The sequence below is a fragment of the Pseudomonas sp. DF5 genome (assembly GCF_058148225.1).
Map to the genome: position 1 here is coordinate 399,812 of NZ_JBYVYM010000001.1, position 52,311 is coordinate 452,122.

Below are 52,311 nucleotides of genomic sequence, written 5' to 3' on the forward strand. Positions count from 1 at the left end.
CCACAGCCAGAAAGTGCCCTATCTGTTAGTAGTGGGAGAGAAGGAAAAGGACGGTGGGTTTGTCAGCATGCGCAGTGGCAGCGGGGAGGATTTCGGGGAGAAAGGGATTGAGGCGGTGTGTGATTTGTTGAACCCGACCAAGACTGGAGGAGCCTGAGCGGACGCCTTCGCAAGCAGGCCCGCTCCCACAGGGATCGTGTAGACCTTGTGGAGCGAGCCTGCTCGCGACGCTTTTAGGCCCTTGGCTTCACGGTGCCGCAATCCTGACCCAACCACACGGCACGGGTATCGAGGCTGCCCTTCTGCTGAATGCCAGTGGCATTGAAAGTGCCGTTGACCTTGGTGGTGAACTCACGATCACTCATAAAAGTGGCCACTCCGCTGCCCTGCGCTTTCGGGCAGCTGAAACGGAATTTCCACTGGTTACCGGTACGCTCGGTGATTTCCTGCCTGCAGCCCGATTGCGGGTCCGTCAGCGGAATGTTGTCATTCTTTACCTGCTCAGGCGTCAGGCACGCCCGAATCCCTTTGCCGCCCATGGTGATACCTTGTTTCTCCAGCATCGCCCGCTGTTGGGGGGTGATCTGGTTTTGTATCTGGCCGAGGATCAATTGCAGATCGGGCATGTTCTGGTCATCGACCTTCATGTTGCTTGAGGTCAACTCCCACAAGCCCGGTTGCAGCATCTGTGCCTGAGCGGCCACAGGAAGTGCCAAACCAAACGCTATGGCCAAGCCCAGCAGACGAACGTTCATCGAGTAACTCCTGATCATTAGTGGCCGTTAGACGTCGGCCACGGGCTTCGGTTCATGGGCCAATTAAATAGCGACATTCTGCCCGGAACATGGTCTGTTAAGCATTGAATCTTCAAGGAGCAAGGCTGCCCCATGGATTATTTCGGACCGCATGTATTCGGTTATCTGATCGCACTGTTGCACACACTGGGCTCGATCGCCGCCATCCATGCCGTGTTGACCGTTCGGACCGCTCAGGGCTCGATCGCCTGGGCTCTGTCACTGCTGTTCATTCCCTACCTCACGCTGATCCCTTATCTGGTCTTCGGCCGCAGCACCTTCGATGGTTACATCAAGGCCCGACGGCAAGCCAACGAGGAAATGCGCAAGGCTATCTCCGAACTGAACTGGCGCCCCTGGGTAGAAGAGGCACTGGCTGCGCGTGCCTCCAGCGCTTACGCATCTTTGCGGGCAATGCCGAAGTTGGGGCGCATGCCATGCCTGGCGAACAACGACGTGCGTTTGTTGATCGACGGCCACGCCACATTCAATGCGATTTTCGACGCCATCAGCAACGCCCGGCAAGCGGTGCTGATCCAGTTCTTCATCATCCACGATGACCGCCTCGGCCAACGCCTGCACACACTGCTGACGAAGAAAGCCGCCGAGGGCGTGGCGATTTACTTGCTCTACGACCGCATCGGCAGCCATTCCCTGCCCCACGAGTATGTGCAACCGTTGCGAGATGCCGGCATCGAGGTCAAAGCCTTCGCCACCCGCAGTGGCTGGCTCAACCGCTTCCAGGTCAATTTCCGCAACCACCGCAAGATCGTAGTGGTCGACGGGCTTGTCGGCTTTGTCGGCGGGCTCAATGTCGGCGACGAGTACATGGGCGAGAAACCACCCCTGGCACCCTGGCGCGATACCCACGTCCAAGTACACGGGCCGGTAGTGGCCTGCATGCAGGAGTCGTTTGCCGAAGACTGGTTCTGGGCAGCCCGCTCGCTTCCCCCGCTGATCCTGCCGGACGTTTATCCGGACGACGGCGTGCTCTGCCAATTACTGGCCAGCGGCCCGGCGGATTCCTACGAAACCTGTTCGTTGTTCTTCGTCGAAGCCATCCATGCAGCGACGGAGCGAGTGTGGATCACCAGCCCTTACTTCATCCCCGACGAAGCCGTATTCGCTGCATTGCGGCTGGCGGTGCTGCGCGGTGTGGATGTACGGATCCTGTTGCCGGCGCGACCGGATCACCGGATCGTCTACGCCGCTTCCAGCCTGTACGCTTTCGAAGCGGTACGCGCCGGGGTGCGTATGTTCCGTTATCAGCCTGGGTTCCTGCACCAGAAAGTGGTGCTGATCGACAGCGAAATCAGCGCCATTGGCAGCGCCAATATGGACAACCGTTCGTTCCGGCTGAATTTCGAAGTGATGTTGCTGACAGTCGACAGCGCATTTGCCGCCGAAGTGGAAAAGATGCTCAACGACGACTTCGCCCAGGCTCATGAAATCGCCAAAGAAGAAGGCCGGGAGACCCGCCGCCTGCAACAGGTCGGCATGCGGATCGCCCGGCTTATTTCACCGATTCTCTAGCTGTAGATGTCGTCGCGGGTCCATGGCAGTTCATGGCTGCCATCGGGATGGGTTTTCACCGCGAGGATTTGATGCAGGTTGATCCAGCCTCTGGCAAAGGCATAGGCGCACCCTGCCAGGTACAGCCGCCAGATGCGTAGGGCCTGATCCGGCACCAGTTTGGCGGCGGCTTCCAGATTGTCTTCCAGGCGTTCGCTCCAGTGGTCCAGGGTCCGCGCGTAATGCAGGCGCAGGCTCTCGACATCGACAATCTCCAGCCCCACTTCACTGATCTCGGCCGAGATCATTGCCAGGTGCGGCAGTTCGCCGTTGGGGAATACATACTTCTCGATGAACTCACCAGCACCGCGCCCGACCGGACGACCGTCGGTGTGTTTGGCGGTAATCCCGTGGTTCATCACCAGGCCGCCTTCTTTCACCGCGCCGAACAGGGTTTTGCAGTATTCGGCCAAATTGGCGTGGCCGACGTGTTCGAACATGCCGACGCTGACCACCTTGTCGAAACGCCCGTCCTGAGGCAGATCGCGGTAGTCGAGCAGTTGCAGTTCGATCTGGTCTTCCAGGCCTTCGGCTTTCACCCGCTCACGAGCCAAATCCAATTGCGCTTGACTGAGCGTGATCCCGAACACCTTCGCGCCGAACTCCCGCGCGGCATACCGCGCCAACCCACCCCAGCCGCAACCGACATCCAGCAGATACTCCCCTGGCTGCAAGCGCAACTTGCGGCACAGGTGGCGAAACTTGGCTTGTTGAGCCTGCTCAAGTGTTTCACTGCCGGTCTCGAAGTAGGCGCAGGAATACGCCATGTCGCTGTCGAGCCACAGCTGATAGAACTCGTTGGAAAGGTCGTAGTGGTAGGAGATGGCTTTGGCGTCGGTTTCCTTGTCGTGAACCGAACGCACCGGCAGCGCCTCATCGTCTTCGCTGATCAGCGCCTGACTCCATTCATCGCAGACACGAATCACATCGCTGATGGAGCCTTCCAGCTCCAGTTTGCCTTCGACGAACGCCGCCCCCAGCGCGTCGAGGCTCGGATGGGTGAACTGGGTAACCATATGCGGGTCCTTGACCACAATGGTGACGCTGGGCGTCGGCCCCAGGTTGAACTCATGGCCGTCCCAGAGTCGCAGGCGAAGCGGTAATTGCAGATTCTGTAAGGCCGGTGGAAGTTGCGCGAGCATGAAAAGTCCCCCTTGTTTCAGACGTCAAATCTGAGGGTAGACCATCCTTGAAAAATAGCAGGCTATCGAATTAATAGCCCTTTTCTATTCCCAGTGTTGCCACCAACGGTAAAGCCGCCAATGGGCGAGCCTTGATATGCCCCGCCTCTAACCTAAAAGACTACAAACCCGGCACACAGTTCTGAAAAGTAGTTGCCGCTCACACCTCATCCTTAAGCTTGAGTAGGGGTTCCTGAAAGCGTAGCAAACGCCCGGCATTACCGAGCACCAATAACGTACTCAAGTTGTGCAACAGCGCGGCAATCATCGCCCCGGCCGCGCCCAGCCAGCCGAATGCGGCAAAGGCGACAATCGCCAGGGTCCAGCTCAGACCGATGATTACGTTCACCTGTAAAGTCTGCCGGCATTGGCGACTCAGGCGCACACAGGTTCCGAGCCGGCGCAGGTCGCTGCCGATCAGTACGATATCGGCCGAGGCCAGCGCGATGTCCGCGCCGCCCGCGCCCATGGCCACGCCGACCACACCGGCCTTCAGCGCCAGGGAATCGTTGATGCCGTCTCCCACCACCATCGGCCGGAAACCGCTGTCGATTTCTTTCAACACGCGATTGAGTTTGTCCTCGGGCAAGGCCTGGGCTTCGACATCGCTGATGCCCACATCCCGGGCCAGGGTGTGAGCCACGCTGTGCCGATCGCCGGTGAGCAACAGCTGACGACCCAGGCCCAGTTCACGCAACTCGCTCAGGGCAAACCGCGCCTCAGGTTTGACGCTGTCGGCGAGCAATAGCCAGGCGAGAAATTCGCCGTCGAGTGCCAGCCCGGCAATCGGGCCATCGTGTTGTGGAACGACTGAAGTGACGATGCCCAATTGCGCGAACAGCTCCGGACGACCAAGGGCCGCTTCGCCCTGCTCCGTCATCGCCACGACCCCCAGCCCCTGACGCTCGCGAATATCAGAGAGCAGCAGAAAATGTTCCTGAGTGACCAACCCGGCCAACGCGCGGCTGACTGGGTGGCTGCTGGCGGAACCGAGGCTGGCGGCGAGTTTCAGTACGTGACTGCGATCTTTCAGCGGACTGTCGATCGATTGCAGGCGCAAGGTGCCAAACGTCAGGGTTCCGGTCTTGTCGACCACCAACGACGTCAGGTCAGCCAATTCTTCGAGGAACGCCGAGCTGCGAATCAGAATCCCGTGCCGAGCAGCGACCGCCACCCCGGCAATCGCCGTGGCCGGTGCCGACAACACCAGCGCGCAAGGACAGGCCGCCACCAACACCGCAAGCATCGCCTGGGCATCGTTGGTGACGAACCAGGTCACGGCAGCCAGCAGCAACACCAGCACCATGTAGCTGCCGGCGTAGCGTTCGAGCAAACGGGTGATCGGCGGCTTGGAGCGTTCGGCGTTTTGCATCAACGCGATGACTTTACCCAGTGTCGACTCGTGACCGGTGCGGGTCACTTCAATGCGCAACAAGCCATCAAGGTTGATCGCTCCGCCGAACACCGGCATGCCCACAACGGCCTCTATGGGCACCGACTCACCGGTGATCGATGCAGTGTCGAGGCTCGCCTGACCGGACAACACCCGACCATCGGCCGGCACGCGATCACCGGCTCGCACCTCCACCAGGTCGCCAGCCTTGAGTGTGCCGTTATCGACTTCGACGATAGAGCCGTCAGCCTGAATCTTGCGCGCATGGCTGCGCGTCAGTTTGCCGAGGGCATGAATTGCTTCCTGGGAGCCAATCACGCTGCGCTCTTCCAGCACATGGCCGAAGATCATGATGATCGGCAGCAGTGCCGCAGTCAGCAGATCGCCAGTGGCCCAGGCGCCGAGCATGGCCAGGGCAATCAACTGATCGGTGATCCCGTGCAGGCTCGGATAACGCAGGCTGTACCACGCCGAACGCATGACCGGCACGGCCACCAGCAACGAAGCAAAACCCAGCAGCAATTGGCTGACCCCGGTCTGCTCCGGCAACGACCAGCGCCAGATCAGGCCGAGCGCAAGCAACCCGAGCGCAAGCATGGCCAGGGTCAACTGGCGCGCGGCGCTACGTTGTTCAGCCGAGGACAACATGCTCGGCGCGGCGGCGGTTTGGGCAGTCATTGTGCAGCTCCCTGAATGATCAGGCGGGAATCGTCTTTCGGATCGACCGTCGTCACCGAACCGGCCTGCCCGAGAATCTTTGGCATCCGCTCACGGTAAATACGCAGCAGCATTTGCGGGTCTGTGCCCTGCTGTTGCGCCTTGGCCAGGCTTAATACTGTGGCGGTGTCGGTGGAGGCTTTGGCCAGGCGTTCACTGGCTTGGGCGTGAGCTACTTGCAGCGTGCGGTCGGCTTGTTCGTTGGCGGACTGAGTCAGCTTCTCCGCTTCCGTGCGCGCATTGGCCACGGCCTTGTCAGCTTGCTGACTGGCAGTTAACACGGCGTTGAACGCGCTCACCGCCGGGCCGGGCAGACTCGATTGCACATCGACCCGCGCCACTTCAATACCCAAGCCCTGCCCGGTCGCCGTCAATTCGGCCAAGCGTTGATTGATGCCCCGCACCAGATCTCCGCGTAGACGTTCGCGACGTTCGGCAGCCTGATTGTCGGCACCGATCAGTTCCGGTCGAGCCACCAGAATGGTGTCCAGGTCTCGCGCCGCGGTGAGTGCCACGGCACTGCGCGTCACCAGTCGATCCAGGGCCGGCAACACATGCTCACCCTGAAGAACGAAGGCATAGGGCTCAGTGACTTTGTAGAACACCCGCACATCCAGCTGCACCACGCCCGCGTCACCGGTCAGCAGATAACCGGAGCCGGCGAGCGCATCGCTGATGGGTGTGGCGAAGCTCGCCACCCGGTCGGCCTGCAACGCAGCATCGGTGCGCAGCAGATTTTCCACCCGTCGCTCGATCACCCGGTCCGCTGCCGGCAACAAAACCACCTGCTCAAACGGTCGCGGCCACGCCAACAGCAAACCGGAATTTTGAATGCGATCCAGTGCACCGAAATGCAGCACCACGGCACGATTCTGCGGGTCGATCTGCCGCACATTGGAAAATGCCCACGCCAAAGCAGCCAGCACGGTCACGGCGTAAAGCGCGAGAAAAGCCAAGCGCCCGGCCTGAATCCAGGGGCTGCTCAATTCATTTGTTCCACGTGGAACCAAACTCATGGCTGCGACCCGGACTTGTTATCGAGCGTCGGTGGGCCGTCAACCAACACCCGGAACGGCGCCGCATCAGTGCGCAAAATCAGTTTGGTGCCCGGTGCGACGATGGTGCCCAAGGTGTCGAGCGAACGCAGCAAATTGTAGAGCTGCGGTGAGCCTGCGTAGGCCCGGCCGTAAATCTGCGCGGCTTCGACGCGGGATTGGGCTTCGATGTCTGCGGCCTTTACCGTCGCATCGGCTTGTACGATTCGCGCATCACGCTCGGCTGCGGAGCGGATTTGTGCGGCTTCGCGTTTACCAATGGCTGTGCGTTCAGTGGCGATTGTTTCACGCTCGGCGCGCATACGATCGACCGTCGCGGTGAGCGTCACCGATGGCAGAGTCAAGCGCTCGATACCGACTTGCAGCACTCGCACGCCATAGGTGGTGAGCAACTGCTGATCGATCTGCTGGCGCAGCTGCGCTTCGAAGTCGGCGATGTGCACCTGGTTGGCGTCGGTGTTCACCAGGTTGGCCAGGTCGAAACTGCTGGCCGTGGTTTCCAGCGCCGAGCCGACAAAGGTACGAATCTGCCGCGCGGCTTCATCGGGTTGATTCTGTACAGCGCGCATAAAACGTTGCACGTTGTCAGGGTCGCCCTGTACCTGCCAGGCCACGTAGGCTTGCACGATGATGCGCAGACCGTCGCGCGTGCCCACATCCTGCAAACCGCTGGAGGTGGTGCGCAGCCGCAGATCCACCGGGATCGCCGCCTCAAACGGCGCCGGCCAACGCCAGCCAAGACCCGGCTCCAGCAACACCCGCGATGGATTGCCAAAGCGCGTAATCACCGTGGCCTCCCCCGAGCGCACTTGCACCAGGCTCGCCGCCGCAATGGCAAAGGCCACCAGCAGCGCCGCCCAGCCCATTCGCCGCCACGGAAAAGGGCCAGCTTCGTGCGGATCACCATGGTGGTGATGGTGATGATGACCGTGGTGATGCCCGCCATGGCCGTGATCGTGGCCGGCGTGGTCATCGTGGTCGTGATGATCGTGAGTAGGCGTCGACTGGCTCAATGGGCAGCTCCTGGCTGAGCAGTATTACGCGACGGTGCAGGGTCAGCCGGCAGCGTGAATGTACGTAAGTCGATGGTCGGCGCATTGCTGCTGCCGCCCAGACGATGATCGAGAACCAGCAGCTTGGCATTGACCAGACCCTGGGTCAGTTGGCTGAGGTATTGCTCCAGCACGAAGGCTTGGCCGGCACTGGAATACGCCTTTCGCTCAGCGGCAAATTTCAGGTCGGCGGCGTGAGCGCTTGAGTTGATTTCATGGGCACTGGCCGTGGCTTGATCGCGAGCGATACTGGCCTGCAATTGCGCCTGGTTGGTTGCCTCCGCTGCGGCACCGCGCTCGCGGGAGATCAATGCCTGGGCGCCAATCTGCGCTGCTTGAACGCCGTGATAGGCATTGGCTGCCCCTGCCGGCGGATGAATGGCCTCGACCACCGTGGCGAGAATTTCCACGCCGCTGTCGAGTTTTTGCAGATCGGCTTGCACGGCGCGACCGATGTCTTCGGCGAGCCCTACCCTGTCTTCACCGAGCAATCCGTCGAGGGTTCTTGAGGCGAAGTCGTGAACCAGAATCCGGCTGGCGGTGCTGCGAATCAGCGTCGGCACATCGGCGCTGTTGTACGTCGCGGCCAGAGCCGCTTGATCGCTCAGACCGATGCGATAGACGAAGCGCACGTCCATGTTGACGATCTGAAAGCTCTGCTTGTCGGCACGGCTGCTGGCGATGACCTGGGATTTGTCATTCACATGGCTGGCGTCCCACAAGCGATTGGCAATGGCCGGTGCCGGGCCTTCGGCAGGTTCGGCCGCGACCGGAGCCGATGCTTCGCCCACGCTGGTGGCCAACTCATGGACTACGCCGTTCTCGACGCTCAGCACGCGACCCAGCGGCCACGGCAAGCCGGCGTGCAAACCGGGCCCGAACACTTCCACCGGTTTGCCGAAACGTTCGTAGATACCCCGTCCCTGTAGCGGTATTTCATAAATGCCGGTGAGCGACCAACCGACGATTGCCACCACCGCCAGCACCGGCAAAAACGCCCGGCGCATGTAGGTGAAGGCCCAGATTTGCCGCAGGTCGATACCGAAGCGGTTGTGCAACTCGTGCTGCAACGCGAGCAGGGGCTGTGGCGGCCAGCGCAACATATCGGCGACGAAGCTTCGCGCCAGCAACGTCGGTTCAAGTTGTTCACGACGAGGGCTGAACAGCGACAACACGGCGCGCAGCAATAACTCGGCGGCGACCAACCCCGGCAGTAAACCTATCAGCACCGCCAGACGCACCGGCCAGACGGCTGTTTCGCTGCCGAACAACAGACACAAGGCGCTGAGTACCAGGCCAATAATCGCGACCCGTGCCAGCTGCGCCAACGACCCGGCCTCAGGCCATTGGGCGACATTTTCCTGCGCCAGTTGCCGCTCCAGTACCAGCAAACCGAACGCCAGCAGCAACGACAACGCCGCGCCAACACTGGCCGATAATCCCAACGCAGCGGGTGGCAAAGCGAGGTTCCAGACCTGCTCGATGCTGTACAAACTCAACAACGCCCAGCCGCCAAGCCAGAGCGTCGGTGCACCAATCTGCCCCAGCAAGCGCCGCCAACGCTGACTGATGCGGTCCAGCAACCGCTCGTACCAGCCTTCGGCGGCAACGACTTCTTCAGTGATAGCCGCCGGCACCAACACGGCCGGATTCATCGCTCGTGCACGCCACAGCGTTACCCACCAGGCCGATTGCAGGCCGGCGACCAACACCAGCAAACCGGCGCTCTGATTGACCAGTAACGCGGGCCAGAGCGACTGCGGTGCAAACAACCCGACAAAAAACGCCAGCACCAGCCCTGCTGCCGCCAAGGCACCCAAACCGATTGCCCATTGGCGCAATCGACGTCCTTGAACGACCGCCTGCTGAAAGCGCGGCAGCCCTGCTATCTGTGCTCCATCGCCATCGAGATCGACTTGCATACCACCCCAGCCATTGCTCACATCACAATTCGTTACGATATAACGAAAATGGTGAAATTTTCGTGCTAAATCGTCTTATCTAAGAACGCCCAACCTGTCGCTAGGCTGAAGCTTTGGCCGAAATAGTCCGAAACGCACGCATTGGTGGGTAATTTTTATTGAAGGGTACTTTTAGCGTCGACAATCCCTTTTCTTCAATTGGGCAAATGTCCCAACGGCAACGCCCCCGGCGTCTTCACCGTGTGAATTGCAAAGTTGCTGCGGATATCGCTCACGCCAGGCAATTTCAGCAATCGCCCGGTGAGGAAACGGTCATAGGCGCGCAAGTCCGGTACCACCACTTGCAGCAGAAAATCCGATTCCCCGGACACCAGAAACGCCGAAATCACCTCAGGCAATGCCGTCACGGCCAGGCGAAACGCTTCGGCTTGTTCATCGTTGTGCCGTTCGACTTTGACCCCGACAAACACCGTCAGCCCAAGGCCCACTTCATCTCGATCGAGGTTGGCCTGATAGCCGCGAATCACACCCGCCTCTTCCAGCATCCGTACCCGACGCAAACAGGGCGAGGCCGACAAGCCGATCTCATCGGCCAGTTGTACGTTACTCAGGCGTCCGTCCCGTTGCAGTGCCGTGAGGATTTTGCGGTCGTAGGCGTCCAGTTTCATGATTTGGCAGATCCTGATGGTTCAATCATCACAAACTGGCAGGTTATGCCAAATATCGAAGCTTTAGAAGCTGACTACGCAACCACCTGCCCTGCCCCTCGGCCGTAGACTGAACCCACCAAATCGACAACGAATGGGGGCAACATGACAGAACTCTGGCTGTTTTTCATGGCATTGACAGTGGTGTACCTGTTGCCGGGCCCGGATATGATTCTGCTGTTGCAGACCGGCGCTCGTCAGGGCAAAGGCGCGACGCTGGCCACGGCATTGGGGCTGGGCGTGGCGCGCGGTTGTCATGTGGCATTGGCGGCATTGGGTTTGGCGACGCTGTTCAGGACTGCGCCCTGGACCTTCGATGTGGTGCGCCTGGCTGGCGCCGCGTACCTGTTGTGGATCGGCATTCAGTGCCTGCGCACCACGATGCTGCCGAGCTTGAACGGTGCAGACGCAACGAACGATAAACCACGGTGGTCGGAGGCGATCCAGCGCGGTTTGCTGACTAACCTGCTCAACCCCAAGGCGCTGCTGTTTTGCTCGGTGCTGCTGCCGCAGTTCATCAACCCTCAAGCCGGACCGGTGCTCGCGCAATTTGCGACCCTGGGCATGATGCTGGTCGGCGTCGGCTTGCTGTTCGACAGCGCCTACGCGCTGGTCGGCGCTGCGTTGGGCCGTTGGCTGCAACGCAGTCCATCGGCCCAGCGGGTACAGCAGTGGTTGTTTGGCAGCCTGTTGATTAGTTTTGCGGTGCGGCTGACCTTTGTTCAACAAGCCTGATGACTATCGCGCATTGCGCTGGCGTCGGTTGATCAACACCAGCGCAATCGCGGTAAACACCACCACGCTGCCCATCTGCAGCCACTTTTTATACGGTCGCAATGCCGAGCGGACCGGGCTCAATACTTGGGTAACGTAACGCTTATCTGCATTCTGAAAATCCGGATAAGGACATCGGCGACCGAAGTTCACCGCCCAATCCACGTACGGCCCTTCCTTCACATAGCGTTGATAGAAGGCGCTTTCTTCTTCAAGGCTGGTGTTCCACCCCGCCGCCGCACACAGAACGGCCGCAAAAGCCTGACTGGTATGGGGCAAATTATCGGCGGCGCGGCTGGCCAACGCCGTGGCGACATAACGATAGTGGTAACGCTGATCGGGCTGTGCAGCGCTGGCCTGCTGACGCTGGACTTCATCTTCAGCCACTAATGGACCCACCTTGAGCTCACTGCTCTCAAGGCTGTAATTACCGCCGAACGTGGCGTAATCCGGCGCCATTTCGTAGCCGAGAATCTCCATCCCCCATTGGCGTGCCGTTGAAGCCGCGTTGAACAACGCCGCCGCACGCTTGGTCGGCCACCAGGCCGCGTCCGCCTCCTGACGTAATTGCCCATACGCCTTGGCCTTGTTCTGCAAATCGACATTGTCGAAGTAGCCCGGAGCCTCGTCATAACGCCCCTCGCGCAACAAACGCCGCCCGAGCAGATTGCGCAGGCTCGCGGCCACCGGCAACGACACATAATTGTCGCGATCCTGCTGGCTGAGCGGTGGCGGTGCCGGCACCTGGGTGTCGACGTACTGCTTGAGTTCATCGAGGGTCAGCACCCGCTCGGCCACGGTGGCCGCGTCGAACCAGTAGATGCCCTGGCTGCGATAGAGCTGATCGAAGGCCTGCAGGTAATCCCCGCGTTGCAGGGCCAGAATCGCGCTTTCACCCTCGACCCGGCACTTGGGCTGGAGTGTTTCGTAATCCCAGTCGGGCGTGCGCCGCTCGCCCCAGGATTCGTTCTGCGGGAAGGCCTGGGCGGCTTTGGCATAGGCCGCTGCGGCGGCGTTTTTGTCGCCATCACGCACCGCCAGCTTCGCCCGCAACCACCACGCAAGGCCACCGTCACCAGCCTGTTCGAGGAAGGCTTTGGCGCTGGCGTAATCGCCCTGTTGATAATTCATCGCCGCCAGGCGATCGGCATTATCCAGACTGCCACGGGTGCTGCTTTGCAGCAGTTTGATCAGTTTCTGTTCGTTCGGCGGTTGATCACCGAATGACCAGCCCAGCCGACTGATCAACGACGCCGTCACCAGTTGCTGCACTGCTTTGCCCTTGAGCAACCCGGCCAGTTGCTCGTCAGGCATAGCGGCCAGATCGGCCATCAACAGCTTCAGCGAGGTGTAGCCCACCGCCGAACCGTGAAGATTCTGCGTGGCGTAGAGTTGGATGGCGTTGTCCCAGTCACCCGCGGTGCGGGCCACTCGCGCTTCTTCGCCAAGGCTGGCGACACCCAGTTCCAACGGGTCGCTGAAGCCGTCGATGCTTAGTTGACGGGTCTGCTCGAAGGCCTTGCGGGACTGAGCCAACAGGTCAGGGGTCGCGCCTGCTTCTGAATTCATGGCAAACAGCGCCCGGCCCAACGAGTACGCCGCCCAGGTGCTGCGCAACGGGCGTTGATCCGCCGGCAGCGCCAGCACTTTCTGAAAGTACTCGGCGGCCAGGCCATGGTCACCGGCGTTGAACGCCACGGCGCCAGCCAGATAGAGCCTGTGCTCGGGCGGCAGATTCGCGCCTTGCTCTTCAACCTGACGGGCATCGGTCAGGCTGCGCAGCTGTTTCACCAGCGCTTGCTGTTCAGGCGTCAGACCGGCCTGTTCGGCGGTATCGCGCTGATGGGTGTAATCAGGCGCATCGCCGTAACCGTCCCCCGGAATGTTGGTGGCGGCGGTGACATTTTTCAGTCCCGCGATGGCATGCCCGAGGCGGCTGATCTCGAGGTTGAAGTTGCCTTCCGGCAGTTCCGCCAGCGACTGGCCACGGTTGTCCAGCAGGCGCATGGGGAAGTCCGGCCCGCAGGCCAGCGCCGAACCCAATGGCAGGCTGAGGCTCAGGCAAAGCACATGGCGGGGCCAGTTACGGGTAAACATTCGAACCTCCTTGATCAATGTGTGCGCAGCGAGCCCAACCGATGGCGCGCTGCCCGCCGGCCGGGATTCGACCGTCACGCAGGCGGGTGAAGGTAAGCAGATCCGGGCGCTGTTGCAACGCATAACCGGCCAGCGCATCGGCGCCCTCGCAGCCCTGCACCGCCAACGTCAGGCGTTCGGGCCAGGCACTGTCGAGGTTGCCTTGGTTGCTGAGGCTGATGTCGTAGAGGCCGTCCTGCGCCGAGAGTTTCAGCCCTACATGACTGTCGAGCGTATCGCCGCGCGCCACAGCGCCCAGCGTCGTCAGGCTCCAGGCCCTGCGATCATTGGCCAGGGGCAGGCGAAACCAGATCAGCCCGGCCAGATGGGCCGGTGGATCGGCGCGCAACTCGGCGCCGAGCTTACTCAGTTGCTGCGGGTCCGCCAGCAACTCTCGACGTTCGCCGCTCCGCTCGATGGGCACTTCGCTTTCCACGACCGGCGCGCCCCCGGCCCCCGGCAACAGCGCCACGCCATAAGCCGGCAGCGCCAGATAAAACGGTTTCGATGTGTTGCGACTCCAGGCCCTGGCCCACTGCCGTGTCTGATCCGGGTCGAACAGCCCACGCCGTGGATCGCTCACCGCGTGCACCTGCAACACGCTGCTGTCGACCGTTGCCAGCAACGCCGGCAATTCAGAACTGTCGAGCCAGGCCGGCAACGCGGTGATGCTCAGTGGCAAGGACGCCGGCAGAACGCCACGCAAATGGGTGAGGAATTCGCGGTAGGCCGGTAACCGGGCGTTGCCCGCATCGTGGTCGATTTCCACGCCGGAGAGGGTCAGCCCCTGCCCTTGCCAATCGCTGAGCACCTGCTGGATCTGCGCCGTGACCTCGTCCCGGTCCAGCCCATTGAGCTGGCCATCCAGACGAACCACCGCAATCAGCGGTCGGCCATCACGCTTGAGCAGCGCCGGATCGATCCGCGCCCGGCTCCAGCCAGACTGTGGAAATGCCTGCAAGGCCAGCACGCGCAAGGTCGAGAAATCGGTGCGGCTGTCGCGCAACGCGGCCTCATGGGCCGGCGTCCATTGCCGTTGCCAGACATAGAGTTGCTGATCGAGCGGCGGCGCGTCAGGTTGCTTGCAACCGTTGAGCAACATCAATGCGCCAAGCAAAGCCGACAAGCGAATGAAAAACACAATGCCCACCCTCATCCTCTGTGGCGAGGGAGCTTGCTCCCGCTCGACTGCGCGGCAGTCGCAAAATGCAGCCCATGTGGTGTGTCTGATGGTATGAAGGGGCTGCTTCGCAGCCCAGCGGGAGCAAGCTCCCTCGCCACAATTGATCGGTTACAAATTCCCGGCAGCCTACTCAGCTATCGGCTTGCAGGCAATGATCACCTGATTCTTCGCCACCACTGCGTCCAGCGCCTGAATGCTTTTGTGGGAGCGAGCGGGCTTGCTCGCTCCCACATTGTTCAGCTGTGTGGCGCAGGTTTCGGGATGGCAAGGTTATCCAGCATCCGGTTCACCGCCAGTTCCGCCAGCATGACGATCTGCTGAATCGCCATTGCCGTATGCCGGTGCGGCCCTTCCAGATACCCCGCAAAGTCACTCGCCATCACACTGGCCTGGGCCAACGACTCACAGGTGTGGGCCAACAGGTCTTCGTCTTTGATATCCGGCGCAACCATAAACATCGTGCTCGGCTTGCGGGCGACCGGTGCTTTGAGGGCCGAGGGGTTGAGGTAGTGATCGAGCGCGCGCTCGGCGGCTTCGTTGAGCTTTTTTGAATTGGGGGATTCGTAAGGGGAAGTGCTGTCCGCTTCGGGCGGATTTGGTGTCGGCTTAAACATGGCAAAGATCCTTAAAGAGATGGAGCTGCCATTTTTCGTTTTCCAGACGAAAGGGGTGGCAGCTGTACGCGGACTGGAAAAACCGGTAAAGGATCAAACCCGGCAGACCCGAAGGTCTCCCACGCACAGCCGCCATAACTGCAGAGCTGAAAAAGCGCCGCATTATGTCACCTGCTGTGATCCTATACTTCGGGTTTTCCAGGCCCGATCGCTGAATTGCCAGCGACCCTCAAAGCCTATCCACTCCACTTCCCACCCGACAACCGTCAAAACCTGTCGGAAACATCCCCCAAAATCATCGTCTGTAGGACTGCCTGAAGATCAAAAGATCGCCGCCTTCGGCAGCGCCTACGCAGGATTCGTTTACACCCTGTAGGAACTGCCGAAGGCGACGATCTCTTTCTAAAGGTCGAGCACCAATGGCTGCGAACCCTGCGCCGGCACCGCACAACAAATCAGCACCTCACCCGCATCGGGAACCTCCGCCGGAGGCTGTGGATAATTCACCTCTCCGCTGATCAACCGGGTTTTGCAGGTCCCGCAGGAGCCGCCGCGGCAACTGAATTCCGGGCGCAAGCCACGGCTCTCCGCCAACTCCAGCAAACTGCCGCCGTCCGGCTGCCAACGCGCTTCTTTGGCCGAGCGCTGGAACACGACGGGCACCGAAACGGTGGCGGCCGGCAATTGCTCGATGACCACCGCGTCCGGGTCCGGCTTGCGACGCAGCGTCGACGGGCCAAAGGTTTCAGCATGAATCCTTGAATCAGGGACATCCAGATCCCGCAGGCTGTCGTACAGACCCTGGGTAAAACTTCCCGGACCGCACAGGACAAAATCCACTTGGTCGTAGTCCTCCACCTCAAGAGTAGTCTTGAGCAAGTCGGCGTCGATGCGCCCTGTCAGGTCGTAATCTTCGCCCTCACGGGCATCGGACTCCGGCTGACTGAGCAAACGCAGCATCCGCACCTCATCACCGAGGCCGTCGAGCAGGCGATCCAGCTCAGGGCGAAACGGTTGATCGGCCAAGGTCCGCGAGCTCTGGAAGAACCACACAGGACGGATGCGCCGCGTGCGCAGGCCTTGATAAACCACCTCCCGCAGCATCGACAGCAGCGGCGTGATCCCCACGCCGGCAGCCAATAGCACCAGCGGCCGACGCTCATTCGGCGCCACGGTGAAATGCCCTTGAGGCGAGCGGGCTTCGAGCACATCGCCGACACGAATCTGCTCATGCAGGTGCGAGGACACCAGGCCTTCACGCTTCACGCTGATGCGAAAAAAGTCATCGGATGGCGCGCTCGACAGGCTGTACGTGCGGATGTGCACATCGCCTGCGATGTTGAACCGCAAGGGCAAATGTTGCCCGGCCTGAAACACCGGCAACCCGGCGCCATCGGCAGGCTCCAGATAGATCGAACGGATGTTGTGGCTCTCCCGCTCGATGCGCGTCACTCGCAGCGGCCGCCAGCGATTCCCCAGCGCCTGGGCTTGCAGGCGTGCATTCGCCTGCGCCCAGGTGCCGGTCAGCAGACTGGTGGGCGACACGCCGTCAAAGCGCCAGCGCAAGGCCAGTGCCGCGGGCCGACGCACCGCGTGCTCCACCTCGAATGTCCACAGCCGCTCGGCACCTTGAAAGGCTTCGATCTGCGGGCCTTCGAGGATGACTTGCGTGCGACCGCTGAGGTGCAGGAGGTCGCCCGACTCGAAATCGATGAACAACAAACCGGCCCGAGGGTTGATCAGCAGGTTGCCCAAGGTATTGAAGAACAGGTTACCGGCGAAGTCCGGGATGGTCAGTCGATTGCCCTCTATCTGGACGAAACCGGCCTGGCCGCCCCGATGAGAAACGTCCACCGAGCGTTGGCCATCGACGTCCACATAGCTGGCGACAAAGAAGGTATCGGCGCTGGCAATCATGGCTTTGGCCGCGTCATCCAGCTCATTGAGATGCTGCGCAACACGGGTCGCCGGATCCGCCAATGGCACCGAGCGAAACTGGCGCAATTGAATGTATTGCGGGCAATTGCCGAAGGATTGCTCCACCGTCACCTCGAAGCCGCTCGCCGTTACAGCGCCGACTCGACCATTGAGACGATTGCGACGTCGGGTGTGCAGCTCGATACCGAGCAGACCGATCGCCGTCCCGTCTTGCAGTTGTGCAGGGTCGTCGCGACCGGGCAGGCTGCCGATCTGCAACAGCCCGGGCTCGGGGGACTTCGCAAAGCCCGGCGCCCCTTCAAGAATACTGGCCCAAGGGTTGCCGTCGGCATCCACCGCGCCGTACAGCATGAACGGCAGTTGCTGATAGAACGTGCGGTGCTGGTCCGGCATCTCGCCGCGAATCACCCTACGGCCCAATGCGTCCATTCGCTCGACGACACCCACATGGGCCTGCAATTTTTTCTCGCCTGCGTGCCAAGGTGAACGTTCCATAACGGCTTCTCCCCTGCGCTCATTGCGCAACAAGAACGGCCCGACTGAATAGGGCCGTGAACATCAGGCAGTTTTTTGCAAACCGGCGATGGTGCGCGGCATGCCGACAAACCCTGGCAAGGCTTCAACGCGCGCCAGCCAGGCCCGGATGTTGGCGTAGTCGTCCAGCGACACATTGCCTTCCGGAGCATGGGCGATGTAGCTGTAGGCGGCGATGTCGGCGATGGTCGGCTCGCTACCGGCCAGATAGGCCGTTGCGCCCAGTTCCTGATCGATCACTTTGAGCCAGGTGTGAGAATAGGCGATCACCTCTTCAGCGTTGTAAGGCGCACCGAATACAGTGATCAGCCTTGCCCTGCCGGGGCCAAAGGCAATCGGCCCGGCGGCGACCGACAACCAGCGCTGAACCTTGGCGGCACCGACCGGATCGGTTGGCAGCCAGCGACCGTTGCCGTATTTCTGTGCAAGGTAGACCAGGATCGCGTTGGAATCGGCCAGCACCATGCCTTGATCCTCAATCACCGGAACCTGACCAAACGGGTTGAGCGCAAGAAAATCCGCTTGTTTGTGTGCGCCCTTGGCCAGATCGACGAAGATCAGCTCGGTCGGCAGTTGCAACAACGACAGCATCAGCTCTACACGGTGAGCATGGCCGGAACGGGGGAAGTTGTAGAGTTTGATGGCTTGCATAGTCGACTCCGCTGGGTGGTGGCGCAGCTCAGGAAAGACCGGCGCCGATGGAGTGCTATCTTCCATCCACAACCAAAGCAACAGAATAACCAGTAAACGCAATCCATTATTTCAGCCAGTGCAATAACCCTTCAGCCGTGCAGCGCAGGATGTTCGCGCAGCACCTTCACCGCAAAGTCCACAAAACTGCGAACCCGCGTCGGGGCCTTGCGCCCACCCTGGTAGACCACATGAATGGGCAATGGCGGCAGTTCGAAGTCAGCCAGGACGATTTCCAGCTCACCGGTGGCGATCTTGCTCGCCACTTGATACGACAGGACTCGGGTCAATCCCAGGCCCATGGCGGCGGCAGAGATCGCCGCTTGATTGGCAGAGACCACAAGACGTGGCTCCGGACGAACACTGATCGGCTCTCCCGCTTCAAGGAACGGCCAGCTTCTGGGCTGCCCGATGGACGAGGTGGCGATGATCGGGGCGCGGCTCAAGTCTGCCGGATGCCGAGGCCGACCATGCTCAGTCAGGAATCCAGGGGAAGCGCAGATCACCCGCCGCACTTCGCCCACTCGAATTGCATGCTGATTGCTGTCAGGCAACTCACCGATGCGCACAGCCACATCGATGCCCTCCTCGACCATGCTCACCACCCGGTCGACCAGTACAGCGTTGATGCTGACTTCAGGAAATTGAGTCAAGTAACCGACCATGAGCGGCGTGACGAACAAATCGCCGAACAATACCGGTGCCGTGATCGTCAATTGCCCACGGGGTTGGGCATGGCTTCCGGCGGCCGAATCTTCGGCTTCCTGCACCTCGGCGAGAATTCTCCGACAGTCCTCCAGATAACGCTGACCTGCCTCGCTCAAATGCACGCTACGGGTGGTACGCGTCAGCAACTGAGTCCCAATGCGCTGCTCGAGCGCCGCCACTGCCCGGGTGACGCTGGCCGCCGACATCCCCAAGCGCCGCGCCGCCGCCGAGAAACCCTGGTCCTGGGCGACAGCGGCGAAGACCTGCATTTCCTGGAATCGGTCCATGGGTTAACTCCTGAGCACTGAATAACGCGAGGCCGACAGTTCCCGATTGGACCTGGATTTCGCTGGAAGAGGATGAGCCGTGCAGTTTTACTGGCATTCTGATTATTGTGACGTATAACCCTGATCGTTCACGCTTTCAATTGCTGAGACCGTATCCAGATGCCCTCCATCTACCAACTTAAACCCGCCTTCCAGAATCTGCTGCGACCGTTGGTTCAGCGATTGTTCGATAACGGCACCACCGCCAATCAAATCACCGTGCTGGCCGGCGTCATTTCGGTCGTGACAGGCGTCGGGATTGCCTGTTTCGCCAATCACCTATGGGTATTTCTGCTGATTCCCGTGTGGATGATCCTGCGGATGGCGCTGAACGCCATCGACGGCATGCTGGCCCGGGAATTCGGCCAGCAGTCGCGCCTCGGCGCCTACCTGAATGAACTGTGCGATATCGTTGCCGACAGCGCGCTGATCCTGCCTTTTGCCTTGATTCCCGACGTGAGCGTGTTGATTGTGCTGTTGGTCACGCTGCTGGCGTTGTTCAGCGAGTACAGTGGCGTCCTTGGGCCAATGATCGGCGCGTCGCGGCGTTATGACGGCCCGATGGGCAAGAGCGATCGCGCGTTTGTACTGGGCGTCTTGGCCACCGGCATTGCCATCGGCTGGATCAACGCGTTGTGGATTAGCATTGTGTTTGGGGTGGTCGCCGTCCTGCTGGCTTACACCTTGGTCAACCGGGTCCGCCTGGGCCTGAAAGAAGTGCAGGAAAACGCTCCCTCGGCATAAAGCTCCCAAGCATAAGGAAAGTGCAATGCGTGAAACTCAAAATCAGACCTTCACTACCCACGATGGTGTTGAGCTGTTCTACCGTCATTGGCCGGCCACGGCGGGTAATCCGGGCGAACCGCGCAAGGCTGTGCTGCTGTTTCATCGCGGCCATGAACACTCAGGGCGTATCGCCCACCTGGTGGATGAACTGGACCTGCCAGCGTTCGACTTCTTTGCCTGGGACGCGCGCGGCCATGGTCAGTCGCCAGGCGCTCGCGGCGACAGCCCGAGTTTCGCCACCAGCGTGCGCGACGTACAGACCTTTTGCGATCACCTGAACGCGACCCACCAAATCGACGAAGAGAACATGGCCGTGATCGCCCAAAGCGTCGGCGCGGTGATTGCCTCGACCTGGGTCCACGACTATGCACCGCGCATCCGCTCGCTGGTGCTCGCGTCGCCCGCATTCAAGGTCAAGCTCTACGTACCTTTCGCCCGCCCGGGCCTGGCGCTGATGCGCAAGTTTCGCGGCAACTTTTTCGTCAACAGCTACGTCAAGGCCAAGTTCCTCAGTCACGACCCGGAACGCGTCGCCTCCTACGACAACGATCCGCTGATCACCAAGGCTATTTCGGTGAATGTGCTGCTCGGCTTGTATGAAGCCGCCGACCGTGTGGTGGCCGATGCGCAGGCGATTCAAGTGCCGACCCAACTGCTGATTTCCGGCTCGGATTTTGTGGTCCACCGCAAACCCCAGGAACAGTTTTTCGAACGCCTGGGCAGCCTGAAAAAGGAAAAACACATTCTCCCGGGCTTCTTCCACGACACGCTTGGGGAACGTGATCGCGCCGTGGCCGTAGCCAGCGCCAAACGCTTTATCCTGCAAAACTTTGAATACCCGCTGGACCGGGCCTCGTTGCTTGATGCCGACAAGATCGGCCTGACCTGCGCCGAATCCGAATCCCTCGCCGCTCCGCTGCCGAACAACTCGTTGCGCGACCTGTACTGGCGCATGACCCGCGCCAGCATGCGCCTGGGCAGCCAGCTGTCAGACGGGGTGAAGCTGGGCTTCGACACCGGGTTCGATTCCGGCAGCACCCTGGACTATGTGTACCGCAACCAGTCCACCGGCAAGGGCGGGCTCGGGCGGATGATTGATCAGAACTACCTGAATTCCATCGGCTGGCGCGGCATCCGCCAACGCAAACTCAACGTCGAAGAACTGCTGCGCCTGACCATGGCCAAACTGCGCGAAGAAGGCCGACCGGTGCGCATCGTCGACATTGCCGCCGGTCACGGCCGCTACATTCTCGAAGCCTTGCAAGGCGTCAGCCCGCTACCGGAATCGATACTGTTGCGCGATTACAGCGACATCAATGTGCGTGACGGTGGTGCGCTGATTCGCGATAAAGGCCTTGAAGACATCGCGCAGTTCGTGAAAGGCGACGCGTTCGACCGCGCCGACCTGGCGGCACTGGACCCAAAACCGACACTGGCGGTGGTGTCCGGGTTGTATGAACTGTTTGCCGACAATGCACTGGTCGGCGGCTCTCTGGCGGGCTTGGCCGAGGCCGTGGAGCCCGGTGGTTATCTGGTCTACACCGGTCAGCCCTGGCACCCGCAGCTGGAACTGATCGCCCGCGCCCTCACCAGTCATCGCCAAGGCCAGGCTTGGGTGATGCGTCGGCGCAGCCAGGCGGAAATGGATCAACTGGTGGAAGCAGCAGGTTTTCGCAAAATCACCCAACGAGTGGATGAATGGGGGATCTTCACTGTGTCCCTCGCGCAACGGGTGCAATGATGGGGGCTGCCTCGAGAGAGCCGGGTTTGCTCAAACCCGCCGTACTCTGGTTGCTGGTACTGGCGCCGCTTTTTTTCGCCAGCTACGGCTTTGCCACGTGGGTCACGGCCCAGCGCAGCGATGTCGACACCTTCGTATTCGATTGGGAAACCGCCATGCCCTTCTGGGCATGGACCATCGTCCCCTACTGGACGATTGATCTGCTGTACGGTTTTTCGCTGCTACTGCCCGATAGTCGCCATGAGCTCAAGCGCCACGCCTTGCGCCTGCTGAGTGCTCAAGTGATCTCTGTTAGTTGTTTCCTGTTATGGCCGCTGCGCTTCACCTTCGAACGGCCTGAGCTGGACGGAATGTTCGGCTGGCTGTTCGCGGTGCTGGCCGGGTTCGACAAACCGTTCAATCAGGCGCCATCGCTGCACATCGCCCTGCTGGTGATTTTGTGGGTGATGTACCAACGGCACACGCAAGGCCTGTGGCGCTGGCTGGTGCATGGCTGGTTCGCATTGATAGGGATTTCGGTACTGACCACTTATCAACATCACTTTATTGACTTACCCACAGGCGCCCTCGCCGGCTGGCTGTGCGTATGGTTGTGGCCGCTGGATCGGCCCAGCCCCTTGAATAGCCTGCGGTTGGCCAAGGACCCGAAACGCTGGCGCCTGGCCTTGCGTTATGGCATCGGTGCGGCAATATTCGCCATTCCAGCCTTTGGCCTGGGCGGCGGATGGCTGTGGCTGATCTGGCCTGCCGTGGCGTTGCTGTTGGTGGTGCTCAACTACACGCTGCTGGACGCCGCCGGGTTTCAAAAGCGCGCCGACGGTCGCCTAAGCCCGGCCGCCCGTTGGTTATTTGCGCCTTACGTGATGGCGGCGTGGATCAATTCACGGCTTTGGACCCGCAAGCATCCGCAGCCCAATGAGGTTATGGATAACGTTTGGCTCGGCAGGCTTCCCGACGCTGACCAGTTGGCGCCGTTCAAAGCTGTGGTTGATCTATGCGCTGAGCTGCCGCTCAATCCGAAAGGCCGCGCCTATCAAAGCGTTCCGATACTCGACTTGATCACGCCCAGCGCTGAGCAATGCCTCGCCGCCGCCCAAGCCATTGAACACCTGCGCCAGCAAGGTCCACTGCTGGTCTGCTGCGCTTTGGGCTATTCACGCAGCGCCACCGCTATCGCGGCCTGGTTGCTGCACAGCGGTCGAGTGGCCACCGTCGATGCCGCCGTGGCGATGATCCAGGCCGCGCGCCCGCAAGTGGTGCTGCATCCGGCCCATCGCCAAGCCCTGGAGAACGTCTATGCCGGTTGATATGGAACTGCACGTGGTCGCCAGTCTCCTGCGCCGGGGCCGCACCCTGGATCAGTTATCCACAGGGCTGACGTTGCTGGGCGTGTTGTTCGGCCTGCTGCAACTGCTGCTAATCACCCCGACCGCGCCGTTCTTGATCCTCAGCGCCTGGCTAATCATCCTCGGGCTATGGCAAAAATACTGGGCGCTGCGGGTGGCCTTCGACGCTGACCTGTTTACTCTGATGGCCCGTGACGCTGACGCTTTGTCAGACCGCACTCAAGCCCTCGATCACGCCCTGCAAAACCTCGGCCTGCAACCTGTCAACCGTGCCGGCCGGCCCTGGACTGAACGTCAGCGCGGGGGGCTTAAACTGCTGCGCAAACAGGCTGTCCTGCTGGCCGCCCAAGTACTGCCACCATTGGCTGTCATTCTGGCCAGTCCTTGGTTGCCCTTCGCTGGATAAGGAAATCGTTATGTTCGAACCTGTGATCGCCATCCTCATCACCTCTATGGCCCGAACCGTTACTGGCGCCCGCAGCCTGTGGATGGGGTGCGCGCCGGAACCCGTGCAACGCATTTATTTTGCCAACCACAGCAGCCACGGCGACTTCGTGCTGCTGTGGGCCTCGCTTCCTTCCTCCCTGCGCAAACTTACACGACCGGTGGCCGGCAGCGACTACTGGAACAAGAGCGCCTTACGCCGTTACATCATCAGTCGAGTGTTCAACGGCGTGCTGATCGACCGCGAGCGCAAGAACCCTGTGGATAACCCGTTGCAACCCATGATCGACGCCCTGGAGAAGGGTGATTCGTTGATCATCTTCCCTGAAGGCACGCGCAATCTGGAAGAGGGTTTGTTGCCGTTCAAAAGCGGCCTGTATCACTTGGCAAAAAGTTACCCACAGGCGCAGGTGATTCCAGTGTGGATCGCCAACCTCAACCGGGTCATGCCCAAGGGCCGGGTGGTGCCACTGCCGCTGCTGTGTACCACCAGTTTCGGTGCGCCCCTGCAACTGACTGAAGGCGAGAGCAAAGAGCAGTTCCTTTCACGCAGCCGCGAAGCACTGCTGGCCCTCGCCCCGGAGCACTCCTGACATGGATAAACAAACCCTGATGCTGTTCGGCGGGATCGGTATGATCCTGGTTCTGGCCTCCCTGATTGGCCTGATCCTCAAACTCCGCACCCGGGGCACGGCCAACGCGGTGGTCGAAAACCTCAATGCCCGCATCAATGCCTGGTGGGTGATGGTGGTAGTGATCGGCGTCGCGTTTTGGCTGGGCACCGGCGCGGTGATCCTGCTGTTTTACGCGGTATCGTTTTATGCGCTACGCGAATTCCTCACCCTCACGCCCACCCGACGCAGCGACTATCCGGCGCTGGTGGCAGCGTTTTACCTGGCATTGCCGCTGCAATACCTGCTGATCTATTCCGATTGGTACGGACTGTTCTCGATCTTCATTCCGGTGTACGTGTTTTTGCTACTGCCGATCCTTGCGTCTCTGGGCGGCGACAGCACGCACTTTCTCGAGCGGGCGTCGAAAGTGCAATGGGGCTTGATGATCGCGGTGTTCTGCGTATCGTTCGTGCCCGCCCTGCTGACTCTGGACATCGTCGGCTATGAAGGCCGCAACCTGCTACTGATCGCGTATCTGGTGATCGTGGTGCAGCTGTCGGACGTGCTGCAGTACGTATGCGGCAAGTTGTTCGGCAAACATAAAATCGCGCCCAATCTGTCACCGTCGAAAACCGTCGAAGGCTTTGTCGGCGGAGTTCTGCTGTCCTCGCTGATTGGTGCTGCCTTATGGTGGACCACGCCGTTCAACCCGTGGCAGTCATTCTTGATTGCGTTGTTGATCAATCTGCTGGGGTTTGCCGGTGGCATCGTGATGTCGGCGATCAAGCGTGATCGGGGCGTGAAGGATTGGGGGCATATGATCGAAGGCCACGGCGGGATGCTGGATCGACTGGATTCAGTGTGTTTTGCGGCGCCTATCTTCTTTCATCTTGTGCGGTATTGGTGGACTTGAAATAGCTGACCTTTTTCCAGACAAAAAAAGACCGCAGCCAGCACTGCGGTCTTTTCATTTTCATTGCTTGTGAATAACTTATTCCACCGTCACCGACTTCGCCAGGTTCCGTGGCTGGTCAACGTCAGTGCCTTTCAACACCGCGACGTAGTACGAGAGCAGTTGCAACGGAATGGTGTAGAGAATCGGCGACAGGATGTCGTGGATATGCGGCATGTGCACAACATGAGTGCCTTCACCGTTGGTCATGCCGGCCTGTTCGTCGGCAAAGACGATCAGTTCACCGCCGCGAGCGCGGACTTCCTGGAGGTTGGACTTCAACTTCTCCAGCAACTCGTTGTTCGGCGCCACGGTGACCACTGGCATGTCGTTATCCACAAGCGCCAGTGGGCCATGTTTCAGCTCGCCCGCCGGGTAGGCTTCGGCGTGGATGTAGGAGATTTCCTTGAGCTTGAGCGCCCCTTCCATCGCCACCGGGAATTGCGCACCGCGACCGAGGAACAGCGTGTGGTTCTTCTCGGCGAACAGCTCGGCGATTTTCTCCACGGTGCTGTCCATGGCCAGAGCTTCGCCCAGACGGGTCGGCAGGCGACGCAGTTCTTCCACCAGTGTGGCTTCGACGCCTGCAGCCAATGTGCCGCGAACCTGGCCCAGGGCCAGGGTCAGCAACAGCAGGCCCACCAATTGAGTGGTGAAGGCTTTGGTCGAGGCCACGCCGATTTCGCGACCGGCCTGGGTCAGCAGCGTCAGGTCCGATTCACGCACCAGGGAGCTGATGCCGACGTTGCAGATTGCCAGGCTGGAAAGGAAGCCCAGTTCCTTGGCATTGCGCAGCGCGGCCAACGTGTCGGCGGTTTCGCCTGACTGGGAGATGCTCACGAACAGGGTGTCGGGCTGCACCACCACCTTGCGGTAGCGGAATTCGCTGGCTACTTCGACCTGGCACGGGATGCCAGCCAGCTCTTCGAGCCAGTAACGGGCAACCATACCGGCGTGATAGCTGGTGCCGCAGGCGACGATCTGTACATTGCGCACCTTGGCGAACAGCTCGGCCGCTTGTGGACCAAACGCCTGCACCAGCACCTGATTCTGACTCAGGCGACCTTCAAGGGTGCGTTGCACAACGGCCGGTTGCTCGTGAATTTCCTTGAGCATGTAATGCCGGAACTCACCTTTGTCAGCGGCTTCGGCACCATCACGGTACTGAACGCTTTCACGCTCGACGAGCGCGCCGTTGATGTCCCAGATCTGCACGCTGTCGCGGCGAATTTCGGCGATATCGCCTTCTTCCAGGTACATGAAGCGGTCAGTGACCTGCCGCAGGGCCAACTGGTCGGAGGCAAGAAAGTTTTCACCCAGGCCCAGACCGATTACCAATGGGCTGCCGCTGCGGGCTGCTACCAGGCGATCCGGTTGCTGAGCGCTGATCACTGCCAGACCGTATGCGCCGTGCAGCTCTTTGACGGTCGCTTTCAGGGCCGCGGTCAGGTCAGGCTGCTCTTTGAGTTTTTCGTTGAGCAGATGGGCGATGACTTCAGTGTCCGTGTCCGAGGTGAACACGTGGCCCAGGGCCTTGAGTTGCTCGCGCAGGGCTTCGTGGTTCTCGATGATGCCGTTATGCACCACCGCAAGATCGCCCGAAAAATGCGGGTGAGCGTTGCGTTCGCACGGCGCACCGTGAGTCGCCCAGCGGGTGTGGGCAATGCCCAGGCGACCGACCAGAGGCTCTTCGATCAGCGCCTGTTCCAGTTCGCTGACCTTGCCCGGCCGACGCAGGCGCAAGAGTTTTTCATCGTTGGTGTACACCGCCACGCCGGCACTGTCATAACCACGATATTCCAGACGCTTGAGGCCTTCGAGCAGGATGGCGGTAATGTTCCGTTCTGCGACTGCGCCGACAATTCCACACATGCTATTTCTCCTGACTGACAGCGGCGCAAATCACATTGATGCCGCGGGCCTGAATCTGATCGCGGGCCTCAAGCGGCAGGCGATCATCGGTAATGAGGGTATGGACGCTGCTCCATGGCAGCTCCAGATTGGGAATCTTGCGGCCGATCTTGTCGGCCTCGACCATCACGATCACTTCGCGGGCGACCTCGGCCATGACACGGCTCAGGCCCAGCAACTCATTGAAGGTGGTGGTCCCGCGCACCAGATCGATGCCATCGGCACCGATAAATAGCTGATCGAAGTCATATGAGCGTAGTACTTGCTCGGCCACCTGACCCTGGAAGGATTCGGAATGCGGATCCCAGGTACCACCGGTCATCAACAGCACCGGTTCGTGCTCGAGTTCAGTCAACGCGTTGGCGACATGCAGGGAGTTGGTCATCACCACCAGGCCCGGTTGCTGGCCGAGTTCCGGGATCATCGCGGCGGTGGTACTGCCACTGTCGATGATGATGCGCGCATGCTCGCGAATCCGCGTGACGGCGACGCGGGCAATGGCTTGCTTGTATTTGGAAACCGGTTGGCCGATGTCGGCAACCAGTTCCTGCGGCATGGTGACCGCCCCGCCATAACGACGCAGCAACAGACCGTTGCTTTCGAGCGCCGCCAGATCCTTGCGAATCGTAACTTCCGAGGTTTCGAAGCGTTTGGCCAGTTCGTCCACACTGACTTCACCCTGCTCATTGAGCAAGGTGAGGATATTGTGGCGGCGTTGGGGTGTGTTGCGCTTCGACATGACTTGGTAAGTTTCGATTCGAAAGATAACGTAAGCAATCAAAACCTATCGGCGAAACTTCGTCAAGCCAGCATCAGAAAAAAAGATGTGTGGATAACTCAAAAAAGATCGCAGCCTTCGGCAGCTCCTACAGAGTGAACACGAATTCCCTGTAGGCGCTGGCGAAGGCTGCGATCTTTTGATCTGTGGATAACTTAACTCTTCTTGATCTTCTCAGGCCGCTTCCAGCCGTCGATGTTCTTCTGTCGAGCCCGGCCTACGGCCAACTGAGCGTTATCCACATTCTGGGTAATGGTCGAACCGGCCGCCGTGGTCGCACCGGAGGAGATATCCACAGGCGCCACCAACGAGTTGTTGGAACCGATGAACACATCTTCACCCAGCACGGTTTTCCACTTGTTGGCACCGTCGTAGTTGCAGGTGATGGTGCCGGCGCCGATGTTGGTGCGCGCACCGATCTCGGCATCGCCCAGATACGTCAAGTGACCGGCCTTGGCGCCTTCGCCCATGTGAGCGTTCTTCAGTTCAACGAAGTTACCCACATGCGCGCGGGCTTCCAGCACTGTGCCGGGACGCAAACGAGCGAATGGGCCGGCATCGCTGCCTTCGCCGAGAATCGCGCCTTCGATATGACTGTTAGCCTTGATCACCACGCCTTTGCGCAGGGTGCTGTCCTTGATCACGCAGTTCGGGCCGATCACCACGTCGTCCTCGATGACCACTTTGCCTTCGAGAATCACATTGATGTCGATCAGGATATCGCGACCAACGGTAACCTCACCGCGCACATCGAAACGTGTCGGGTCGCGCAGGGTTACGCCTTGAGCCATCAAACGACGAGCGGCGCGCAGTTGATAATGACGCTCCAGCTCGGCCAGTTGTTTGCGATCGTTGGCGCCCTGCACTTCCATGGCGTCATGGGGTTGTTCGGTGGCCACCACCAGACCATCACTGACCGCCATGGCAATCACGTCGGTCAGGTAGTACTCGCCCTGGGCATTGTTGTTGGAGAGGCGGCCCAGCCAATCGCCCAAACGCTGGGAAGGCACCGCCAAAATGCCGGTATTGCCTTCGGTGATCGCACGCTCAACCGCGTTGGCATCTTTCTGCTCGACGATGGCAGTCACTTTGCCGGCGGCATCACGAACAATGCGGCCGTAGCCAGTCGGGTCATCCAACTCGACAGTCAGCAGACCCAATTGCTGCGGTGCAGCCTGCTTGAGCAGACGTTGCAGGGTCTCGACTTCGATCAACGGCACGTCACCGTAGAGAATCAGCACGGTATCGGACTCGATGAACGGCACCGCCTGGGCCACCGCATGACCGGTACCCAGCTGTTGGTCCTGCAGGACGAAATTCAGGTCATCGGCGGCCAGACGCTCGCGCACCGCTTCGGCACCATGGCCGATCACCACGTGGATGCGCTGTGGATCAAGTTGCCGGGCGCTGTGGATAACATGGCCAAGCATTGAATTACCGGCAATCGGATGCAGGACTTTCGGCAAAGCCGAGCGCATGCGCGTGCCTTGGCCGGCAGCGAGGATAACGATTTCAAGGGACATGACTGGCAACCAATCCTGGGTGGTCAGCAACTGCGACCAGGTGATGAAAATCGGAAAAGAAAAAAGGGTAGCCGAGGCTACCCTTTTTAATCAATCGCGCAATAAGTCGATGGCCTATTAGTGGCCGAACTTCTTGCGGATCTGCTGGACGGTGCGCAGCTGAGCTGCAGCCTCGGCCAGACGTGCGGCAGCAGCACCGTAGTCGAACTCTCCGCCTTTGTCGTGCAGAGCCTTCTCGGCAGCCTTGACGGCTTCCAGAGCGGAGGCTTCGTCCAGGTCGGCAGCGCGTTGCACGGTGTCGGCGAGAACCTTGACCATGTTCGGCTGAACCTCGAGGAAACCACCGGAGATGTAATACACCTCCTCTTCCCCGCCCTGCTTGATCAGGCGGATCGGGCCCGGCTTGAGATTGGTGATCAGCGGCGCGTGACCCAGGGCGATACCAAGATCACCCAGTGCACCGTGCGCAACCACCATCTCGACCAGGCCGGAGAAGATTTCCCCTTCCGCGCTGACGATATCGCAATGGACTGTCATAGCCATCTGATTGCCTCAACCTAAATTAGCGCCCGTTGCCGGGCGCCGGGATTACAGTTTCTTGGCTTTCTCGATCGCTTCTTCGATGCCGCCGACCATGTAGAACGCTTGTTCTGGCAGGTGGTCGTAGTCACCGTTGAGGATGCCTTTGAAGCCAGCAATGGTGTCTTTCAGGGAAACGTATTTACCCGAAGCACCGGTGAAGACTTCAGCCACGAAGAACGGCTGCGACAAGAAACGCTGGATCTTACGAGCACGGTTTACCAACTGCTTGTCGGCTTCCGACAGCTCGTCCATACCCAGGATCGCAATGATGTCCTTCAGTTCTTTGTAACGCTGCAGCACGTACTGAACACCGCGAGCGGTTTCGTAGTGGTCGTTGCCGATCACGTTCGGGTCCAGCTGACGCGAAGTCGAGTCCAGTGGGTCTACCGCTGGGTAGATACCCAGGGAAGCGATGTCACGGGACAGAACGACTGTGGCGTCCAAGTGGGCGAAGGTGGTCGCTGGCGACGGGTCAGTCAAGTCGTCCGCTGGTACGTATACCGCCTGGATCGAAGTAATCGAACCTTGCTTGGTCGAAGTGATGCGCTCTTGCAGCACGCCCATCTCTTCAGCCAGGGTCGGCTGGTAACCTACTGCCGAAGGCATACGGCCCAGCAGTGCGGATACTTCAGTACCGGCCAGGGTGTAACGATAGATGTTGTCGACGAACAGCAGAACGTCGTTACCTTCGTCACGGAACTTCTCGGCCATGGTCAGGCCGGTCAGGGCTACGCGCAGACGGTTTCCCGGCGGCTCGTTCATCTGACCGTAAACCAGTGCCACTTTGTCCAGAACGTTGGAGTCCTTCATCTCGTGGTAGAAGTCGTTACCCTCACGAGTACGCTCACCCACACCGGCGAACACGGAATAACCGCTGTGCTCGATGGCGATGTTACGGATCAGTTCCATCATGTTTACGGTCTTGCCTACACCGGCACCACCGAACAGACCGACTTTACCGCCCTTGGCGAACGGGCAAACCAGGTCGATAACCTTGATACCGGTTTCCAGCAGGTCGTTGCCGCCCGCTTGTTCTGCGAAGGATGGAGCAGCGCGGTGAATACCCCAGCGCTCTTCGGTGTCGATTGGACCAGCTTCGTCAATCGGGTTGCCCAGAACGTCCATGATCCGGCCCAGGGTCGCTTTACCGACCGGTACGGAGATGGCAGCGCCGGTGTCGACAACGTCCAGACCGCGCTTCAAGCCTTCGGTGGAACCCATCGCAATGGTACGAACTACGCCGTCGCCCAGCTGCTGCTGGACTTCCAGGGTAGTTTCCGCGCCTTGTACTTTCAGCGCGTTGTAGATGCTCGGTACGCTGTCGCGTGGAAATTCCACGTCGATAACGGCGCCGATGATTTGAACGATACGTCCGCTACTCATAGCTGGATCCTCTGAATATTTGAACCGTTAAACCGCGGCAGCGCCGCCGACGATTTCCGAGATCTCTTGGGTGATCGCAGCCTGACGCGCCTTGTTGTAGACCAGCTGCAAATCGCTGATCAAATCACCGGCGTTGTCGGTAGCGTTCTTCATCGCGATCATCCGCGCAGCTTGTTCAGCTGCGTTGTTCTCGACCACCGCCTGGTAGACCTGCGACTCCACGTAACGGACCATCAAGCCGTCAAGCAGCTCTTTGGCGTCCGGTTCGTACAGATAATCCCAGTGGTGCTTGAGTTCTTGATCCGGGGTTGCCACCAATGGAATCAACTGCTCCACGGTTGGCTGTTGTGTCATGGTGTTGATGAACTTGTTGGACACCACGGACAGGCGGTCAATACGGCCGTCCAGGTAGGCATCCAGCATCACCTTGACGCTGCCGATCAGGTCATTGATCGACGGCTCTTCACCCAGGTGGCTGATAGCTGCAACGACGTTACCGCCGAAGTTACGGAAGAAAGCCGCACCCTTGCTACCAACTACACACAGATCGATCTCGACGCCGTTTTCGCGGTTTACCGCCATGTCCTTGACCAAAGCCTTGAACAGGTTGGTGTTCAAGCCACCACACAGACCACGGTCACTGCTCACTACGACATAACCGACGCGCTTTACTTCACGGTCGATCATGAACGGGTGGCGATATTCCGGGTTAGCGTTGGCCAGATGGCCAATAACCTGGCGGATGCGCTCCGCATAAGGACGGCTAGCAGCCATGCGCATTTGTGCCCTGCGCATTTTGCTGACCGCCACTTTTTCCATGGCGCTGGTAATCTTTTGCGTGCTTTTGATGCTCGCAATCTTACTGCGAATCTCTTTTGCGCCTGCCATGTAACACCTATCAGGTTAGCAAGCGGGAGCCTTGCGACTCCCGCTGCGGCTTACCAGGTTTGGGTGGCCTTGAACTTCTCGATACCGGCTTTCAGGCCGCCATCGATTTCGTCATTGAAGTCACCCTTCACGTTGATCTTCGCCATGAGGTCGGCGTGATCGCGGTTGAAGTAAGCAATCAGCGCTTGCTCGAAGCTGCCGACTTTGGTGATTTCGACGTCAGCCAGGAACCCACGCTCAGCGGCATACAGCGACAGCGACATGTCGGCGATCGACATTGGCGCGTATTGCTTCTGCTTCATCAGCTCGGTAACGCGCTGACCATGCTCAAGTTGCTTACGGGTCGCTTCGTCCAGGTCAGAAGCGAACTGGGCGAATGCCGCCAGTTCACGGTACTGAGCCAGAGCGGTACGGATACCACCGGACAGCTTCTTGATGATCTTGGTCTGAGCGGCACCACCCACACGGGATACCGAAACACCGGCGTTCACTGCTGGACGGATGCCCGAGTTGAACATCGCCGATTCCAGGAAGATCTGACCGTCGGTGATGGAAATCACGTTGGTCGGAACGAACGCGGAAACGTCGCCAGCCTGGGTTTCGATGATCGGCAGTGCGGTCAGGGAACCGGTTTTGCCGGTCACTGCGCCGTTGGTGAACTTCTCTACGTACTCTTCCGAAACGCGGGATGCGCGCTCCAGCAGACGGGAGTGGAGATAGAACACGTCGCCTGGGTAGGCTTCACGGCCTGGCGGACGGCGCAGCAGCAGGGAAATCTGGCGATAAGCCACTGCTTGCTTGGACAGATCGTCATAAACGATCAGCGCGTCTTCACCGCGGTCGCGGAAGAACTCACCCATGGTGCAACCGGCGTACGGTGCCAGGTATTGCAGCGCAGGAGATTCCGAAGCACTGGCAGCCACGATGATCGTGTTTTTCAGTGCGCCGTTTTCTTCCAGCTTGCGAACCACGTTGGCGATGGTCGATTGCTTCTGACCGATAGCTACGTAGACGCAGAAAATGCCGCTGTCTTTCTGGTTGATGATCGCATCGATCGCCAGAGCGGTTTTACCGATCTGACGGTCACCGATGATCAGCTCACGCTGGCCACGGCCGACAGGGATCATGGCATCGACAGCTTTGTAGCCAGTCTGTACAGGCTGGTCTACAGACTTACGCCAGATCACGCCTGGAGCAACTTTCTCGACCGCATCGGTCTGGGTGTTGTTCAGCGGACCTTTGCCGTCAACCGGGTTACCCAGTGCGTCGACTACGCGACCCAGCAGTTCCTTACCAACCGGAACTTCCAGGATACGGCCAGTGCACTTGGCGCTCATGCCTTCAGCCAGAGACTGGTATGCGCCCAAAATAACGGCACCTACGGAGTCTTGCTCCAGGTTGAGGGCCATACCGTAGACGCCGCCCGGAAACTCGATCATCTCGCCGGACATAACGTCGGCCAGACCGTGAATCCGCACGATACCGTCAGATACGCTGACGACAGTGCCTTCGTTACGGGCTTGGGAGGTCACATCGAGCTTGTCGATGCGGCCCTTGATAATTTCACTTATTTCGGAAGGATTGAGTTGCTGCATTGCTCTGCTGCCCCTTCAAACTCAAGATTTCAATGCTTCGGCAAGTTTCGCGATTTTGCCGCGAATCGAGCCATCGATAACCAGGTCGCCGGCGCGGATGACAACACCCCCAATAAGGGATTTGTCTTCCTCGACTTGCAGGCGCACTTCCCGGTTGAGTCGTGCACTGAGAACCTTGGCGAGTTTGTCTTGCTGTTCTTGGTTCAATGCAAAAGCACTGGTCACTTCTACGTCTACCGATTTCTCTTGCTCGGCCTTGTACAGGTCGAACAGAGCGGCGATCTCCGGCAGAAGCAGGAGGCGCTCGTTTTCGGCTACAACGTGGATGAAATTCTGTGCCTTGGCATCGAACTTGTCGCCGCACACGTCAATGAACGTGGCGGCCTTTTCTGCGCTCGTCAGTCGCGGGGCCTTGAGCACGCGCTGCATGGTGTCGTCTTCCGACACCGCTGCTGCCAGGCCGAGCATGGCTGACCAATTGGCCAGTTGCTGGTGGGCCTGAGCGTGCTCGAAGGCCGCCTTAGCGTAAGGTCGGGCCAACGTGGTCAGTTCTGCCATGATCGCCCTCGCTTAGATTTCAGCAGCCAGTTGGTTAACCAGCTCTGCGTGCGCGTTTTGATCGATTGTGGCACCCAGGATCTTCGAAGCACCGCCAACGGCCAGGCTACCCACTTGGGCGCGCAGCGCGTCTTTGACGCTATTCAGTTCCTGTTCGATCTCGGCCTGAGCCTGAGCCTTCACACGGTCAGCTTCGACGCGAGCCTGTTCACGGGCTTCGTCGACAATCTGGCTACCGCGTTTCTTGGCTTGCTCGATGATTTCAGCTGCTTGAGCTTTCGCTTCGCGCAGTTGCTGACCCGCTTTCTCTTGGGCCAACTCCAGGTCGCGAGCTGCTCGGCTGGCAGCGTCCAGACCATCAGCGATCTTCTTTTGACGTTCGTGCAGTGCCGCGATGACCGGAGGCCATACGAACTTCATGCAAAACAGTACAAAAATCAGGAACGCAACGGACTGGCCAATCAGGGTCGCATTAATGTTCACGCCAACACCTCGCAGTTACGTTGTCCATCACACCAAATTACCCGGAAGATCCGAGTAATTAGCCAGCGATTTGACCAACGAACGGGTTCGCAAAGGTGAAGAACAGAGCGATACCAACACCGATCATGGTTACGGCGTCGAGCAGACCGGCAACGATGAACATTTTAACTTGCAGCATTGGAACCATTTCTGGCTGACGCGCTGCGCCTTCCAGGAACTTGCCGCCCAGCAGGCCGAAACCAATTGCGGTACCCAGTGCGCCCAGGCCGATCAACAGTGCAACAGCGATAGCGGTTAGACCAACTACAGTTTCCATCTTTCCTCCCGACTTTTACGTCGTATGGTTTAGGTTTTTTAGATTAAAGCGGTAAAACAAATCGTTTCAGAGGCCCCGTAAAGAGCCCCTTCCCGTTTGACCGGGAAGGACATCAGACTAGTCGAGACTGGTCTTAATGGTTTTCTTCGTGCGCCATCGACAGGTAGACGATGGTCAGCATCATGAAGATGAACGCCTGCAGGGTGATGATCAGGATGTGGAACACAGCCCACGCCCACTGCAGAACTACGCCCAGGCCGCTCAGCCAGAGCAGACCGCTGCCGAACATCACAGCGATCAGAATGAACACCAGCTCACCGGCATACATGTTGCCAAACAGACGCAGAGCCAGGGAGATCGGCTTGGCGATCAGGGTGACGAACTCCAGCAGGAAGTTCACCGGAATCAGCAGCGCCTGAACGAAGATGTTCTTGCTGCCGAACGGGTGCAGGGTCAGTTCGCCGACAAAGCCGCCGATGCCCTTGATCTTGATGCTGTAGAAGATGATCAGTGCGAAAACCGAGAACGCCATGCCCAGGGTCGCGTTCGGGTCGGTCGTCGACACGGCGCGGAACGGAATGTGGTGGTCGCCGGAGATCAGGATGGCCAGTTGAGGAATCCAGTCGACCGGTACCAGGTCGACGGCGTTCATCAGGAAGACCCAGACGAAGATGGTCAGTGCCAGCGGTGCAACCACCGGGCTACGGCCATGGAAGCTGTCTTTCACGCTGCCATCGACGAATTCGACCAATACTTCAACGAAGTTCTGCAAAGCACCAGGCTGACCGGAAGTCGCCTTCTTTGCCGCCATGCGGAAAAGAAGAACGAAGATCAGACCCAACGCGACCGACCAGCCGAGGGTATCGACGTGGAAAGCCCAGAAGCCCATTTCTTTGGCTTCTGCTGCGGTGTGGGCAAAGCCCCAGCCGCCGTTGGGTAGCTGACCAAAGGTCAGGTTCTGCAAGTGGTGCTGGATATAGCCCGAAGCGGTTGTTTCTGCCATGGTTGCCTCAAACGCCCTAAGGTCTCGAAAGTCTTGTTCTCATAAGCAGGGGAGCGAACCAGCTGACCAGTTGGGTCAACACGAAGACGCCGAATACTGCTAACGGCGCCAATGGCTTCACACCTGCAAACGTCAATGCAAACAGCACTGCCGTCAAAATCAGTTTGCCCGCCTCGCCGGCATAAAAAGACCGAACGATGGCTTGAGCTGCTCGGGCGCCGGAAAACCGAAATGCCCTGTGTGCAAAATAAATATTGGGAAGCAAGGCTATCAGGCCTCCGCAAAGTCCTGAGTACCCGGCAACGACTCCATGCCATTGCCAGAGCGCCAAAGCGGCAATCAGCAAAACGACAAGTTGAGCCATTAACACCGGAAAAACAGCCAGTCGATGGAACGGCAAGCGGTCTGGCGTGCGGTTTTCCATCACTTTTGCTCCCCAATGGTCGGCTGCCGTAGTTCAATAACTTGGCATAATTTGTGCCGACAAAATGCGCGCAGAGTATAGGGGCGGTTCTGCCCCTATTCAACTGTCAGGTAGTGATTTCCGACTTCACGCTACAAGAGGAATTGTTTCAGCGGATGTGTGCGAGCACACCTTGAAGTTCATCAAGAGAGTTGTAGCCGATCACCAACTGACCCTTACCCTTCTTTCCGTGGCGGATCTGCACCGCAGAGCCTAGGCGCTCGGCCAGGCGCTGCTCGAGCCGGGCGATATCCGGATCCGGTTTTACCGGTTCCACAGGCTCCGGTTTGCCACTCAACCACTGGCGAACCAGTGCTTCAGTCTGGCGCACAGTCAGCCCCCGTGCGACAACATGTCGCGCCCCTTCAACCTGTTGGTTTTCCGGTAAACCCAGCAAGGCACGGGCATGACCCATTTCCAGGTCGCCGTGAGACAGCATGGTCTTGATGACTTCCGGCAACGAAATCAGGCGCAACAGGTTGGCCACGGTGACGCGGGACTTACCCACAGCCTCGGCCACTTGTTGCTGAGTCAACTGGAATTCCTGCTGCAAGCGCTGCAAGGCCACCGCTTCTTCGATCGGATTGAGGTCTTCGCGCTGGATGTTCTCGATCAGCGCCATGGCGATGGCGGTTTCATCCGGCACATCGCGAACCATCGCCGGAATGGTTTCCTGGCCAGCCTGCTGGCTGGCACGCCAGCGGCGTTCGCCGGCGATGATTTCGAAGCGGCCACTGCCGATCGGGCGAACCACGATTGGTTGCATCACGCCCTGGGCCTTGATCGACTGCGCCAGCTCTTCCAGCGCCTGAGGATCCATGTCCCGACGCGGCTGGTACTTGCCACGCTGGATCAGGTCCAGGGGCAGGTGTTGCAGCTCACGCTGGTCGGCTTGCACCGCTTGTTCTTCCAGCGAGCTGACAGTCGGACCACTCAGCAGTGCATCCAGTCCACGTCCGAGACCTCGTTTCTTGACGGCCATGGGGATTCCTTAAGTTGCCTGGGCAGCGGCGGTGCGTGAATTTTTGCGCTGACGGCGAACCATCTCGCCGGCCAATGCCAGATAGGCGATCGCGCCGCGCGATGATTTGTCGTACGCCAACGCCGGCATGCCATAGCTTGGTGCTTCGGCCAGACGGATGTTGCGCGGAATCACTGTGTCATAGAGCTGATCGCCAAAGTGTTCCTTGAGCTGCGCCGAGACGTCGTTCATCAGGCTCAGGCGCGGGTCATACATGGTCCGCAACAGGCCTTCGACTTTCAGGTTCGGGTTCAGCAGTTCGGCAATGCGCTTGATGTTATCCACAAGGTCGCTCAACCCTTCGAGCGCGAAGTACTCGCACTGCATGGGGATAATGACCCCGTCGGCGGCAACCAGCGCATTGAGCGTGAGCATCGACAGCGAAGGCGGGCAGTCGATCAAAATGTAATCGTAGTTTTCACGGATCGGCGCCAACGCACTGCGCAGACGGCTTTCCTTCATCTGCATTTCCAGCAGAACGACTTCCGCCGCGGTCAGATCGCGGTTGGCCGGCAACAACTGGTAACCACCGTGTTCGGAATAGTGCATGGCCTGGGCCAGATCGCATTCACCGATCAGCAGATCGTAGACCGAGTTTTCCAGGCCGTGTTTATCCACACCGCTACCCATGGTGGCGTTGCCCTGTGGATCAAGATCGATCAACAGCACCCGACGCTTGGTAGCGACCAGGGAAGCTGCGAGGTTGATGCAGGTGGTGGTCTTGCCCACACCACCCTTTTGGTTCGCTATCGCGAATACCTTAGCCATTCTTGCTTGTGTTCCCAATCATGCCGTGCGGCGCAGTATCAGCAGATGGCGTTGGCCTTGGCAACCGGGTACGGCCAGGGCGTGTTCGCTATCGAGGTGGAAGTCTGCCGGCAATGCTACCAGCTCATCGGCGGGATGAACGCCCTTCATTGCCAGCCAGCGTGTATCGGCGTCGCCCAAATGGCGAGTCCAGTTGCTGAAGTTTTCCATGCTGCTGAACGCCCGGGAAATGATCCCGTTGAATGGCAGTTCAGGCTGGAACGCTTCGACGCGACTGTGGATAACTTGCAGGTTATCCAGTTTGAGTTCGAGTTTTACCTGGGTCAGGAAGCGGGTTTTCTTGCCGTTGCTGTCCAGACAGGTCACCTGGGACTCTGGAAACAGGATCGCCAACGGAATGCCCGGCATGCCGCCGCCGCTGCCAACGTCCAGCCAGCGACCGTTTTCGACGAACGACATCACACTCAGACTATCGAGCAGGTGACGGGAGACCATTTCGTCCGGATCGCGCACGGCGGTCAGGTTGTAAGCCTTGTTCCATTTGATCAACAAGGCCAGATAGCCCAGCAGCTGAGCGTGCTGGGCTTCCGTCAGTGTGACACCGAGCTGGCGAGCACCTGTGGATAACTCTTCTGCATGTTGCGAGGTAACCAACGAACTCAAGCGCTTTGCTCCAACTGACGGCCCGCGCCGCGTTTTTTCAAATGAATCATCAACAGCGAAATCGCCGCCGGGGTCACGCCCGGAATACGCGACGCCTGGCCCAAAGTCTCTGGACGGGTCGCACCGAGCTTGCTCTGGATCTCTTTGGAGAGACCGGAGATGTTCGTGTAATCGATATCCACAGGCAGTTTGGTGTCTTCGCTGGCCCGCAGGCGTGCGATTTCATCCTGTTGACGGTCGATATAACCGGCGTATTTGGTCTTGATTTCAACCTGTTCGGCGACCTGTGGATCTTCTGCGCCCCCGCCAGTCACGGCGATCAGACCAGCGTAGTCGATTTCCGGACGGCTCAGCAGGTTGAGCAAATTGTATTCGTGGGTCAGCGGCGTACCGAACTTCTCGGCAATCGCATCGCCCTGCTCGGTGCCCGGGCGAACCCAGGTACTTTTCAGGCGTTGCTCTTCCAGGTCGATGCTTTCGCGTTTCTTGCAGAAAGCCGCCCAACGCGCGTCATCCACCAGACCCAGTTCGCGACCTTTTTCGGTCAGGCGCAGGTCGGCGTTGTCTTCGCGCAGAATCAAGCGGTATTCGGCGCGGGATGTGAACATCCGATACGGTTCCTGGGTACCGAGGGTAATCAGGTCGTCAACCAAAACACCGATATAGGCTTCGTCGCGACGCGGGCACCAGGCGTCTTTGCCCTGGGCTCGCAGTGCGGCGTTGGCTCCGGCCAGCAAACCCTGGGCGCCGGCTTCTTCGTAACCGGTGGTGCCGTTGATCTGCCCGGCGAAGAACAGACCGGCGATCACTTTGGTTTCCAGGCTGTACTTCAGGTCACGCGGGTCGAAGTAGTCGTATTCGATGGCGTAGCCCGGACGCACGATGTGCGCGTTTTCCATGCCACGGATCGATTGCACGATCTGCAGTTGCACGTCGAACGGCAAGGAGGTGGATATCCCGTTCGGGTACAACTCGTGAGTGGTCAACCCTTCCGGTTCGATGAAGACCTGGTGGCTTTCCTTGTCGGCAAAGCGGTGGATCTTGTCTTCGATCGACGGGCAATAACGTGGGCCAATGCCTTCGATCAACCCGGCATCGGAATACATCGGCGAACGGTCGAGGTTGGCAGCAATGATTTCGTGGGTCCGGGCGTTGGTGTGGGTGATCCAGCAGCTGACCTGTTTCGGGTGCTGTTCTTTGGAGCCCATGAACGACATCACCGGAATCGGTGTATCCCCTGCTTGCTCGGTCATCACCGAGAAATCCACAGAGCGACCGTCGATACGCGGTGGTGTACCGGTTTTCAGGCGACCGACACGCAACGGTAATTCACGCAGACGACGTGCCAAAGCAATCGACGGCGGATCACCGGCGCGACCGCCGGAGTAATTCTGCATGCCAATGTGGATAAGTCCGCCAAGGAAGGTCCCGGTGGTCAAAACCACGGAATCGGCGAAGAACCTCAGGCCCATTTGGGTGACAACACCGCGGACCTGTTCCTGTTCGACGATCAGGTCGTCGGCTGCCTGTTGAAATATCCACAGGTTCGGCTGGTTTTCCAACGCTTCGCGGACAGCTGCCTTGTACAGAACCCGATCTGCCTGGGCGCGAGTGGCACGCACGGCCGGGCCTTTGCGGCTATTCAATACGCGAAATTGAATACCACCTTTATCGGTAGCCATGGCCATCGCGCCGCCCAGGGCATCGATTTCCTTGACCAGATGGCTTTTGCCGATCCCACCAATGGCGGGGTTGCAGCTCATGGCACCGAGGGTTTCCACGTTATGCGTCAGCAACAGGGTTTTTGCCCCCATACGTGCTGATGCAAGTGCTGCCTCGGTACCGGCATGACCGCCGCCGATGACGATCACTTCAAAACGGGAAGGGAAATCCACCACGCACCTCGTGCCTGCTTTAGTCAGGTAATCCGGAATAGTTTGAGCTCAGGTTCTTGGACCTGGTCGGCAAGTATAGGGACTTCGCCCTTCCTAAAGAACCCTTTGCACAAAATTTAACCAGCTGTGGAGAAGTCGGGGTTATAGAAATTAAAAAGAGAGAAATTTATTAAATCTTTGTTTTTATGTTTATTTCTACTGACCCACCTTTCTGTGGATAGATTTATGAAAGCCTTTATTTTCAATGTGTACAGAGATTCAAAACCCTGTGGTCATGTGCCAATGAGGCCCTTGGATAACCGGTGTAAGCCTGTGGATGAAAGGGATGGTTATCCACAGAGGCGGTTATCTTCAGTTTTGAGGCCTTGTTATCAACTGCCCTTAGCGGCAGTTATTCACAGGGCTTAATCCACAGAAAAGGGCTGACCGAGCAAATCCCGGGCGCGGAAAATCCGTCCGAACAGAAAAATCTGCTCGAGAACGGAGGGCTATTTCAGAAGAAGAGGAGCAGACAGGCCAGAACGGCCTGCCTGTGGGTAATGCAGAGGGCTATTTACCGATGCAGAAGCTGGAAAAGATTCTGCCCAGCAGATCATCGGAGCTGAATGCGCCGGTGATTTCGCCCAAAGACTGCTGGGCTTGCCGCAAATCTTCGGCCAGCAGTTCACCAGCACCCGCTAGTGTCAGCTGTGCACGGCCGTGCTCAAGGGAAGCACTCGCATGGCGCAGTGCCTCCAGGTGACGCCTGCGAGCACTGAAGCTGCTTTCAGAGGTCTGCTCGTAACCCATGCATGCCTTGAGATGATCACGCAGCAATTCCAGGCCTTCGCCAGCGGACCTGGCACTGAGGCTGATAGTGACGTGACCATCGTCGCTGACTTCCAGGGCGATCGCTTCGCCCGTCAGGTCTGCCTTGTTACGAATCAACGTCACTTTTGCCGGATCCGGGCGGGTTTCGAGGAATTCAGGCCACAAGGCAAACGGATCAAGGGCCTCAGGAGCGGTGGCATCGACCACCAGCAATACCCGATCCGCTTCGCCGATGGCTTTCAATGCCCGTTCGACGCCGATTTTTTCCACCTGATCATCGGTATCCCGCAGACCGGCGGTGTCGACCACGTGCAACGGCATGCCATCGATGTGGATATGTTCGCGAAGAATGTCCCGGGTCGTGCCGGCGATCTCGGTCACGATCGCGGCTTCACGTCCGGCCAGGGCATTCAGAAGGCTGGACTTGCCGGCATTCGGCCGGCCGGCAATGACTACCGTCATGCCGTCACGCAGCAAGGCCCCCTGCCCGGCTTCCCGAAGCACTGTGGATAATTCGTCGCGTACTTTGTCCAGCATGCTCAGCACATGGCCATCGGCGAGGAAGTCGATTTCTTCTTCAGGGAAATCAATGGCCGCTTCGACGTAAATGCGCAGGCCTATCAATTGCTCGGTAAGGTTATGCACACGTTGGGAAAACGCACCTTGCAACGAACGCAGGGCATTTCGTGCAGCCTGTGCAGAACTCGCCTCGATCAAGTCGGCGATGGCTTCGGCCTGAGCCAGGTCGAGTTTGTCATTGAGGAAGGCGCGTTCGCTGAATTCACCCGGCCGAGCCAGACGGCAGCCCAGTTCGAGGCAGCGTTTGAGCAACATATCCAGGACGATTGGACCGCCGTGGCCCTGCAGCTCCAGCACATCTTCGCCGGTGAACGAATTCGGTCCCGGGAAATACAGCGCGATGCCTTCGTCCAGCACCTCTTCGTTTTCACTGAGGAACGGGCCGTAATGGGCGAACCGCGGTTTCAGTTCGCGGCCGCTGATGGCTTTGGCCGCCACACTCGCCAGCGGCCCGGAAATACGGACGATGCCTACACCGCCGCGCCCCTGGGCGGTGGCGACGGCTGCGATGGTTTCACGAGGAACGCTCATAAACCGGTATCCAGACAAAAGTGACAGATAGCAAAACGCCCCACTAGGGGGCGTTTTGAGTGGTTATCCACAGTGTAAATCAGGCAGTTGCTTTGGTAGCTGCTTCGATCTTACGCGTGATGTACCACTGTTGGGCGATCGACAGGCAGTTGTTCACTACCCAGTACAGTACCAGACCGGCCGGGAACCACAGGAAGAAGAAGGTGAAGATGATTGGCATCAGCTTCATCACCTTGGCCTGCATCGGATCCGGAGGCGTCGGGTTCAACTGCTGCTGGATGAACATGGTTGCACCCATGATGATCGGCAGAATGAAGAACGGATCCTTGATCGACAGATCAGTAATCCACAGCATGAATGGCGCCTGGCGCATTTCCACGCTTTCCAGCAGAACCCAGTACAGCGAAAGGAAAACCGGCATCTGCACCAGGATTGGCAAGCAGCCACCCAGTGGATTGATCTTCTCTTTCTTGTACAGCTCCATCATGGCTTGCGACATTTTCTGCCGGTCTTCGCCATGTTGCTCTTTCAGCGCAGCCAGTTTCGGTGCCACTGCACGCATGCGTGCCATGGATTTGTAGCTGGCGGCCGACAGCGGGAAGAAAATCCCCTTGATCAGCATGGTCAGGAAGATAATCGAGAAGCCCCAGTTACCAACCAGTGCGTGGATATGTTGCAGCAACCAGAAGATTGGCTGGGCAATGAACCACAGAATGCCGTAGTCGACGGTCAGTTCCAGGCCTGGGGACAACTGTTTCAGCACAGCCTGGCTTTTTGGACCAGCGTACAGAACGGCGCTGGTTTCAACCTTGGCACCTGGCGCAGCGGTCAGAGAAGGACCGGTGTAGCCGATGATGTAGTTGCCTTTGCTGTCTTTACGGGTCTGGACGACGTTGTTTTCGCCCTTGACCGGAATCCACGCGGTCACGAAGTAGTGCTGCAACCAGGCAACCCAACCACCGCTGACGGTTTCTTTCAGCTGAGCCTTGTCCATGTCCTTCATCGACACTTTCTTGTACGGCTCGTTACTTGTCCACAGGGCGGCGCCCAGGTAAGTCGCGGTGCCGGTGGCAGTGCTGGAAGAAGGATCGGAACTGGCGTCGCGCTTCAACTGCGCGAACATTGCACCGGACCAGGGCTGAGCGCTCTGGTTGTCGATCAGGTAGGAAACGGTTACGTCATACAGGCCACGTTTCAGGGTGAAACGCTTGATGTAGTTGACGCCGTCCTTGCTGAACTTCAAGTCCACGACCAATTGGTCCTGACCGTCAGCCAGTTGATAAGTCTTCTTCTCGGAGGAGTAAACCGGACGACCGGCAGGACTTGCGTCCGGGCCATTGGTGCCGATCAGGCCGCTCTGAGCCAGATAAGTCCGCTCGTTGCCGTTATCGAACAGCTGGAATGGAATTTCCGGATGGTCCTGGCGACGTGGATACAGCGGCAGAGTCAACTGGGCAACATCGCCACCTTGTGGATCGATAGCCAGGTTGAGCACATCCGTTTTGATCTGGATGAGGTCTTTGCTGGCAGCCACTGGCGTTTCAGCAGGTGCAGTTGCACTGGTATCGCTTGCGGCGCGCGGGATGTCGTCACTGGCGGAAGCATTATTGCCAGTCGCCGTATCCGGTAGGCCCGGTGCGGTAGTGCTGGAAGCAACATTCTGAGTCGGCAGGGCAGCCTGGCCATAGTCCTGGTTCCATTTAAGAACCATAACGTAGGACACGATTGCCAGGGCGACGATCAGGATCGTGCGTTTGATATCCATGATTACTCGGCCATCGAAGAAGAACGGGAGGTAGGGATAGGTGGAACCGGGTCATAACCACCGGAATTCCACGGATGACAGCGACCTAAACGACGAAAGGTCAGCCAGCCACCGCGCAGAAGGCCATGATTTTCTATGGCTTCTAACGCGTAGCAGGAACAACTGGGGTAGAAACGACAGTGGTTGGCCATCAGGGGACTAATGGCATAGCGATAAAACTGGATCGGAACGAGTGCCAGTTTACGCATCGGGACTGTCTACCCCTACAGTTTCGGTTTTGACTGCTGGTACCGGCTTGCTGCGTGCCAGACGCTTCCAGAGTTTGCCGAAATGCTGAATCAATTCGGGGTTTTCTACGTCACCCAAACCTTTGCGCGCGACGATAACAATGTCCCAACCGACCAGCGAATCCTGGTTCAGGCGAAACGATTCGCGCATCAGACGTTTGAGGCGATTGCGCTCGACGGAGAGCTTTACGCTCTTTTTCCCGATAACCAGCCCGAGACGGGGGTGATCAAGATCGTTATTGCGCGCAAGGAGCAGGAGATTTTTCCCCGGAACCTTGCCGGTAGGGGAGTCAAAGACTGCCTTGAAATGCCGGGGAGTAAGCAGACGCTTATCCCGACTGAAGTCCTGACTCACCTCCAGTGCCGGATTATCAAACTGCCAGACGCGCACGACCTTTGGCGCGACGACGCGACAGGACGGCACGACCGTTCTTGGTAGCCATGCGAGCACGGAAACCGTGGGTACGAGCGCGTTTGATAGTGCTTGGTTGGAAAGTACGTTTCATTGTCGTGTTACCTGGTTCGTCCACAACGGGCCGGAATGGCCCCCGTTTTAAGAGACCGGGGATTCTAGAGAAAGCAAGCCTCTAGGTCAATTTCCAACCAACGTTTCCTTATAAATAGATCTCCAGAGGTTTTGCTCGTCCGCAGGTCTTCGCTAGATATAGAAATAAAGAAGGGAATTATTTAAAGCTTTTCTGTAAAGCTTGTAAAAGCTAGGCATGCGACCTTCTGTGGATAACTACCCTCAGCCCTTTAAAACCGTGATGTACAGAGAATGACAACTACGGTGGAAAACGGTGATCAGCCTGTGCTGCGCTATCGGATAAGCTGTGCGTGGAAAGGTCAGTTATCCACAGGCAGGTTATCCACCGAGTTTCGCCCCCACTTGTCCAGTGCCCTCATGGTCGGTTATCCACAGAGCTTATGCACATACCGTTGGTCTTCTTTTCGAGGGTTAACGCATTGATAATTCATGCCCTGTGCGCAACCTGCATGTGGATAAGTGGGCGTCTGGCCGCTACAATGACCGCTTGTTTTTGCCTCACCGGCTTTCAACTTAGGGGATATCCGTGTCAGTGGAACTTTGGCAGCAGTGCGTGGAGCTTTTGCGCGATGAGCTGCCTGCCCAACAATTCAACACTTGGATCCGTCCACTACAGGTCGAAGCCGAAGGCGATGAGCTGCGTGTCTACGCACCGAATCGTTTTGTTCTCGACTGGGTCAACGAAAAGTACCTGGGCCGTGTCCTTGAACTGCTGGATGAGCATGGCAATGGCATGGCGCCGGCGCTTTCCTTATTAATAGGCAGCAAACGCAGTTCGGCTCCGCGTGCGGCACCCAATGCCCCGTTGGCCGCTGCGGCGTCCCAGGCTCAGGCGGCTGCCACACCGGTCAGCGCTCCGGCCCCTGCTCCGACGACGGCACCGACCAAGCGTTCGACGCAAAAAGTTGCCGAGGTCAGTGAAGAGCCGTCCCGCGACAGCTTCGACCCAATGGCCGGCGCCAGTTCGCAACAGGCCCCGGTGCGTTCCGAGCAGCGCACGGTGCAGGTCGAAGGCGCGCTCAAGCACACCAGCTACTTGAACCGCACTTTCACTTTCGAGAACTTCGTCGAAGGTAAGTCCAACCAACTGGCACGGGCTGCGGCCTGGCAGGTGGCGGACAACCCCAAACACGGTTACAACCCGCTCTTCCTTTATGGCGGCGTCGGTTTGGGTAAAACCCACTTGATGCACGCTGTGGGTAACCACCTGTTAAAGAAGAACCCGAATGCCAAGGTCGTGTACCTGCATTCGGAGCGTTTCGTGGCCGACATGGTCAAGGCGCTGCAACTGAACGCGATCAACGAGTTCAAGCGCTTCTACCGTTCGGTGGATGCGTTGCTGATCGATGACATTCAGTTCTTCGCTCGCAAGGAACGTTCGCAGGAAGAGTTTTTCCACACCTTCAACGCCCTGCTCGAAGGTGGCCAGCAGGTCATTCTCACCAGTGACCGCTATCCGAAAGAAATCGAAGGCCTTGAAGAACGTCTCAAATCCCGCTTTGGCTGGGGCCTGACGGTTGCCGTCGAACCGCCGGAGCTGGAAACCCGCGTGGCGATCCTGATGAAAAAGGCCGACCAGGCCAAAGTCGATCTGCCACACGACGCGGCATTCTTCATTGCCCAGCGTATTCGCTCCAACGTCCGTGAGCTGGAAGGCGCGCTAAAACGCGTGATCGCCCACTCGCACTTCATGGGGCGCGACATCACCATCGAGTTGATTCGCGAATCCCTGAAAGACTTGTTGGCGCTGCAAGACAAACTGGTCTCTGTGGATAACATTCAGCGCACCGTCGCCGAGTATTACAAGATCAAGATCTCCGACCTGCTATCCAAGCGTCGTTCACGCTCGGTTGCACGTCCGCGTCAGGTCGCCATGGCGTTGTCCAAGGAATTGACCAACCACAGCCTGCCGGAAATCGGCGATGTGTTTGGCGGCCGCGACCACACGACTGTTTTGCACGCCTGCCGCAAGATCAACGAGCTTAAGGAATCCGACGCGGACATCCGCGAGGACTACAAGAACCTGCTGCGTACACTGACCACTTGATGAACACCAGCGCAGCTTATTAAGGCAAGGGACTAGACCATGCATTTCACCATTCAACGCGAAGCCCTGTTGAAACCCCTGCAACTGGTCGCAGGCGTCGTCGAGCGCCGACAGACCTTGCCGGTGCTTTCCAACGTGCTGCTGGTTGTCGAAGGCCAGCAACTGTCGCTGACCGGTACCGACCTGGAAGTCGAGCTGGTCGGTCGTGTGCAACTTGAAGAGCCGGCAGACCCGGGCTCCATCACTGTGCCTGCGCGCAAGCTGATGGACATCTGCAAGAGCCTGCCGAACGATGCACTGATCGACATCAAGGTCGATGAGCAGAAGCTCGTGGTGAAGGCCGGCCGTAGCCGCTTCACCCTGTCGACCCTGCCGGCCAACGACTTCCCTACGGTAGAAGAGGGCCCGGGTTCGCTGACCTGCAGCCTCGAGCAAAGCAAACTGCGTCGTCTGATCGAACGCACCAGCTTCGCTATGGCGCAGCAGGACGTGCGTTACTACCTCAACGGCATGCTGCTGGAAGTCTCGGCCGGGATCATCCGTGCCGTAGCGACCGACGGTCACCGTCTGGCCATGTGTTCGATGCAGGCCGATATCGGTCAGCCGGATCGTCATCAGGTCATCGTGCCACGCAAAGGTATTCTGGAACTGGCGCGTCTGCTGACCGAACCGGAAGGCAACGTCAGCATCGTGCTGGGCCAGCACCACATCCGTGCCACCACCGGCGAGTTCACCTTCACCTCGAAACTGGTCGACGGTAAATTCCCTGACTACGAGCGCGTTCTGCCTAAAGGCGGCGACAAGCTGGTACTCGGCGATCGCCAGGCCCTGCGTGAAGCATTCAGCCGTACCGCGATTCTGTCCAACGAAAAGTACCGTGGTATCCGTCTGCAACTGGCCAATGGTCAGCTGAAGATCCAGGCGAACAACCCGGAGCAGGAGGAAGCGGAAGAAGAAGTGGGCGTTGAGTACAACGGCGGCTCTCTGGAAATTGGCTTCAACGTGAGCTATCTGCTCGACGTATTGGGCGTGATGACCACCGAGCAGGTTCGTCTGATCCTGTCCGACTCCAACAGCAGTGCGCTGGTGCAAGAGTCCGACAACGACGACTCGGCTTACGTTGTCATGCCGATGCGTCTGTAATCATGCTCAGCAGAAGCTAGATGTCCTTAAGTCGCGTCTCGGTCACCGCGGTGCGCAATCTGCACCCGGTGACCTTCTCCCCCTCCCCCCGAATCAACATTCTTTACGGCGCCAACGGCAGCGGCAAAACCAGTGTTCTGGAAGCCATACATCTGCTGGGGCTTGCCCGTTCGTTTCGTAGCAGCCGTCTGTTACCGGTCATTCAGTACGAGCAATTGGCGTGCACGGTATTTGGCCAGGTCGAATTGGCCGAGGGCGGGCACAGCGCGTTGGGGATATCTCGCGATCGTCAGGGAGAGTTTCAGATCCGCATCGACGGGCAGAACGCCCGTAGTGCGGCGCAACTGGCGGAGATCCTGCCGCTGCAGTTGATCAACCCGGATAGTTTTCGCTTGCTGGAAGGCGCTCCGAAGATTCGCCGGCAGTTTCTCGACTGGGGTGTGTTCCACGTGGAACCGCGATTCATGTCCACGTGGCAGCGCCTGCAGAAGGCCTTGCGCCAGAGAAACTCTTGGCTGCGGCATGGTACACTTGACGCCGTTTCGCAAGCGGTTTGGGACAGGGAACTGTGCCAGGCCAGCGATGAAATAGATGAATACCGCCGCGCTTACATCAAAGCCTTGAAACCAGTCTTTGAACAGACCTTGAGCGAACTGGTTGAGCTTGAGGGTTTGACGCTCAGCTATTACCGAGGCTGGGACAAAGACCGTGAGTTGAGTGCAGTGCTCGCCGGGTCCCTTCAGCGGGACCAGCAAATGGGTCATACCCAGGCTGGACCACAACGTGCTGATTTGCGTCTCCGATTAGGCGCACATAACGCCGCGGACATCTTGTCCCGTGGTCAGCAGAAGTTAGTGGTCTGTGCATTGCGGATCGCCCAAGGGCACTTGGTCAGCCAGGCCCGACGCGGCCAGTGTATTTATCTGGTGGATGACCTGCCGTCCGAACTGGACGAGCACCACCGTCGCGCGCTTTGCCGCTTGCTGGAAGACTTACGCTGCCAGGTCTTTATCACCTGTGTAGATCACGAATTATTGAGGGAAGGCTGGCAGACGGAAACGCCAGTCGCTCTGTTCCACGTGGAACAGGGCCGTATCACCCAGACCCACGACCATCGGGAGTGAAGGCATTGAGCGAAGAAAATACGTACGACTCAACGAGCATTAAAGTGCTGAAAGGCCTGGATGCCGTACGCAAACGTCCCGGTATGTACATTGGTGACACCGACGATGGCAGCGGTCTGCACCACATGGTGTTCGAGGTGGTCGATAACTCGATCGACGAAGCTTTGGCCGGCCACTGCGACGACATCAGCATCATCATCCACCCGGATGAGTCCATCACCGTTCGTGACAACGGTCGTGGCATCCCGGTAGACGTGCATAAAGAAGAAGGCGTTTCAGCAGCCGAGGTCATCATGACCGTGCTGCACGCCGGCGGTAAGTTCGACGACAACTCCTACAAAGTTTCCGGCGGTCTGCACGGTGTAGGTGTATCGGTGGTTAACGCCCTGTCCGAAGAACTGGTCCTGACCGTTCGCCGCAGCGGCAAAATCTGGGAACAGACTTACGTCCACGGTGTTCCGCAAGAGCCGATGAAAATCGTTGGCGACAGCGAATCCACCGGTACCCAGATTCACTTCAAGCCTTCGGCTGACACCTTCAAAAATATCCACTTCAGCTGGGACATCCTGGCCAAGCGGATTCGCGAGCTGTCCTTCCTCAACTCCGGCGTCGGCATCGTCCTCAAGGACGAGCGCAGCGGCAAGGAAGAGTTGTTCAAGTACGAAGGTGGTCTGCGTGCGTTCGTTGAATACCTGAACACCAACAAGACTGCGGTCAACCAGGTGTTCCACTTCAACATCCAGCGTGAAGACGGCATCGGCGTGGAAATCGCCCTTCAGTGGAACGACAGCTTCAACGAGAACCTGTTGTGCTTCACCAACAACATTCCGCAGCGCGATGGCGGTACTCACCTGGTGGGTTTCCGTTCGGCACTGACGCGTAACCTGAACACCTACATCGAAGCTGAAGGTCTGGCGAAGAAGCACAAAGTCGCCACCACCGGTGACGATGCCCGCGAAGGCCTGACGGCGATCATTTCGGTGAAAGTGCCGGATCCGAAGTTCAGCTCCCAGACCAAAGACAAGCTGGTGTCTTCCGAAGTGAAGACCGCGGTCGAACAGGAAATGGGCAAGTACTTCTCCGACTTCCTGCTGGAAAACCCGAACGAAGCCAAGCTGGTCGTCGGCAAGATGATCGACGCGGCGCGTGCACGTGAAGCTGCGCGTAAAGCCCGTGAGATGACCCGTCGTAAAGGCGCGCTGGATATCGCCGGCCTGCCGGGCAAATTGGCGGACTGCCAGGAAAAAGACCCTGCCCTCTCCGAACTGTACCTTGTGGAAGGTGACTCTGCTGGCGGCTCTGCCAAGCAGGGGCGTAACCGCAAGACCCAGGCCATCCTGCCATTGAAGGGCAAGATCCTGAACGTCGAGAAGGCGCGCTTCGACAAGATGATCTCTTCGCAAGAAGTGGGCACCTTGATCACCGCGCTAGGCTGCGGCATCGGTCGCGACGAATACAACATCGACAAGCTGCGTTATCACAACATCATCATCATGACCGATGCTGACGTCGACGGTTCGCACATCCGTACCCTGCTGCTGACCTTCTTCTTCCGTCAGTTGCCAGAGCTGATCGAGCGCGGCTACATCTACATCGCTCAGCCACCGCTGTACAAGGTCAAGAAAGGCAAGCAAGAGCAATACATCAAAGACGACGACGCCATGGAAGAGTACATGACGCAGTCGGCCCTGGAAGATGCGAGCCTGCACCTGAACGAGGAAGCCCCGGGTATCTCCGGTGAAGCCCTCGAGCGTCTGGTGAATGACTTCCGCCTGGTAATGAAGACCCTCAAGCGTCTGTCGCGCCTGTACCCACAGGAACTGACCGAGCACTTCATCTACCTGCCAGCAGTCAGCATGGAGCAGCTGTCCGATCATGCAGCGATGCAGGATTGGCTGGCTCAGTACGAAGTTCGCTTGCGCACCGTCGAGAAGTCCGGCCTGGTCTACAAGGCCAGCCTGCGTGAAGACCGTGAACGTAACGTCTGGCTGCCTGAGGTCGAACTGATCTCCCACGGCCTGTCGAACTACGTCACCTTCAACCGCGACTTCTTCGGCAGCAACGATTACAAGACCGTCGTCTCCCTGGGCGCTCAACTGAGCACCCTACTGGACGATGGCGCTTATATTCAGCGCGGCGAACGCAAGAAAGCCGTCACCGAGTTCAAGGAAGCCCTTGAATGGCTGATGGCCGAAAGTACCAAGCGCCACACTATCCAGCGATACAAAGGTCTGGGTGAGATGAACCCTGATCAGCTGTGGGAAACCACCATGGATCCGGGCTCGCGCCGCATGCTCAAAGTGACCATCGAAGACGCCATCGGCGCCGACCAGATCTTCAATACCCTGATGGGTGATGCGGTCGAACCTCGCCGTGACTTCATCGAAAGCAATGCTCTGGCGGTGTCTAACCTGGATTTCTGATCCGGCAGGACCGCTGAAACGAAAAAGGCCAACGCTTAGCGTTGGC

At 58.9% G+C, this 52,311-nt stretch carries 47 protein-coding genes (1 of these 47 running past the window's edge); 13 read left to right on the forward strand and 34 right to left on the reverse strand.

Annotated features, from left to right (window positions below; all coding sequences use genetic code 11):
• Positions 1 to 157, forward strand: partial view of a His/Gly/Thr/Pro-type tRNA ligase C-terminal domain-containing protein gene (locus AC30D7_RS01870; protein ID WP_490132801.1) — the end only. 737 nt of this gene lie to the left of the window's left edge; only the last 157 of its 894 coding nucleotides appear in the window; the start codon falls outside the window, past its left edge; the stop codon is at positions 155 to 157.
• 76 nt (positions 158 to 233) lie between these two features.
• Here AC30D7_RS01870 and AC30D7_RS01875 read toward each other — a convergent pair whose 3' ends face one another.
• Positions 234 to 755: a DUF3617 domain-containing protein gene (locus AC30D7_RS01875; protein WP_490132802.1), complete on the reverse strand. Its 522-nt coding sequence runs from the start codon at positions 753 to 755 to the stop codon at positions 234 to 236.
• Between the two features lie 132 nt (positions 756 to 887).
• Here AC30D7_RS01875 and cls point away from each other — a divergent pair, with 132 nt between their 5' ends.
• Positions 888 to 2,327, forward strand: a complete 1,440-nt coding sequence (cls, locus tag AC30D7_RS01880) for a cardiolipin synthase (protein ID WP_490132803.1) — start codon at positions 888 to 890, stop codon at positions 2,325 to 2,327.
• Here the strand turns inward: cls and cfaB are convergent.
• From cfaB to AC30D7_RS01910, 6 genes are all read right to left on the reverse strand, one after another.
• On the reverse strand, positions 2,324 to 3,508 hold the full coding sequence (cfaB, locus tag AC30D7_RS01885; RefSeq protein WP_490132804.1) for a C17 cyclopropane fatty acid synthase CfaB: 1,185 nt from the start codon (positions 3,506 to 3,508) through the stop codon (positions 2,324 to 2,326). The genes cls and cfaB overlap by 4 nt on opposite strands.
• 199 nt (positions 3,509 to 3,707) lie before the next feature.
• Entirely contained in the window at positions 3,708 to 5,618 is a 1,911-nt protein-coding gene (locus tag AC30D7_RS01890; RefSeq protein ID WP_490132805.1) for a cation-translocating P-type ATPase, read from the reverse strand.
• Positions 5,615 to 6,673, reverse strand: coding sequence for a protease modulator HflK (gene hflK / locus AC30D7_RS01895; protein WP_096479334.1), 1,059 nt, complete (start codon positions 6,671 to 6,673; stop codon positions 5,615 to 5,617). The genes AC30D7_RS01890 and hflK (AC30D7_RS01895) overlap by 4 nt, the downstream gene beginning before the upstream one ends.
• Positions 6,670 to 7,725, reverse strand: coding sequence for a protease modulator HflC (gene hflC, locus AC30D7_RS01900; protein ID WP_026331807.1), 1,056 nt, complete (start codon positions 7,723 to 7,725; stop codon positions 6,670 to 6,672). The genes hflK (AC30D7_RS01895) and hflC overlap by 4 nt, the downstream gene beginning before the upstream one ends.
• The gene (hflK, locus tag AC30D7_RS01905; RefSeq protein WP_490132840.1) at positions 7,722 to 9,686 is read right to left on the reverse strand and encodes a protease modulator HflK; all 1,965 of its coding nucleotides are present in this window, start codon (positions 9,684 to 9,686) and stop codon (positions 7,722 to 7,724) included. The genes hflC and hflK (AC30D7_RS01905) overlap by 4 nt, the downstream gene beginning before the upstream one ends.
• A 194-nt stretch (positions 9,687 to 9,880) precedes the next feature.
• Positions 9,881 to 10,354 carry an Lrp/AsnC family transcriptional regulator gene (locus AC30D7_RS01910; protein ID WP_490132806.1) on the reverse strand — a complete coding sequence of 158 codons (474 nt, stop codon included), beginning with the start codon at positions 10,352 to 10,354 and terminating at the stop codon, positions 9,881 to 9,883.
• Between the two features lie 144 nt (positions 10,355 to 10,498).
• Here AC30D7_RS01910 and AC30D7_RS01915 point away from each other — a divergent pair, with 144 nt between their 5' ends.
• Complete coding sequence (locus AC30D7_RS01915; RefSeq protein WP_490132807.1) at positions 10,499 to 11,128, forward strand: LysE family translocator; 630 nt, start codon at positions 10,499 to 10,501, stop codon at positions 11,126 to 11,128.
• A gap of 3 nt (positions 11,129 to 11,131) precedes the next feature.
• Here the strand turns inward: AC30D7_RS01915 and AC30D7_RS01920 are convergent, their stop codons facing one another.
• The 6 genes from AC30D7_RS01920 to AC30D7_RS01945 all read right to left on the reverse strand — a co-directional run bounded on the left by AC30D7_RS01920 (position 11,132) and on the right by AC30D7_RS01945 (position 19,257).
• Positions 11,132 to 13,264: a hypothetical protein gene (locus tag AC30D7_RS01920; protein ID WP_490132808.1), complete on the reverse strand. Its 2,133-nt coding sequence runs from the start codon at positions 13,262 to 13,264 to the stop codon at positions 11,132 to 11,134.
• Positions 13,251 to 14,447, reverse strand: coding sequence for a DUF3142 domain-containing protein (locus AC30D7_RS01925; RefSeq protein ID WP_490132841.1), 1,197 nt, complete (start codon positions 14,445 to 14,447; stop codon positions 13,251 to 13,253). Before AC30D7_RS01925 ends, AC30D7_RS01920 begins: the two co-directional genes overlap by 14 nt.
• A 275-nt stretch (positions 14,448 to 14,722) precedes the next feature.
• Positions 14,723 to 15,100, reverse strand: coding sequence for a DUF6124 family protein (locus AC30D7_RS01930; protein ID WP_490132809.1), 378 nt, complete (start codon positions 15,098 to 15,100; stop codon positions 14,723 to 14,725).
• 402 nt (positions 15,101 to 15,502) lie between these two features.
• On the reverse strand, positions 15,503 to 17,533 hold the full coding sequence (locus AC30D7_RS01935) for a 2Fe-2S iron-sulfur cluster-binding protein (RefSeq protein WP_490132810.1): 2,031 nt from the start codon (positions 17,531 to 17,533) through the stop codon (positions 15,503 to 15,505).
• 63 nt (positions 17,534 to 17,596) lie between these two features.
• Positions 17,597 to 18,223 carry a glutathione S-transferase family protein gene (locus tag AC30D7_RS01940; protein WP_018927332.1) on the reverse strand — a complete coding sequence of 209 codons (627 nt, stop codon included), beginning with the start codon at positions 18,221 to 18,223 and terminating at the stop codon, positions 17,597 to 17,599.
• A gap of 131 nt (positions 18,224 to 18,354) precedes the next feature.
• A complete protein-coding gene (locus tag AC30D7_RS01945) occupies positions 18,355 to 19,257 on the reverse strand; it encodes a LysR family transcriptional regulator (protein WP_490132811.1) in 903 nt (300 codons plus the stop codon).
• Between the two features lie 159 nt (positions 19,258 to 19,416).
• On the opposite strand from AC30D7_RS01945, the gene AC30D7_RS01950 reads away from it, so the two are divergent.
• The 6 genes from AC30D7_RS01950 to AC30D7_RS01975 are packed head-to-tail and all read left to right on the forward strand — an operon-like array spanning position 19,417 to position 25,140.
• Complete coding sequence (locus tag AC30D7_RS01950) at positions 19,417 to 20,040, forward strand: CDP-alcohol phosphatidyltransferase family protein (protein ID WP_019651255.1); 624 nt, start codon at positions 19,417 to 19,419, stop codon at positions 20,038 to 20,040.
• A 25-nt stretch (positions 20,041 to 20,065) separates the two neighbouring features.
• Positions 20,066 to 21,823, forward strand: a complete 1,758-nt coding sequence (locus AC30D7_RS01955; protein WP_490132812.1) for a bifunctional alpha/beta hydrolase/class I SAM-dependent methyltransferase — start codon at positions 20,066 to 20,068, stop codon at positions 21,821 to 21,823.
• On the forward strand, positions 21,820 to 23,130 hold the full coding sequence (locus AC30D7_RS01960) for a phosphatase PAP2/dual specificity phosphatase family protein (RefSeq protein WP_490132842.1): 1,311 nt from the start codon (positions 21,820 to 21,822) through the stop codon (positions 23,128 to 23,130). Before AC30D7_RS01955 ends, AC30D7_RS01960 begins: the two co-directional genes overlap by 4 nt.
• Positions 23,120 to 23,575, forward strand: a complete 456-nt coding sequence (locus tag AC30D7_RS01965; protein WP_490132813.1) for a hypothetical protein — start codon at positions 23,120 to 23,122, stop codon at positions 23,573 to 23,575. The genes AC30D7_RS01960 and AC30D7_RS01965 overlap by 11 nt, the downstream gene beginning before the upstream one ends.
• 10 nt (positions 23,576 to 23,585) lie before the next feature.
• Entirely contained in the window at positions 23,586 to 24,206 is a 621-nt protein-coding gene (locus AC30D7_RS01970; protein ID WP_490132814.1) for a lysophospholipid acyltransferase family protein, read from the forward strand.
• 1 nt (position 24,207) lies between these two features.
• Positions 24,208 to 25,140 (forward strand): phosphatidate cytidylyltransferase, encoded by a 933-nt coding sequence (locus AC30D7_RS01975; RefSeq protein WP_490132815.1) that lies wholly within the window; start codon positions 24,208 to 24,210, stop codon positions 25,138 to 25,140.
• A 78-nt stretch (positions 25,141 to 25,218) separates the two neighbouring features.
• Here the strand turns inward: AC30D7_RS01975 and glmS are convergent, their stop codons facing one another.
• From glmS to rpmH, 21 genes are all read right to left on the reverse strand, one after another.
• Positions 25,219 to 27,051, reverse strand: a complete 1,833-nt coding sequence (gene glmS / locus AC30D7_RS01980) for a glutamine--fructose-6-phosphate transaminase (isomerizing) (protein WP_490132816.1) — start codon at positions 27,049 to 27,051, stop codon at positions 25,219 to 25,221.
• A 1-nt stretch (position 27,052) separates the two neighbouring features.
• Positions 27,053 to 27,829 (reverse strand): DeoR/GlpR family DNA-binding transcription regulator, encoded by a 777-nt coding sequence (locus tag AC30D7_RS01985; RefSeq protein ID WP_490132817.1) that lies wholly within the window; start codon positions 27,827 to 27,829, stop codon positions 27,053 to 27,055.
• Positions 27,830 to 28,023: 194 nt separating this feature from the next.
• Positions 28,024 to 29,391, reverse strand: coding sequence for a bifunctional UDP-N-acetylglucosamine diphosphorylase/glucosamine-1-phosphate N-acetyltransferase GlmU (gene glmU / locus AC30D7_RS01990; RefSeq protein ID WP_019580347.1), 1,368 nt, complete (start codon positions 29,389 to 29,391; stop codon positions 28,024 to 28,026).
• 117 nt (positions 29,392 to 29,508) lie between these two features.
• Positions 29,509 to 29,934, reverse strand: coding sequence for a F0F1 ATP synthase subunit epsilon (locus tag AC30D7_RS01995; RefSeq protein ID WP_205891182.1), 426 nt, complete (start codon positions 29,932 to 29,934; stop codon positions 29,509 to 29,511).
• Positions 29,935 to 29,979: 45 nt separating this feature from the next.
• Positions 29,980 to 31,356: a F0F1 ATP synthase subunit beta gene (gene atpD / locus AC30D7_RS02000; RefSeq protein WP_490132818.1), complete on the reverse strand. Its 1,377-nt coding sequence runs from the start codon at positions 31,354 to 31,356 to the stop codon at positions 29,980 to 29,982.
• 27 nt (positions 31,357 to 31,383) lie between these two features.
• Positions 31,384 to 32,244, reverse strand: a complete 861-nt coding sequence (atpG, locus tag AC30D7_RS02005; RefSeq protein ID WP_490132819.1) for a F0F1 ATP synthase subunit gamma — start codon at positions 32,242 to 32,244, stop codon at positions 31,384 to 31,386.
• A gap of 50 nt (positions 32,245 to 32,294) precedes the next feature.
• Positions 32,295 to 33,839: a F0F1 ATP synthase subunit alpha gene (gene atpA / locus AC30D7_RS02010; protein WP_490132820.1), complete on the reverse strand. Its 1,545-nt coding sequence runs from the start codon at positions 33,837 to 33,839 to the stop codon at positions 32,295 to 32,297.
• Between the two features lie 21 nt (positions 33,840 to 33,860).
• The gene (locus tag AC30D7_RS02015) at positions 33,861 to 34,397 is read right to left on the reverse strand and encodes a F0F1 ATP synthase subunit delta (RefSeq protein WP_490132821.1); all 537 of its coding nucleotides are present in this window, start codon (positions 34,395 to 34,397) and stop codon (positions 33,861 to 33,863) included.
• A gap of 12 nt (positions 34,398 to 34,409) precedes the next feature.
• Positions 34,410 to 34,880, reverse strand: a complete 471-nt coding sequence (locus AC30D7_RS02020) for a F0F1 ATP synthase subunit B (RefSeq protein ID WP_490132822.1) — start codon at positions 34,878 to 34,880, stop codon at positions 34,410 to 34,412.
• Positions 34,881 to 34,938: 58 nt separating this feature from the next.
• On the reverse strand, positions 34,939 to 35,196 hold the full coding sequence (gene atpE, locus AC30D7_RS02025; protein ID WP_003097235.1) for a F0F1 ATP synthase subunit C: 258 nt from the start codon (positions 35,194 to 35,196) through the stop codon (positions 34,939 to 34,941).
• A gap of 133 nt (positions 35,197 to 35,329) precedes the next feature.
• Positions 35,330 to 36,199, reverse strand: a complete 870-nt coding sequence (atpB, locus tag AC30D7_RS02030) for a F0F1 ATP synthase subunit A (protein WP_490132823.1) — start codon at positions 36,197 to 36,199, stop codon at positions 35,330 to 35,332.
• Positions 36,200 to 36,215: 16 nt separating this feature from the next.
• A complete protein-coding gene (locus AC30D7_RS02035) occupies positions 36,216 to 36,623 on the reverse strand; it encodes a F0F1 ATP synthase subunit I (RefSeq protein ID WP_490132824.1) in 408 nt (135 codons plus the stop codon).
• A gap of 148 nt (positions 36,624 to 36,771) precedes the next feature.
• The gene (locus AC30D7_RS02040) at positions 36,772 to 37,644 is read right to left on the reverse strand and encodes a ParB/RepB/Spo0J family partition protein (RefSeq protein WP_490132825.1); all 873 of its coding nucleotides are present in this window, start codon (positions 37,642 to 37,644) and stop codon (positions 36,772 to 36,774) included.
• Between the two features lie 9 nt (positions 37,645 to 37,653).
• The gene (locus AC30D7_RS02045) at positions 37,654 to 38,451 is read right to left on the reverse strand and encodes a ParA family protein (protein ID WP_007934331.1); all 798 of its coding nucleotides are present in this window, start codon (positions 38,449 to 38,451) and stop codon (positions 37,654 to 37,656) included.
• An 18-nt stretch (positions 38,452 to 38,469) separates the two neighbouring features.
• A complete protein-coding gene (gene rsmG / locus AC30D7_RS02050; protein ID WP_007934329.1) occupies positions 38,470 to 39,114 on the reverse strand; it encodes a 16S rRNA (guanine(527)-N(7))-methyltransferase RsmG in 645 nt (214 codons plus the stop codon).
• Complete coding sequence (gene mnmG / locus AC30D7_RS02055) at positions 39,111 to 41,009, reverse strand: tRNA uridine-5-carboxymethylaminomethyl(34) synthesis enzyme MnmG (RefSeq protein ID WP_018927325.1); 1,899 nt, start codon at positions 41,007 to 41,009, stop codon at positions 39,111 to 39,113. Before mnmG ends, rsmG begins: the two co-directional genes overlap by 4 nt.
• A 549-nt stretch (positions 41,010 to 41,558) precedes the next feature.
• Positions 41,559 to 42,929, reverse strand: a complete 1,371-nt coding sequence (gene mnmE / locus AC30D7_RS02060) for a tRNA uridine-5-carboxymethylaminomethyl(34) synthesis GTPase MnmE (protein WP_490132826.1) — start codon at positions 42,927 to 42,929, stop codon at positions 41,559 to 41,561.
• 79 nt (positions 42,930 to 43,008) lie between these two features.
• The gene (gene yidC, locus AC30D7_RS02065) at positions 43,009 to 44,694 is read right to left on the reverse strand and encodes a membrane protein insertase YidC (protein ID WP_490132827.1); all 1,686 of its coding nucleotides are present in this window, start codon (positions 44,692 to 44,694) and stop codon (positions 43,009 to 43,011) included.
• A gap of 2 nt (positions 44,695 to 44,696) precedes the next feature.
• Complete coding sequence (gene yidD, locus AC30D7_RS02070) at positions 44,697 to 44,942, reverse strand: membrane protein insertion efficiency factor YidD (RefSeq protein ID WP_236186757.1); 246 nt, start codon at positions 44,940 to 44,942, stop codon at positions 44,697 to 44,699.
• Positions 44,935 to 45,336, reverse strand: coding sequence for a ribonuclease P protein component (gene rnpA / locus AC30D7_RS02075; protein ID WP_490132843.1), 402 nt, complete (start codon positions 45,334 to 45,336; stop codon positions 44,935 to 44,937). Before rnpA ends, yidD begins: the two co-directional genes overlap by 8 nt.
• 16 nt (positions 45,337 to 45,352) lie before the next feature.
• On the reverse strand, positions 45,353 to 45,487 hold the full coding sequence (rpmH, locus tag AC30D7_RS02080; protein WP_003213577.1) for a 50S ribosomal protein L34: 135 nt from the start codon (positions 45,485 to 45,487) through the stop codon (positions 45,353 to 45,355).
• A gap of 567 nt (positions 45,488 to 46,054) precedes the next feature.
• Between rpmH and dnaA the strand changes: the two genes are divergently transcribed.
• Genes dnaA through gyrB form a run of 4 tightly spaced genes read left to right on the forward strand, consistent with a single transcriptional unit; the run spans position 46,055 to position 52,265 of the window.
• Positions 46,055 to 47,575: a chromosomal replication initiator protein DnaA gene (gene dnaA, locus AC30D7_RS02085; RefSeq protein ID WP_490132828.1), complete on the forward strand. Its 1,521-nt coding sequence runs from the start codon at positions 46,055 to 46,057 to the stop codon at positions 47,573 to 47,575.
• Positions 47,576 to 47,614: 39 nt separating this feature from the next.
• Positions 47,615 to 48,718: a DNA polymerase III subunit beta gene (gene dnaN, locus AC30D7_RS02090; protein WP_490132829.1), complete on the forward strand. Its 1,104-nt coding sequence runs from the start codon at positions 47,615 to 47,617 to the stop codon at positions 48,716 to 48,718.
• A gap of 20 nt (positions 48,719 to 48,738) precedes the next feature.
• Positions 48,739 to 49,842, forward strand: coding sequence for a DNA replication/repair protein RecF (recF, locus tag AC30D7_RS02095; RefSeq protein ID WP_105342583.1), 1,104 nt, complete (start codon positions 48,739 to 48,741; stop codon positions 49,840 to 49,842).
• A gap of 5 nt (positions 49,843 to 49,847) precedes the next feature.
• On the forward strand, positions 49,848 to 52,265 hold the full coding sequence (gene gyrB, locus AC30D7_RS02100) for a DNA topoisomerase (ATP-hydrolyzing) subunit B (RefSeq protein ID WP_007934319.1): 2,418 nt from the start codon (positions 49,848 to 49,850) through the stop codon (positions 52,263 to 52,265).
• The last annotated feature ends 46 nt before the right edge of the window (positions 52,266 to 52,311 follow it).

What these genes read in the sequence shown, in the direction of transcription:
- AC30D7_RS01945 (WP_490132811.1), bottom strand. Translation starts at nt 19,257, where the DNA reads ATGGACCGATTCCAGGAAATGCAGGTCTTCGCCGCTGTCGCCCAGGAC.
- dnaN (WP_490132829.1), top strand. Translation starts at nt 47,615, where the DNA reads ATGCATTTCACCATTCAACGCGAAGCCCTGTTGAAACCCCTGCAACTG.
- mnmE (WP_490132826.1), bottom strand. Translation starts at nt 42,929, where the DNA reads ATGAGCGTTCCTCGTGAAACCATCGCAGCCGTCGCCACCGCCCAGGGG.
- glmU (WP_019580347.1), bottom strand. Translation starts at nt 29,391, where the DNA reads ATGTCCCTTGAAATCGTTATCCTCGCTGCCGGCCAAGGCACGCGCATG.
- yidC (WP_490132827.1), bottom strand. Translation starts at nt 44,694, where the DNA reads ATGGATATCAAACGCACGATCCTGATCGTCGCCCTGGCAATCGTGTCC.
- cls (WP_490132803.1), top strand. Translation starts at nt 888, where the DNA reads ATGGATTATTTCGGACCGCATGTATTCGGTTATCTGATCGCACTGTTG.
- AC30D7_RS01970 (WP_490132814.1), top strand. Translation starts at nt 23,586, where the DNA reads ATGTTCGAACCTGTGATCGCCATCCTCATCACCTCTATGGCCCGAACC.
- atpG (WP_490132819.1), bottom strand. Translation starts at nt 32,244, where the DNA reads ATGGCAGGCGCAAAAGAGATTCGCAGTAAGATTGCGAGCATCAAAAGC.
- rpmH (WP_003213577.1), bottom strand. Translation starts at nt 45,487, where the DNA reads ATGAAACGTACTTTCCAACCAAGCACTATCAAACGCGCTCGTACCCAC.
- AC30D7_RS01915 (WP_490132807.1), top strand. Translation starts at nt 10,499, where the DNA reads ATGACAGAACTCTGGCTGTTTTTCATGGCATTGACAGTGGTGTACCTG.
- AC30D7_RS01950 (WP_019651255.1), top strand. Translation starts at nt 19,417, where the DNA reads ATGCCCTCCATCTACCAACTTAAACCCGCCTTCCAGAATCTGCTGCGA.
- hflK (WP_490132840.1), bottom strand. Translation starts at nt 9,686, where the DNA reads ATGCAAGTCGATCTCGATGGCGATGGAGCACAGATAGCAGGGCTGCCG.
- cfaB (WP_490132804.1), bottom strand. Translation starts at nt 3,508, where the DNA reads ATGCTCGCGCAACTTCCACCGGCCTTACAGAATCTGCAATTACCGCTT.
- atpB (WP_490132823.1), bottom strand. Translation starts at nt 36,199, where the DNA reads ATGGCAGAAACAACCGCTTCGGGCTATATCCAGCACCACTTGCAGAAC.
- AC30D7_RS01960 (WP_490132842.1), top strand. Translation starts at nt 21,820, where the DNA reads ATGATGGGGGCTGCCTCGAGAGAGCCGGGTTTGCTCAAACCCGCCGTA.
- AC30D7_RS02035 (WP_490132824.1), bottom strand. Translation starts at nt 36,623, where the DNA reads ATGGAAAACCGCACGCCAGACCGCTTGCCGTTCCATCGACTGGCTGTT.
- AC30D7_RS01875 (WP_490132802.1), bottom strand. Translation starts at nt 755, where the DNA reads ATGAACGTTCGTCTGCTGGGCTTGGCCATAGCGTTTGGTTTGGCACTT.
- AC30D7_RS01985 (WP_490132817.1), bottom strand. Translation starts at nt 27,829, where the DNA reads ATGTCGAAGCGCAACACACCCCAACGCCGCCACAATATCCTCACCTTG.
- AC30D7_RS02040 (WP_490132825.1), bottom strand. Translation starts at nt 37,644, where the DNA reads ATGGCCGTCAAGAAACGAGGTCTCGGACGTGGACTGGATGCACTGCTG.
- recF (WP_105342583.1), top strand. Translation starts at nt 48,739, where the DNA reads ATGTCCTTAAGTCGCGTCTCGGTCACCGCGGTGCGCAATCTGCACCCG.
- hflK (WP_096479334.1), bottom strand. Translation starts at nt 6,673, where the DNA reads ATGAGTTTGGTTCCACGTGGAACAAATGAATTGAGCAGCCCCTGGATT.
- AC30D7_RS01955 (WP_490132812.1), top strand. Translation starts at nt 20,066, where the DNA reads ATGCGTGAAACTCAAAATCAGACCTTCACTACCCACGATGGTGTTGAG.
- AC30D7_RS01975 (WP_490132815.1), top strand. Translation starts at nt 24,208, where the DNA reads ATGGATAAACAAACCCTGATGCTGTTCGGCGGGATCGGTATGATCCTG.
- AC30D7_RS01940 (WP_018927332.1), bottom strand. Translation starts at nt 18,223, where the DNA reads ATGCAAGCCATCAAACTCTACAACTTCCCCCGTTCCGGCCATGCTCAC.
- AC30D7_RS02015 (WP_490132821.1), bottom strand. Translation starts at nt 34,397, where the DNA reads ATGGCAGAACTGACCACGTTGGCCCGACCTTACGCTAAGGCGGCCTTC.
- AC30D7_RS01920 (WP_490132808.1), bottom strand. Translation starts at nt 13,264, where the DNA reads ATGTTTACCCGTAACTGGCCCCGCCATGTGCTTTGCCTGAGCCTCAGC.
- yidD (WP_236186757.1), bottom strand. Translation starts at nt 44,942, where the DNA reads ATGCGTAAACTGGCACTCGTTCCGATCCAGTTTTATCGCTATGCCATT.
- atpD (WP_490132818.1), bottom strand. Translation starts at nt 31,356, where the DNA reads ATGAGTAGCGGACGTATCGTTCAAATCATCGGCGCCGTTATCGACGTG.
- AC30D7_RS01965 (WP_490132813.1), top strand. Translation starts at nt 23,120, where the DNA reads ATGCCGGTTGATATGGAACTGCACGTGGTCGCCAGTCTCCTGCGCCGG.
- glmS (WP_490132816.1), bottom strand. Translation starts at nt 27,051, where the DNA reads ATGTGTGGAATTGTCGGCGCAGTCGCAGAACGGAACATTACCGCCATC.
- atpA (WP_490132820.1), bottom strand. Translation starts at nt 33,839, where the DNA reads ATGCAGCAACTCAATCCTTCCGAAATAAGTGAAATTATCAAGGGCCGC.
- AC30D7_RS02045 (WP_007934331.1), bottom strand. Translation starts at nt 38,451, where the DNA reads ATGGCTAAGGTATTCGCGATAGCGAACCAAAAGGGTGGTGTGGGCAAG.
- AC30D7_RS01890 (WP_490132805.1), bottom strand. Translation starts at nt 5,618, where the DNA reads ATGACTGCCCAAACCGCCGCCGCGCCGAGCATGTTGTCCTCGGCTGAA.
- AC30D7_RS01910 (WP_490132806.1), bottom strand. Translation starts at nt 10,354, where the DNA reads ATGAAACTGGACGCCTACGACCGCAAAATCCTCACGGCACTGCAACGG.
- atpE (WP_003097235.1), bottom strand. Translation starts at nt 35,196, where the DNA reads ATGGAAACTGTAGTTGGTCTAACCGCTATCGCTGTTGCACTGTTGATC.
- AC30D7_RS01935 (WP_490132810.1), bottom strand. Translation starts at nt 17,533, where the DNA reads ATGGAACGTTCACCTTGGCACGCAGGCGAGAAAAAATTGCAGGCCCAT.
- AC30D7_RS01995 (WP_205891182.1), bottom strand. Translation starts at nt 29,934, where the DNA reads ATGGCTATGACAGTCCATTGCGATATCGTCAGCGCGGAAGGGGAAATC.
- AC30D7_RS01930 (WP_490132809.1), bottom strand. Translation starts at nt 15,100, where the DNA reads ATGTTTAAGCCGACACCAAATCCGCCCGAAGCGGACAGCACTTCCCCT.